The 57,671-nt window shown below is 50.2% G+C and carries 50 protein-coding genes and 4 tRNA genes (2 of these 54 cut by a window edge); 31 read left to right on the top strand and 23 right to left on the bottom strand.

Annotated elements, in window-relative coordinates:
* Nucleotides 1–1,604 carry the 3' portion of a TonB-dependent receptor gene (locus tag EL262_RS08940; RefSeq protein WP_234983401.1) on the top strand. It extends 913 nt beyond the left edge of the window, so 1,604 of the gene's 2,517 nt are visible here — the last part of the coding sequence; its start codon lies off the left edge, out of view; it ends in the stop codon at nt 1,602–1,604.
* 168 nt (nt 1,605–1,772) lie between these two features.
* Here the strand turns inward: EL262_RS08940 and EL262_RS08935 are convergent, their stop codons facing one another.
* A complete protein-coding gene (locus EL262_RS08935; RefSeq protein WP_025836815.1) occupies nt 1,773–2,240 on the bottom strand; it encodes a hypothetical protein in 468 nt (155 codons plus the stop codon).
* 468 nt (nt 2,241–2,708) lie between these two features.
* Between EL262_RS08935 and EL262_RS08930 the strand changes: the two genes are divergently transcribed.
* The gene (locus tag EL262_RS08930; protein ID WP_174706352.1) at nt 2,709–3,224 is read left to right on the top strand and encodes a GAF domain-containing protein; all 516 of its coding nucleotides are present in this window, start codon (nt 2,709–2,711) and stop codon (nt 3,222–3,224) included.
* An 85-nt stretch (nt 3,225–3,309) separates the two neighbouring features.
* On the opposite strand, the gene EL262_RS08925 is transcribed toward EL262_RS08930, so the two are convergent.
* From EL262_RS08925 to EL262_RS08885, 9 genes are all read right to left on the bottom strand, one after another.
* A complete protein-coding gene (locus EL262_RS08925) occupies nt 3,310–3,918 on the bottom strand; it encodes a hypothetical protein (protein WP_036851726.1) in 609 nt (202 codons plus the stop codon).
* A 51-nt stretch (nt 3,919–3,969) separates the two neighbouring features.
* A complete protein-coding gene (locus EL262_RS08920; protein WP_420874817.1) occupies nt 3,970–5,520 on the bottom strand; it encodes an MBOAT family O-acyltransferase in 1,551 nt (516 codons plus the stop codon).
* Nucleotides 5,521–5,574: 54 nt separating this feature from the next.
* Nucleotides 5,575–6,783: a GDSL-type esterase/lipase family protein gene (locus tag EL262_RS08915; RefSeq protein ID WP_078735488.1), complete on the bottom strand. Its 1,209-nt coding sequence runs from the start codon at nt 6,781–6,783 to the stop codon at nt 5,575–5,577.
* Nucleotides 6,770–8,209 (bottom strand): SGNH/GDSL hydrolase family protein, encoded by a 1,440-nt coding sequence (locus EL262_RS08910; RefSeq protein WP_126464412.1) that lies wholly within the window; start codon nt 8,207–8,209, stop codon nt 6,770–6,772. The genes EL262_RS08915 and EL262_RS08910 overlap by 14 nt, the downstream gene beginning before the upstream one ends.
* 404 nt (nt 8,210–8,613) lie before the next feature.
* Nucleotides 8,614–9,036, bottom strand: coding sequence for a DUF2721 domain-containing protein (locus EL262_RS08905; protein WP_025836804.1), 423 nt, complete (start codon nt 9,034–9,036; stop codon nt 8,614–8,616).
* A gap of 82 nt (nt 9,037–9,118) precedes the next feature.
* Nucleotides 9,119–9,670: a nitroreductase family protein gene (locus EL262_RS08900; protein WP_025836803.1), complete on the bottom strand. Its 552-nt coding sequence runs from the start codon at nt 9,668–9,670 to the stop codon at nt 9,119–9,121.
* A 124-nt stretch (nt 9,671–9,794) separates the two neighbouring features.
* Nucleotides 9,795–10,712, bottom strand: a complete 918-nt coding sequence (locus EL262_RS08895) for a transglutaminase-like domain-containing protein (protein ID WP_025836801.1) — start codon at nt 10,710–10,712, stop codon at nt 9,795–9,797.
* A 97-nt stretch (nt 10,713–10,809) separates the two neighbouring features.
* Entirely contained in the window at nt 10,810–11,226 is a 417-nt protein-coding gene (locus EL262_RS08890) for a DUF2752 domain-containing protein (protein ID WP_025836799.1), read from the bottom strand.
* A complete protein-coding gene (locus tag EL262_RS08885) occupies nt 11,223–11,567 on the bottom strand; it encodes a TM2 domain-containing protein (RefSeq protein WP_025836797.1) in 345 nt (114 codons plus the stop codon). Before EL262_RS08885 ends, EL262_RS08890 begins: the two co-directional genes overlap by 4 nt.
* Before the next feature lie 342 nt (nt 11,568–11,909).
* Between EL262_RS08885 and dxs the strand changes: the two genes are divergently transcribed.
* From dxs to EL262_RS08845, 8 genes are all read left to right on the top strand, one after another.
* Nucleotides 11,910–13,820: a 1-deoxy-D-xylulose-5-phosphate synthase gene (gene dxs / locus EL262_RS08880; protein ID WP_078735486.1), complete on the top strand. Its 1,911-nt coding sequence runs from the start codon at nt 11,910–11,912 to the stop codon at nt 13,818–13,820.
* 1 nt (nt 13,821) lies between these two features.
* Entirely contained in the window at nt 13,822–15,165 is a 1,344-nt protein-coding gene (gene trkA, locus EL262_RS08875; protein ID WP_036844328.1) for a Trk system potassium transporter TrkA, read from the top strand.
* A gap of 28 nt (nt 15,166–15,193) precedes the next feature.
* Nucleotides 15,194–16,687, top strand: coding sequence for a TrkH family potassium uptake protein (locus tag EL262_RS08870; protein WP_174706351.1), 1,494 nt, complete (start codon nt 15,194–15,196; stop codon nt 16,685–16,687).
* 35 nt (nt 16,688–16,722) lie between these two features.
* Nucleotides 16,723–17,367 carry a pyridoxamine 5'-phosphate oxidase gene (gene pdxH, locus EL262_RS08865; RefSeq protein WP_025836795.1) on the top strand — a complete coding sequence of 215 codons (645 nt, stop codon included), beginning with the start codon at nt 16,723–16,725 and terminating at the stop codon, nt 17,365–17,367.
* 703 nt (nt 17,368–18,070) lie between these two features.
* Complete coding sequence (locus EL262_RS08860; protein ID WP_078735485.1) at nt 18,071–18,556, top strand: hypothetical protein; 486 nt, start codon at nt 18,071–18,073, stop codon at nt 18,554–18,556.
* Nucleotides 18,557–18,570: 14 nt separating this feature from the next.
* Nucleotides 18,571–19,545 (top strand): ribonuclease Z, encoded by a 975-nt coding sequence (locus EL262_RS08855; RefSeq protein WP_234983399.1) that lies wholly within the window; start codon nt 18,571–18,573, stop codon nt 19,543–19,545.
* 217 nt (nt 19,546–19,762) lie between these two features.
* Nucleotides 19,763–20,314, top strand: a complete 552-nt coding sequence (locus tag EL262_RS08850; RefSeq protein ID WP_025836791.1) for a hypothetical protein — start codon at nt 19,763–19,765, stop codon at nt 20,312–20,314.
* Nucleotides 20,315–20,606: 292 nt separating this feature from the next.
* A complete protein-coding gene (locus EL262_RS08845; protein WP_078735484.1) occupies nt 20,607–22,355 on the top strand; it encodes a DEAD/DEAH box helicase in 1,749 nt (582 codons plus the stop codon).
* A 58-nt stretch (nt 22,356–22,413) separates the two neighbouring features.
* Here the strand turns inward: EL262_RS08845 and EL262_RS08840 are convergent.
* Nucleotides 22,414–22,485 (bottom strand) — tRNA-Arg (locus tag EL262_RS08840).
* A 37-nt stretch (nt 22,486–22,522) separates the two neighbouring features.
* Here EL262_RS08840 and EL262_RS08835 point away from each other — a divergent pair.
* The gene (locus tag EL262_RS08835) at nt 22,523–23,263 is read left to right on the top strand and encodes a glycosyltransferase family 2 protein (protein WP_025836789.1); all 741 of its coding nucleotides are present in this window, start codon (nt 22,523–22,525) and stop codon (nt 23,261–23,263) included.
* A gap of 119 nt (nt 23,264–23,382) precedes the next feature.
* Here EL262_RS08835 and EL262_RS08830 read toward each other — a convergent pair whose 3' ends face one another.
* On the bottom strand, nt 23,383–24,723 hold the full coding sequence (locus EL262_RS08830) for a serpin family protein (RefSeq protein ID WP_078735483.1): 1,341 nt from the start codon (nt 24,721–24,723) through the stop codon (nt 23,383–23,385).
* Nucleotides 24,724–25,034: 311 nt separating this feature from the next.
* On the opposite strand from EL262_RS08830, the gene EL262_RS08825 reads away from it, so the two are divergent.
* The 7 genes from EL262_RS08825 (at nt 25,035) to EL262_RS08795 (ending at nt 30,061) form a co-directional block, all read left to right on the top strand.
* Entirely contained in the window at nt 25,035–25,319 is a 285-nt protein-coding gene (locus EL262_RS08825) for a cupin domain-containing protein (protein ID WP_025836783.1), read from the top strand.
* Between the two features lie 12 nt (nt 25,320–25,331).
* Nucleotides 25,332–25,628 carry a DUF1858 domain-containing protein gene (locus EL262_RS08820; protein ID WP_052101860.1) on the top strand — a complete coding sequence of 99 codons (297 nt, stop codon included), beginning with the start codon at nt 25,332–25,334 and terminating at the stop codon, nt 25,626–25,628.
* Nucleotides 25,629–25,969: 341 nt separating this feature from the next.
* Nucleotides 25,970–26,044: transfer RNA gene (locus tag EL262_RS08815), tRNA-Val, on the top strand.
* 317 nt (nt 26,045–26,361) lie between these two features.
* A complete protein-coding gene (locus EL262_RS08810) occupies nt 26,362–26,892 on the top strand; it encodes an HXXEE domain-containing protein (RefSeq protein ID WP_025836781.1) in 531 nt (176 codons plus the stop codon).
* Nucleotides 26,893–26,961: 69 nt separating this feature from the next.
* Nucleotides 26,962–28,635 (top strand): SulP family inorganic anion transporter, encoded by a 1,674-nt coding sequence (locus EL262_RS08805; protein WP_078735482.1) that lies wholly within the window; start codon nt 26,962–26,964, stop codon nt 28,633–28,635.
* 21 nt (nt 28,636–28,656) lie between these two features.
* Nucleotides 28,657–29,667, top strand: coding sequence for a tRNA dihydrouridine synthase DusB (gene dusB, locus EL262_RS08800; protein WP_036844312.1), 1,011 nt, complete (start codon nt 28,657–28,659; stop codon nt 29,665–29,667).
* A 321-nt stretch (nt 29,668–29,988) separates the two neighbouring features.
* Nucleotides 29,989–30,061 (top strand) — tRNA-Lys (locus tag EL262_RS08795).
* A gap of 138 nt (nt 30,062–30,199) precedes the next feature.
* Here the strand turns inward: EL262_RS08795 and EL262_RS08790 are convergent.
* The 3 genes from EL262_RS08790 to EL262_RS08780 are packed head-to-tail and all read right to left on the bottom strand — an operon-like array spanning nt 30,200 to nt 31,663.
* Entirely contained in the window at nt 30,200–30,646 is a 447-nt protein-coding gene (locus tag EL262_RS08790) for a nucleoside deaminase (protein WP_025836779.1), read from the bottom strand.
* A complete protein-coding gene (locus EL262_RS08785) occupies nt 30,643–30,894 on the bottom strand; it encodes a hypothetical protein (protein ID WP_025836777.1) in 252 nt (83 codons plus the stop codon). The genes EL262_RS08790 and EL262_RS08785 overlap by 4 nt, the downstream gene beginning before the upstream one ends.
* Before the next feature lie 13 nt (nt 30,895–30,907).
* Nucleotides 30,908–31,663 carry an acyl-[acyl-carrier-protein] thioesterase gene (locus tag EL262_RS08780; RefSeq protein WP_025836775.1) on the bottom strand — a complete coding sequence of 252 codons (756 nt, stop codon included), beginning with the start codon at nt 31,661–31,663 and terminating at the stop codon, nt 30,908–30,910.
* Nucleotides 31,664–32,028: 365 nt separating this feature from the next.
* On the opposite strand from EL262_RS08780, the gene EL262_RS08775 reads away from it, so the two are divergent.
* Nucleotides 32,029–32,102: transfer RNA gene (locus EL262_RS08775), tRNA-Thr, on the top strand.
* Between the two features lie 54 nt (nt 32,103–32,156).
* Here the strand turns inward: EL262_RS08775 and EL262_RS08770 are convergent.
* On the bottom strand, nt 32,157–32,540 hold the full coding sequence (locus EL262_RS08770; RefSeq protein WP_025836773.1) for a YkvA family protein: 384 nt from the start codon (nt 32,538–32,540) through the stop codon (nt 32,157–32,159).
* A 287-nt stretch (nt 32,541–32,827) separates the two neighbouring features.
* On the opposite strand from EL262_RS08770, the gene EL262_RS08765 reads away from it, so the two are divergent.
* The gene (locus EL262_RS08765; protein WP_025836772.1) at nt 32,828–33,352 is read left to right on the top strand and encodes an RNA polymerase sigma factor; all 525 of its coding nucleotides are present in this window, start codon (nt 32,828–32,830) and stop codon (nt 33,350–33,352) included.
* Nucleotides 33,353–33,452: 100 nt separating this feature from the next.
* The gene (locus EL262_RS08760; protein WP_025836770.1) at nt 33,453–33,698 is read left to right on the top strand and encodes a GlsB/YeaQ/YmgE family stress response membrane protein; all 246 of its coding nucleotides are present in this window, start codon (nt 33,453–33,455) and stop codon (nt 33,696–33,698) included.
* A 168-nt stretch (nt 33,699–33,866) separates the two neighbouring features.
* Here the strand turns inward: EL262_RS08760 and EL262_RS08755 are convergent, their stop codons facing one another.
* Nucleotides 33,867–34,583 (bottom strand): response regulator transcription factor, encoded by a 717-nt coding sequence (locus tag EL262_RS08755; RefSeq protein ID WP_025836768.1) that lies wholly within the window; start codon nt 34,581–34,583, stop codon nt 33,867–33,869.
* A complete protein-coding gene (locus tag EL262_RS08750) occupies nt 34,580–35,917 on the bottom strand; it encodes a sensor histidine kinase (RefSeq protein ID WP_025836766.1) in 1,338 nt (445 codons plus the stop codon). Before EL262_RS08750 ends, EL262_RS08755 begins: the two co-directional genes overlap by 4 nt.
* 299 nt (nt 35,918–36,216) lie before the next feature.
* Between EL262_RS08750 and EL262_RS08745 the strand changes: the two genes are divergently transcribed.
* From EL262_RS08745 to EL262_RS08720, 6 genes are all read left to right on the top strand, one after another.
* Entirely contained in the window at nt 36,217–37,584 is a 1,368-nt protein-coding gene (locus tag EL262_RS08745) for an MATE family efflux transporter (RefSeq protein ID WP_025836765.1), read from the top strand.
* A 97-nt stretch (nt 37,585–37,681) separates the two neighbouring features.
* A complete protein-coding gene (locus EL262_RS08740) occupies nt 37,682–39,388 on the top strand; it encodes a tetratricopeptide repeat protein (protein ID WP_078735481.1) in 1,707 nt (568 codons plus the stop codon).
* 165 nt (nt 39,389–39,553) lie between these two features.
* A complete protein-coding gene (gene meaB / locus EL262_RS08735) occupies nt 39,554–40,651 on the top strand; it encodes a methylmalonyl Co-A mutase-associated GTPase MeaB (protein ID WP_025836763.1) in 1,098 nt (365 codons plus the stop codon).
* Nucleotides 40,648–40,959, top strand: a complete 312-nt coding sequence (locus EL262_RS08730; RefSeq protein WP_025836761.1) for a hypothetical protein — start codon at nt 40,648–40,650, stop codon at nt 40,957–40,959. The genes meaB and EL262_RS08730 overlap by 4 nt, the downstream gene beginning before the upstream one ends.
* 576 nt (nt 40,960–41,535) lie before the next feature.
* Nucleotides 41,536–42,924: an ICP22 family protein gene (locus EL262_RS10210; protein WP_234983397.1), complete on the top strand. Its 1,389-nt coding sequence runs from the start codon at nt 41,536–41,538 to the stop codon at nt 42,922–42,924.
* Nucleotides 42,925–42,964: 40 nt separating this feature from the next.
* On the top strand, nt 42,965–44,146 hold the full coding sequence (locus tag EL262_RS08720; RefSeq protein WP_036853279.1) for an OmpA family protein: 1,182 nt from the start codon (nt 42,965–42,967) through the stop codon (nt 44,144–44,146).
* Between the two features lie 183 nt (nt 44,147–44,329).
* Here the strand turns inward: EL262_RS08720 and EL262_RS08715 are convergent, their stop codons facing one another.
* Both EL262_RS08715 and EL262_RS08710 read right to left on the bottom strand, forming a co-directional pair.
* A complete protein-coding gene (locus EL262_RS08715; RefSeq protein ID WP_078735478.1) occupies nt 44,330–45,280 on the bottom strand; it encodes an alpha/beta hydrolase in 951 nt (316 codons plus the stop codon).
* 215 nt (nt 45,281–45,495) lie between these two features.
* A complete protein-coding gene (locus tag EL262_RS08710) occupies nt 45,496–46,791 on the bottom strand; it encodes a UDP-N-acetylmuramoyl-tripeptide--D-alanyl-D-alanine ligase (RefSeq protein ID WP_025836755.1) in 1,296 nt (431 codons plus the stop codon).
* 109 nt (nt 46,792–46,900) lie between these two features.
* Here EL262_RS08710 and folP point away from each other — a divergent pair, with 109 nt between their 5' ends.
* From folP to recG, 4 genes are read left to right on the top strand one after another with little or no spacing between them, the layout of a single operon-like run.
* A complete protein-coding gene (gene folP, locus EL262_RS08705; protein ID WP_078735477.1) occupies nt 46,901–47,755 on the top strand; it encodes a dihydropteroate synthase in 855 nt (284 codons plus the stop codon).
* Nucleotides 47,756–47,759: 4 nt separating this feature from the next.
* Nucleotides 47,760–48,296: an RNA methyltransferase gene (locus EL262_RS08700; RefSeq protein ID WP_025836753.1), complete on the top strand. Its 537-nt coding sequence runs from the start codon at nt 47,760–47,762 to the stop codon at nt 48,294–48,296.
* A complete protein-coding gene (locus EL262_RS08695; protein ID WP_078735476.1) occupies nt 48,293–48,988 on the top strand; it encodes an IspD/TarI family cytidylyltransferase in 696 nt (231 codons plus the stop codon). The genes EL262_RS08700 and EL262_RS08695 overlap by 4 nt, the downstream gene beginning before the upstream one ends.
* A complete protein-coding gene (recG, locus tag EL262_RS08690; protein WP_078735475.1) occupies nt 48,985–51,087 on the top strand; it encodes an ATP-dependent DNA helicase RecG in 2,103 nt (700 codons plus the stop codon). The genes EL262_RS08695 and recG overlap by 4 nt, the downstream gene beginning before the upstream one ends.
* 117 nt (nt 51,088–51,204) lie before the next feature.
* Here the strand turns inward: recG and EL262_RS08685 are convergent, their stop codons facing one another.
* The 3 genes from EL262_RS08685 to EL262_RS08675 all read right to left on the bottom strand — a co-directional run.
* Entirely contained in the window at nt 51,205–52,731 is a 1,527-nt protein-coding gene (locus EL262_RS08685) for a RagB/SusD family nutrient uptake outer membrane protein (protein WP_025836744.1), read from the bottom strand.
* A 9-nt stretch (nt 52,732–52,740) separates the two neighbouring features.
* Entirely contained in the window at nt 52,741–56,133 is a 3,393-nt protein-coding gene (locus EL262_RS08680; RefSeq protein WP_078735474.1) for a SusC/RagA family TonB-linked outer membrane protein, read from the bottom strand.
* Between the two features lie 607 nt (nt 56,134–56,740).
* A protein-coding gene (locus EL262_RS08675; RefSeq protein WP_159100481.1) for an RHS repeat domain-containing protein crosses the window boundary here: on the bottom strand, nt 56,741–57,671 show its 3' portion. It continues 203 nt past the right edge of the window; 931 of the gene's 1,134 nt are visible here — the last part of the coding sequence; the start codon falls outside the window, past its right edge; its stop codon occupies nt 56,741–56,743.

Genomic DNA, 57,671 nt, shown 5'->3' with positions numbered 1-57,671 from the left:
AATCACACCTCATCACCACCAACCACCTTGTAAAGACCAAGAGTACTAACGATATCCGTCTCCAGCTATCATACTTTTGGGATAAGACAAGAGGAAATACGGCATTATTAACGAAGTATTTGGAGCATGAAGGTATGACCCTATCGGAGGAAAGTAGCGTGGGCTCGAGGGAGAGCAACCTGAAAGGGGAGCTGACCTACAATGTCAATAAAGAGAGGAATTACATCAACAACCGCCTATACGGAAGCTTCACAGTAGACAGAAGCGATGGGACATCCCTCCTACAACAAAAGTTGATACAGCAGAGTGTTGCACTCAAGAAGTCTTATCTCACGGAAGATTTTGAGATCACACATCGCCTAAAAAATGGCAATACGATCGAGGGGGCTTCCCTTAGCACTTACAGCTATCTACCCGGTCAGCTGCTGACGGCAAAGGGATTTAATGAGCGTTTGGATATATCGGCATTTCAGTCGGATAATCATGTCGCATTCAATCACACCATCAGAGGCTTTATCCTAAGCCAACGCATAGGCTACCGACTGAAGCACCAAGAGATCGTGGTGCGCTACCCGGAGGTGGATAGTAGAGAAAGGTACACCCAGCAGAATTGGTATGCATCGACAGGAATGAACTTCCGAAGGAAAGCACTAACCCTAAGGGCAACATTAAAAGCCGATATCGTACACCGACAATATGGGACAAAGAAAAAAGTGAGGGCTACATTACAGCCTGACTTACACGTACAATATGAATATAGTGGCACCTCTACCGCCTCACTCTCCTATAACTACCTCGAGTACCCCGATGCCCTCACATCTATCTACCGCACACCTATCTTCACCTCTTATAGGGTGGTCACGGCACACACCGGGAGCTTGGAGCAGAGGGGCAATCATGCAGTAATCCTTGGGTTCAAGTATCAACATCCAATCAAGGGGCAGTTTGCAAGTATCAACGCTTCGTGGAATAAACGGACTAATGAGGTACTCTACCAAAGCGTCCTACAAACCTCGATTTATAGGCAGATACCCACTGAACAGCGATACCACGCCTCAAGCTATTTTCTGAACGCAAACTTGGCAAAATCATTCTACTGGTGTAGGACGTTGATATCCCTCAGGGGACGACAGCTATGGAGTGATTACTACCTATTGAATAGGGATGAAAAAGCACCTTGGCAAATGCAGAATACCGAGCTGAGCTTGGCTCTCTCTATGCAACCGGCTAAGTATATCTCCTATGAGCTGACAAGCAAGATATTGAGCAATAAACAGATAAATAAAGAGGATCGCTCCATCTCCAACCCTCGGATAACATCTTTCTCTCACACACTCGAATTATTTATTTTCCCTCTTAAGTATCTGGAAATAGGATGTAAGAGTGAATTTTATCATCACACCGATAAGAGCCTACAAAACAATCTATTTACCGATGCACACATCGCCTATAAGAAGGATAGATACGAATTCAGACTTTCCTGTAGAAATGTCTTTGGGAACAATCAGTATCAGATGAGATGGCAGACTTCTACCACCGATATGTACTCCATATACCATCTACGCCCGAGAGAGGTGTTTTTTGACTTCTCTATCACCATATAACGCACAGTCTCTAATAGTTACCGATATTTAGCGGAGGTACATGTAAAGACAAGACACAGATCAAAATGGATTGATTTACAAACTCTTGTTCGCTTTACGGCGTATCTCCTTAGATCCAACTGATGCATCTTGCCCCTCACACTCACCACAACACCTCATGTACCGCCCTCAGAAAGAATATCCGAGCGAAAGATAAGGTATATAGGGTACAAAAATAAGCTTATTCGCCTCTCCTTTGGTCGTAAGGATAGGTGAAAATCCGACTCTGAACATAAAGCCCCCCTTTACAGGCTGATATCGGAAGCCCAAAGTCAATGTCCCGGCCAAATTAAAGTCTGAACCGCTTCGATGCCTCCTGACACATCCCGTGTCATAGAGACTGTAGTGACCACGCATGAATGTCGCTCCTGCTCCCATCTCGAAGTATCGTCCTCTACGACCCAACAAATAGTTGACTTGTATGGGGACGGTCACCACACCGTTCGAACCGGATCCATAGTAAGAGCCACCGACACGAAGTCCCCAGCCGTTGAGGCGACGATCAAAACGGGTCTCAAAGTTCAAACTCAAAGGAGTCAGGCCGAGCCCTGCCGCTTCGACAAAGATGGACTTCGGCACAACATCAGTCCTATCCACAGAAACAGACCGCCTTTCTACTTTTATTCTCCGGTCATTTGAGGCACTCAGCTGTTGCGACTCGGAATTATACTCCCCCGAGCCTGAAGCACAAAAGATGAACAAACAGCCAAAAAGGTGGCAATCACAATTCTTTTCATATACAAACATTCATACTGTTTAATTGATTCGCGCAAATATATAAAACATGTCCGAACTAAGGATGGCTCTCGTCCATATTTGCATCAAAAAGACCTCTCATCCGAGAGTAGAAATCAAATCTTACGACTTTTTGCCCCCATTACCATGGGGAGCGAGTCGAGAAAAAACAGAATTGAGCCGCTTTCTCCACGTTTGTACACACTTCGATCAGAGTTCTTTAATCGAACGATGCTGAACGGAGGTTTCGGGACTATTGCTATATTTGCAGGGGACATGCGGATCCGGCAGTCCCGAGTTTTTGAGCAATTTATAATCAAGAGAAGACCTATGAGTTTCGAACATCTGCAAGACAATATCAACGCCTCTGAAACAAAGGAGGGCAAATATCCCCTATTGCTTTCTGTCGTGGAGGACTTCGTCTCCAGTGACGATCATCCCATCAGCAAGCTATCCAACATCGTGGCTGCCATACACGAAACCCTCCGTCCGTTATGGACGGGATTTTATGTCGTGATAGAGGATGAGCTCCAACTCTTCCCATTTCAAGGCCCTCTCGCCTGCACACGCATCAAGCATGGGAAGGGTGTCTGCGGACAGTCTTGGGCTCAGGACAAGGTATTGGTCGTACCTGATGTCGAACTATTTCCGGGGCATATCGCTTGTTCGTCGCGTTCGCGCAGTGAGATCGTCCTTCCGGTACACTCTTTGAAGGGCGAAGTGGTGGCAGTCTTGGACATCGACAGCGAAGAGGTCGGGACATTCGACGAAGTGGATGCGAAGTACCTGACCATGGTGTGCGATGCCTTGAGTACCCTGCCTTGGGCTCGTCTGCAAGAGATATGATCCGATAGGCCGGCCATAAACATAAAGCAAAACGGCGGAAGTCAGATGCTCTGACTTCCGCCGTTTTGTATCTTGTCTTGTTCCTTTAGAAGGAGTAACCCAAAGAAATGTAAGGCATATAAGGGAAGAATATAACATCACCATCCTCTATATGCAGGAATGGAGCAAAACCGGCTCTGAACATGAAGCCCCCCTTGACCGGTTGGTAACGATAACCAAAGGTCGTTGTCCCAATCAGCCTTGTATAGGTGTCTTTGGACTTACCTGAATCCGGTCCATAATCACGATCTCTGAAGAGAGACGAATAACCATGAAATAGAGTTGCCCCGGCACCTATCTCAAAGTAGTTGCCTCGCCGTCCCAACAAATAAGTCAGCTGGACAGGGACAGTGACGATTCCTGTGCTACCAAATCCTAAAAATGAAGCACCGACACGAAGTCCCAAACCATTGAGCTGACGTGCAAAACGGGTCTCAAAGTTGAAACTCAAAGGGCTTAATCCTGCCCCTCCGGCTTCGATAAAGAAAGACATGGGGATGACATCTGTCTTTTCCACAAAGGCAAGGCGTCTTTCGGCCTGCATTCGTGTGACGGTCATCGTATCTACTTGTTGCCACTCGGGCTTGTAATCTTGCGCCTTCGCCATAAAGAGCGATGAGGCTGCAAGGATGAGGGTGATGATGATCTTTTTCATAGTTTATGTGTTTAATCAATTATATTTCTTCTTGCAAATATATAAATATTATCAGAATTGGAAATAGATGAATGGTTGTACTTCTGCACTCTTTACCTGAAAGATGATGAAGATCACGATGGCGATATAGAGAGACTTGAGCACAAGCGGTGAGCGAGTGATACCACCTTCGAGACCATCAAGTGCTCTCTGTGGGAGGAGATGTGCGACATAACCGAAGAGCATGATCGCAAAGACTGTCGAATAGCCGGTGATGACTTCCCACATCAGCTCGGGATGAAACTCCGTGGTGATACGTACCAATATCTCTTGTACCTGAGCCATATCTGTCGCTCGGAAGAAGATCCACGAGAAGCAGACGAGGTGGAAGGTGCCGATCATCGAAAGGATCCTCCAGTGGGGCTTCATCTCATGGCCTTCGGTCTTGAGGCTCGGGAAGATCTGCATCATCAGTTTGTGGATCGCAAGGGCAACACCGTGGATCGCGCCCCAGAGCACAAAACGTAATGCAGCACCGTGCCAAAGCCCGCCGAGAAGCATGGTGATGAAGAGATTGAGGTAGGTGCGCCACTTACCTTTACGATTTCCACCGAGGGGGATATAGAGATAGTCTTTGAGCCATGTGGAGAGGGAGATATGCCACCTTCTCCAAAACTCGGTGATCGTTGCGGAGCGATAGGGATAGTTGAAGTTGATGTTGAACTTGAATCCCAGGAAGAGTGCAATACCTATCGCCATATCCGAGTAGCCGGAGAAGTCACAGTAGATCTGGAGGGCATAGCCGTATACGCCCATCAAGACCTCAAACCCCGTGTACAACTGTGGGGCATCGAAGATACGGTCGACAAAGTTGAGACTGATGTAGTCGGAGATTAGGGCCTTCTTGATCAGACCGGTGATGATGAGAAAGACACCTCGGCCGAGATCGGAATTGGTCACCACAGGCACACGATGTATCTGTGGGATGAAGTCGAGGGCACGCACGATAGGACCGGCGACGAGCTGTGGGAAGAAGGACACATAGAAGACATAGTCGATCCATCTCTTGAGCGGAGTGATGCGTCCTCTGTAAATATCGATGATGTAGCTCATCGTCTGGAACGTATAGAAGGATATCCCCACCGGCAGGAAGATCGGAAGCACAGTCCACTCCAGCTCTGCAAATGGAGCATAGCCTGTCCATGTGCCGATGGTGTGAAGGAGATTGACTCCGAGGTCTCCGAGGAAGTTGAAGTACTTGAAGTAAGAGAGGATGCCGAGATTGACACACATACTGAGGAGCAACCACAACTTTCGTTTCGTCGGTATCGTCTCTTTGGTCATCATCTTCGCAATGATGAAGTCGCTTGTCGCCGCAAGTATCAATAACAAGACATAGATACCGCTACTCTTGTAGTAGAAGAAGAGCGAAAATGCCACGACATACAAGATACGCAAACGGGGAGCGTGCCTCAAAAGTCCGTAGATCGTGAAGAAGCCTATAAACAATAAGAAGAACAACCCCGAAGAGAATATCATCGGAGACTCGGGATTGTACTTCAGCAGGTCAAGGATGCGGGCAAAGTCGAGTCCGCCAAAGAAGGATAAGATATCATCCATCATTTCGTAAGGGTATGTGTTGATTGCTGTTTCAGTCTGTTATAATTAGTGTATCATTCACTCCAATGCCTTCATCAGTGCCTCGGCCACGAGGTCCCCCAGATAGAGATAGCCGGAGACGGTGTAGTGGATGCCATCACGTGAGAGGTATTTGGCATCTTTCATGAGACGACTACCTTTGTCAAATCCCCCCATGAGTTGAAAGAGGTCGATGACACCGATCCGCTCTTGATCTGCCACTTCGTGAAGCACTTTGTGGACGGTCTCGATGGTCGGCACCGGTGCACCTTTCTTATTGTAAGCCACAGGAGGGGTGGTGAAGATAAAGACGGTGCGAGGGTGCTCCTTACGGAGAGCAGAGAGGAGGTTCTTGACGTCCTTGCGGAAGATATCAGCATCGCACTTGCCGATGGCCTCATTCGTCCCAAGGGAGATGATCATGAGGCGAGGCTTGAGCAAGCTCAGGTTCTGGACGAAGTGAGGACGGTTGAAGACCCTGAACATAGCACCATTGAGCGCAATGTCGTGGTAACGCACACCGTGTGCCTTCTTGAGATGAAGACTGAAGCCTGCATACTCCACCGATCCGGAAGTAGGGCGTTGTCCTTGCAATTGTATCTTATCCGTAGGGGAGACGAGGTCTATCGTATCCATGACATACTCCGTACCGTAGCCGTAGCCGGGTCTCGTCACCCCCTTTGCCCCCACGACGAAGAGTGATGGCGAACGAGCACTGCGACAGACGAGGACACGATCAAAAGTCCCTGAACGCACCGAGACATGAAACATCGGTGCGGACTTCTGTGTCTGAGTGAGGACGACCCCTCCCGGACCTACGAGAGGTGCGGGATTGACATAACTGATCTTCTCCGACTTCCAGTTTTTCCCCGTCGAAGTGATGCTGTAATCGAAGGGCTGGTTCGTCCTCGCCATCTTGTATGGGGTGAGCCAACCACGACCGGCATCACCATACTTGGCCTGCAGGCGTTCGCGTATGACCTGTGTCAGGTACCCCGACTGCGTGTGACTGTCACCGAGATGGATGACCTCCACGACAGAATTACCGGACTTGAGCCCCTCACGTATGGGTTGTAGCAGTGTTCTGAGATAGCCCTCCACGCCCTTATGAGAGAGAGAGTCTGCCGGAGCTCTGCCCTGCGCCATGCCTCCGATGACAGAGAGCCATCCCACCACCATCAGCAGGAGGGCACGCTGTCGGAATGTCCGGCATGGCCAATATATACTTGTCTTACTACAATGCTTCATAATACTTGTTTTCAAAATCAAATGCCTTGAGCATCTCCTCCGCCAGGCGTCGTCCCCCCTTGAAACTCATGTGGGTGTAGTCCTTCGCGGCCCACCCCTTGGAGACAAATGTGCCTATGCCTCCGAGTCTCTGCATGGCGGCATAGGTATCCCAGAAGACCACTCCCGTCTCCTGTGCCACACGGCGTTGCTCGGCGATGAAGTGAGACAGAGTCGGCATCGAGACAAACTTGCCCGACTCCCTCACCCCTCTGTCCGACACGCCCATGATGAGGATCGATGCATCGGGGAAGAGTTCTTGAAGGCGTTGTACCGCCTTTATCATAGTGTTTCCATAACTGCGATAGTTGCGTTGCTTGGTATTGGCAACATTCAGTCCGTATTGAAGGATGATCAGACGATAAGGACGCTCAGCCTGAAGTCCATATCCCAGATCCTTGTCCAGACTTGCAAAAGGGATACCGCTATTGCCTCTGAGCGAATGGTTGTCCAGCACCACACCTCTATCGGTCTCCAGCGACATTCCGTAAAATGTAGCCTCTGCGGCATTGTCTACCGAGAGTGCCACCTTTCCGGCAGAGATAGGGAACGTGTATTCGCCGATGGTCGTCATGGCCGGTAGGGTCAGCATCATTGTGCTGTCACCGGCCTTGTAGCTCACTTCTAAATCCTGAGGCGAGGCATAGTAAAGGCGTGTGACACTGCTTGCGACATCGGGAGCGTCCGAGAGCTCATACTCCACCGAAGCCTTGCCCGATGCTTTGAATGACCTTCCGGAGAGAGGGAAGGGGGACTTTGACTTTTGGAGCAGGGTCGTCTCCTTCCACCCCTTGCTTCTCTGCGTCACCCCTTGGCGATAACCACTGACCTGCGAATACAGAGGCATCCATCCTACCCCACCTCCGCCATAGCGTTGTTGCAGGAGATGACGGACGTCGAGAGTAAATATATCCGCTTCGATAAACGAATCCCCGAGGGCAGCAATATAGATCGGAGCATCCGACATCGTGCGCCCTTTGAGTCCATCGAAGAACGACTTCAACCCCGTATGTCCCGGAGAGAAGTCCTCGAAGAGCACCTCCTCGGCGGTCACACTGTCAGCGACATGACTCTCCTTGAGACTACGGTAGAGAGAGTCCTGTCGTGCCAACACACGGAGGGAGTCGTTGTGCATCGCAAGCAATCTGAGGCTGTCTCTCCTCTGCTGAGCCAAGAGGTCATCACCTTCGTCGCCCCCCAAGAACAGGCTGTCAGCATCGCTGCCCTTGTCTTGATCCACTCTCAGTTCGGAAAGGATATCCACTGGCTTCAGTTCGAACTCGCCCAACTTTGTCGGAAGGTAATACATCCCCACGACGATGAAGAGAACAATGACCAACATCACCCAAAGGGCAAACATTTTACTATTTTGCTGCTTTTCGCTCATTATATTTTTGAAAGATGTAAAGATTATACCCTATCCTTCACGAAGTCTCTCGTACAGAGCTCGGATCTCAGGAGAGTGCAAAGATAAAAAGAAGAAACGAATGAGTTTTCAATTTTACACCTTTTATGTCTGAATTTCAGAGAGATTAGCACAAACTTCAGTCTTCATCACAAAGTCCTCAAAGACAGCATCACTCGCCCACCATAAAAAAGTCGTAGGACTTGTTTCATCGATCCTTACGACTTTCGTCATCGAGTCGTAAGACTTGTTTTATCGCTTCCATGGACTTTTGGGGAGCGATCGCCTTACACCTAAAGTCATACGGATACATCAAGGGCGATACCGACATTCGAGAGTGTCGGTACCGCCCTTGGTGATTTACTTGTATGCAGGGGACGGCGGACTTATTCCTTCTCCTTTTCGTCCATGACTTGTTCCTCAGGCCCCATGGACTCAAGGTTGATGTGCAGAGCCTCTATCGAGATCAGTATCTCCTTGAGACACAATGCCAGCGAAAGTGCCAGCGAGATCATGCCGAGACCGAAGATCACTTCACCGGCCACCTGCCAGGTAATGTAGATGCAGAACATAGCCACCACACACAAGAGGAGGCTGCCCACCCCGAGCACCTGCATGGCACGGATGAGACGCAGACGGCGGTAGAGGTTGGCGATCTGTCCTCGTGTACGGGCGGGGTTGTCCGCACTCTGCTGCTGAAGGGTGCGCACGAGCTGAGCATAGGAGAGGAACCTATTGGTGTAAGACAAGAGGATGAGTGTGATCGCCGAAAAGAGGAGCGATGGTGTCGTCAGAGATAATGGTTGCATACGGTACGAGGTATTATGGTGTCACTTATTGAGATCTTCGTAGGGGTTCGCCCATGATGAGCCGATCGCCCCGAAACCTCTTTTACTTGTAAGACTTATCGAGAGAGCCACGGTGCACCTTCTCCCACTTCAAGCTGTCTATGGGTCGCTCGGGAGCATCTCCATTGACATGGCCGAAGCCGAGGACACAGACGACCTTGAGGTCCGAAGGGATGTCCAGCAGTCGGCGTACGTACTCTTCAGAAGGCTCTCCGTCGGGGCGGAAGCGTCCATCGACCTCAGCCCAGCATGAGCCAAGCCCCATATCCCAAGCCTGGAGTTGCATATAACCGGCTGCAAGAGCGGCATCTGCCATCCAGAGAGCACAGTCTTCGGGCGAAGAGAGGAGGACGACAGCGACAGGGACATCGGCAAGGAAGGCACAGCCTTTCTCCCTCAATGCGCCAAGGGCAGTGAGCCTCTCTCTGTCTTCGATGATGAGAAATCGTGTCGTATGCCTATTCATCGAAGAAGGGGCACGGAGACCGGCTTCGATGATGAGGGCGAGTTGCTCCTCGGTGACAGGGCGGTCTTTATGATAGATACGGATGCTACGGCGTGTGCGGATGGCATCGATGAGCTTTAAGTCTTTCATTATTTTATATCCATTTTATTGTACAACATTGACACAAAGATACAAAATCCGCTCAAACAAGACAGGCGACAGCAGAGCATCGAGCCCTACCGTCGCCTGCATCTTGGTGTATCTTGATCTGCGGTCAGGGGACAATCTTGATCGTGTCCGAAGGTGCAGCCCAAAAGCGGTCGACATCCGTCGTGAAGACCGCTTTGGATCTGTCGGAACGTACCCGGTCTCGGACCTTGGGGTCGGAGAGAAGATAGACATAAATCAGATCCGAAGTACCCGAGGTCTCGATATCGTATGCAGTGGTCTCTATCGAACTGAAGTAGTAGAGGTTCTTAGCCCAATAAGGGAGGAGGTAAGTATTGGTGATCTTCTCTCCATTGAGCCTGTGTATCTGCATCGGTTGGTCAGCGATGAAGCGTTCGCGCATCTCTCTGAGTGAGATAGGGGTACCGTTTTCGTCTGCGATATAGCAACCATTGTCCGAGTCTATCATCACCCACCGCTCTTGTTCGGGGAGCCATACGACGTTGACGACATGACAGTCACTGTCGGACTCATCCTCAGGCATACAGGTCACGACACGGTTGAAGATACCTTCGGCGAGGAGCAACTCATGCAGGAGGATGGAGTGCATACGGCAGTTGAAGCCACCCGGATTCTGCTTGCTCCACTCCCATAAGTCGATGGCGTTGTGCTTGGAAGGCCATGGATCAGAATTGTCGTGCTTGACCTGGGCGGCAATGCCCGCCAACTTAATGGCTTTGCTCCACGTGTCCGTACTCCCGACAAGCAGGCTGTCGAGACCGAAATAGTCGCGTATGGCCTGCGTACGCTCCACAGAAGAGATGTACTCGAAGTCAAATGAGATGGTATCGGGCTCGAAAGCTCCCGAAGTACGGAGAAGTTCGACACGGGATCCCTTATCCATGTCATTGACCCAGCCCTGCAGCTGTTCTTTGAACACATACCGTGCAAGGAGAATCAAGACGACCAGCAGAGCCAAAACAGATGCAATGGCAAGCCCCAAAATTTTTAGAAATTTCTTCATATTCGATACATTAATTAGATTTTGACGCAAAAGTATGCAAACACCATCCTCCCCACAATACCCGAATGGGTAAAAATGGCACGAGCCGAAAGAGAGTTCAGAGTGAAGTGTGTGAAAAGTGGTTGTACAGTACCCAGCCCCAGTTGATGAGGATGAGTGCAATGACGGCATACAGCACCGGTCTACGCCCCAGCAAGATCTCACATCTGTCGTATGTGCGGTACATCGTACGCTTGCGAGAGAGCAAATCCCACAAGAGCCAGAGTGGAAACACGATGAGAAGCACCAGATACAGCACCCCCAAAGGATTGAGCTTCAATGCTTCGAGCAGGTGACCATCCCATGCGGACAGCACGGCTCGTGTAGAGCCACAGGAGGGGCAAGGCACTTCGAACAAGCGTCTGAACCAGCAAAACACACCGCCCGAGGACTCACTCCCCCCGACCTTCCAAAGCCATAGATAAGCTCCCCCGAAGAGTATGATGGCAAAGGTATAAAAGCGACGTGGGCTCACCTGAGATGAAGCACCTGAAAGAGCCTCGCCATATTCTCTTCCTTTGTCGTACCCATGATGAGGAAGATGTCCACCAATGCCCACAAGGTCGCACCTCCGCAGGTGAATAGTTTGAGCAGACCCAATCCTACCTGTCCGAGATAAAAGCGGTCTGCACCGAGAGTGCCGGCAAGGAGTGACAAGATGAGTGCTATCGTGGGGTCTTTGTACTGCAAAAACTGTACGTTGCTGAACTGTGCTTCATTGGCACCAAGGAGGGCTTGCCTGATGAACGGGAGCTGGTTTTCAGGAAAAAACTTCGCAGACATCATCAGATATTGGTCTACTTTTTCGACATCCATAATCGTGTTGGGTGTTTAGATTTTGTATTATTAATTTGGCTCAAATATACAATAATTATCGCTTTTTCAAGTCTCATGATGTCGTTTCGAATCGGAATGTTTTCTGTCGACCGTTAGCATGTGGCGTGTCGAGGCTTTCACAAGTGAGAAGGCTGTAAAAAGGGCACTACGATCCCTATGAAATTATCTGAACAACTGCCAATTAGCACAGACACGAGGGGATCTCGGTGTGGATATTTGCGATTGAGGGTGTTATCATTGTCAAGATTGGGCGGAATTGGGTACATTTGCAATTAAAATAGAATGCTTGATACACTAAAAGAACCTCACAGCGTATCGTAAATGAAGGATTATAAGTACTTATACCATATCAACAGCCCTAAAGATCTCAAGCAACTGAAAGAGGAACAGCTCCCCGAGTTGTGCGCAGAGATACGGACATTCTTGTTGGACGAACTGAGCCGCAATCCCGGTCACTTGGGCGCAGGGCTCGGGGTCGTGGAGCTTACTGTGGCACTCCACTATGTCTTTGACCTGCCGGATGATAAGCTGGTCTGGGACGTGGGACATCAGGCTTATCCGCACAAGATACTCACGGGGCGCAGGGACAACTTCCACAGCTTGCGCAAGTGGGGTGGGCTCAGTGGCTTTACCCACCCTGCGGAGAGTGAGTACGATGCTTTTGTGGCGGGACATGCCTCCAACTCCATTTCGGCGGCACTTGGCCTGGCTGTGGCGGATCGTTTGGCGGGCAAGGACAATCAGGTCGTGGCGGTCATCGGTGATGGTGCCATGACGGGCGGACTTGCTTTCGAAGGGCTCAACAATGCCTGCACACACCCCAACAACCTCCTTATCGTCCTCAACGACAACAACATGTCCATAGATGAGAGCACCGGTGCACTCAGCCGTTATCTCGTCGACATCATCACGAGCAAGACGTACAATAAGGTGCGCCATGAGGGCTACAAGACGCTCAAAAACCTTAACCTCATCGACGAAAAGCGCAGATCAAGCATCCTTAGATTCAACAACAGCCTCAAAGCCCTCCTCAGCGACAGACATAACCTCTTCGAGGGCTTCAGCATCAGATACATAGGACCTGTCGATGGGCACGATGTCCAGGGACTCGTCCGTGTCCTCCGAGACATCAAGGACTTCGATGGCCCCAAGCTCCTTCACATTCAGACCGTAAAGGGCAAAGGCTATGCCCCTGCCGAAGAGAGTGCCGTCGTCTGGCACGCTCCGGGGTGCTTCGATGTGGAGACGGGACAGATCAAGGCCAAAGTGCCTCTTCCGGATGATCCGATGAAGTTCCAGGATGTCTTCGGTCATACCCTTGTGGAGCTGGCAGACATGGATGAGAGGGTCGTGGGGGTCACTCCGGCAATGCCTTCGGGGTGCTCGATGACTTATCTCATGAAGAAGTACCCCGACAGGAGCTTCGATGTGGGGATCGCCGAGGGTCATGCCGTGACCTTCTCGGCAGGGATGGCACTGCAGGGGGCGATACCGTTCTGCAATGTCTACTCGTCCTTTATGCAGAGAGGCTACGACCAAGTCATCCACGATGCCGCAATGCAGTCGGCACCCGTGATCTTCTGCCTCGACAGAGGAGGACTTGTGGGCGAAGACGGCATGACACATCATGGGGTGTACGACATCCCCTACCTGAGATGTATCCCAGGACTTACCCTCATGTCTCCATACGACGAAGAGGAGCTCAGGATGATGATGTACACGGCGTACAAGCACCACGAGGAAGGGCCTTTCGTCATCCGTTATCCGAGAGGTACGGGGTCTTGTCCACATTGGCGCACGGAATTCAGAGAGTTGCCACTCGGTAAGGCCGAGATCAAGCGACAAGGCAGTGACATCGTCTTCGTGAGCTATGGACCTCTCGGGAGCGAGGTGTCTAAGGTGGTCAGCAACCTTGTCGAAAAAGGATATGACCCGGGACACGTCAACCTCAGATTTGTCAAGCCCTTGGATGAGGAGTTGCTACTTGGACTCACGAAGACCTACAAGCACGTGATCACCATCGAGGATGGTGCGCTCATGGGTGGCATGGGGAGTGCTGTGCTGGAGCTCTTCTCGACACATGGTGCCATCGTCCCTGTGACACGATGGGGGATACCGGATACTTTTGTCAAGCAGGGTCGTGTGGACATCCAGCACGAACACTGCGGTCTGGATGTCCGGAGTATGGAAACGAAGGCTCTGGAGATATTGCAAAACGCTCGAACAAACTAAAATGAAGATACTCATAGCAGGTGCGGGAGAGGTCGGCACCCACCTTGCCAAACTACTTTCGACCGAAAATCACGACATCGTCCTCTTGGACAACGACCACAAGCGGCTGGAGTTTGCGCACGATGACAACTTCGACATCATGCCTGTGCTCGGCAATCCGACCTCGATGAAGGCTCTCGCCATGGCGGGTGCCGGAGAGGCCGAACTCTTCATCAGTGTCACCCCCGAGGAGAGTATGAATGTCGTGGCGTGCATCTTGGCATCGAAGTTGGGTGCGAAAAAGACCATGGCACGCATCAACAACAACGAATACCTCCAGCCGGACAAGAAGGCGTTCCTCGCTTCTCTCGGTATCGACGACATGGTCTATCCCGAGCTCCTGGCGGCGAAAGAGATCGCCTCGGGACTGAAGTTGCCTTGGACGCGTCAGTACTGGAGCCTCTTCGATGGCAAACTTGATCTTATCGCCGTCAAGATCGAGCCCCACTCAAGACTTGTGGGGCGACATCTGTACGAGTTGGGAGATCTGGAGACGAAGCTCTTCCACATCGTGGCGGTACGGAGACTATACCACACCATCATACCTACGGGTGCCGACATCATACAAGCCGGAGACATCGTCTTCTTTACGTGCGCTCCGGAGGATAAAGACACCGTGCGACAGTTTTGTGGGAAGGAGGACATACAGGTCAAGAAGGTGTTCATCATGGGTGGGAGCCGTATCGCGCTACGTGCGGCCGAACTCCTGCCATCGGACTTCAAGATCAAGATCATCGAACTTGATCACGACCACTGCAAACGCCTTATAGATGCGGCTCCGAGCAATGTCATGGTGATCAACGGTGATGCAAGAGACCCTCGACTCCTCAAGGAGGAGGGGATCGAGCTTTCGCAGGCATTCCTTGCCCTCACGGCCAATTCGGAAGCCAACATGCTGGCGACCGTGGCGGCAAAGCGTATGGGTGTCTACCGTACCGTCGCTCGCATCGAAAACATCGACTACCTCGACATAGCGGTACAGATGGACATCGGCAACCTTATCAATAAAAAGCTCCTTGCCGCAGCATCCATCTTCCGCCATTTGCTCAATATCGACGTCACCAACGTGAAGTGTCTCTCCATCGGTCAGGCAGATGTGTTGGAGGTCGTCGCCACACCGGCGTCGAAGATCACCAAGGCTCCGGTGAAAGACCTCAAACTACCCAAAGGCATCACCCTCGGTGGTCTTTTGCGCGAAGGGCAGGCCATCCTCATCGATGGTAACACGGTCATCCGCCCCAAGGATGTCGTGATGATCTTCTGTGTCGATACACCGATGTCTCGGATCAGGAGTCTCTTCGCTTAACACACAAGTCTAAGATAAATCGGACGATATGCCACAACGGATATTTGACAACCCTTCATTCTCAAGGAAGTTTAACTATCGCTACGTCGCCAAGATGATGGGCTTCTTGTGTACGATGCAAGTCCCGTTTTTGGTCATTGCCATCCTCATCTCGCTCTACTATCACGATGCAGGACTGCGACCGCTTGAGATCACCGCAGGACTGATGGCCGTGGTAGGACTGCTCCTTCTCTTCATCGGGCGCAATGCCAAAGACTACAATGCCGGACGGAGAGAGGGGATGTTGAGCGTGGCAATGAGTTGGTTTGTCGTCTCACTGATAGGGATGTTGCCCTATCTGCTGGGGGATTTTGTACCAACTTTTGCAGATGCCTTCTTTGAGACCATCTCGGGCTTTACGACGACAGGCGGGACGATCCTCACAGACATCGAAGCCCTCCCTCGGAGCATCCTCTTCTGGCGAAGTGTGACACAGTGGGTCGGCGGTATCGGGATCGTCGTCTTTGTCGTGGCACTCGTACCCATCATGGGCGGCAGTGCCTCACTTCTGTACAATAGCGAGACCACAGGTGTCACCCACGAACGCTTCCTGCCACGAGTGGGGATGATGGCGAAATGGGTCTCACTCATCTATGTCGGTCTGAGCATGCTCTGTGTCCTTCTCCTCTGGGCCGGCCCCATGGGACTTTATGATGCCGTCTGTCACGCCACGACCTGCATCTCCACAGGAGGCTTCTCTCCTCGCAATGCTTCTATCGCAGCGTACGACTCCTTCTATATACAGGTCATCACCGTCATCTTCATGCTCTGTGGGGCGACCAACTTCTCGCTCCTCTACTTTGCGCTCAGAGGGAGAGGAGCCAAGCTCTTTACGGATGTCGAATTCAGAGCCTTCCTTGCCATCATCGGTGTACTCACGCTGATAGCATCGTTGTTCCTATTCTTCAAGGGTGTAAAGCCCACTCTCTTCGAAGCGGTCTGGGGTGCATTCTATCACATCGTCAGTATCATCACCTCCACGGGGTATGTCTTGGATGACTACAACAACTGGTACCCCTTCTTCAGCTTCGTCATGCTCTTTGCGATGTTTGTCGGAGGTTGTGCCGGCTCTACCAGTGGGGGGCTCAAGGTCGCACGCTTCATCATCCTCGGCAAGAATCTCCGCAACGAGTTTCACAAACGCACACACCCCAATGCCATGCTCCCCGTCCGCATAGACGGACACCCCATACCCGGGAAGGTCGTCCATCAGGTCTTGGCCTTCTTCTTCGCCTACCTCTGCCTGATGATGATAGGCGCAGTGATTGTCAGCATGGATGGCTTCACTGTGGAGGAGAGCATCTCCGCTGCCTTGACCTCTATCTCGAACACAGGGCCGGGCATCGGCACTTTCGGTCCGGTGAACAACTTTGCGAGCCTCTCCTCACACTCCAAGATCCTCCTCAGCGTGATCATGGTCATGGGACGTCTGGAGATCTTCACCGTCCTCACCATCATCCTACCCAGCTTCTGGCGCAGCTAACGAAACAAACCACATAAAACCCATACAAACAAATCATGGATATCGAAATACAGAATATACGAAGAGACTTCACCGTGGGCAGTCTCTCTCGCAGCGATATGCCTGCCGATCCTATCGTCAAAGTCGAAGAGTGGCTTGCCGAAGCCATCCGTCTCCAAGTCATTGAGCCTACGGCCATCATCTTGGCTACAGCCGATGCGCAGGGTCGCCCTGCTTCTCGCACGCTCTTGCTGAAGGAGATCCACGACGGACAATTTATCTTCTACACCAACTACGAAGGCCGTAAAGGTAAGCACATCGCCGAGAACCCTCACGTCTGCATCACCTTCCTCTGGCACCAACTTGAGCGTCAGATACACATCGAAGGTATTTGCCGTCGTGTCGCTCCCGAGGTGTCTGATGCCTACTTCGCCCAACGCCCCTACAAAAGCCGTGTCGGTGCAAGGATCTCGCCACAGAGCCAACCCATACCATCACGTACGTTCATCATGTCGGAGTTCGTCAAAGAGAGTCTCAAGTACACCGGCCGCACCGTACCCCGACCCGACAACTGGGGTGGATATGCCGTCGAACCGTCTCGCATAGAGTTTTGGCAAGGTCGCGAAAGCCGTCTGCACGATCGCTTCCTATACCAAAAGCAGGCCGACGGCACATGGTCATTGGACAGACTTGCTCCCTAAGTTCGCAACAACACAGACACACAACAAGGCCACACATACGTCCCCACCCCAGGCACGGGAATTAGGACCGCCGTATCCCCCCGTTTCGGATCGATCACCGTCGACCGAAGCGGGGGGCTTTTATTTGAGGATATGACGTACTGAAAAAAGTCGTACGACTCGATGAAGAAAGTCGTTAAGATCGATGACGAAAGTCGTATAACTTGATCTCGACCATCCTACGACCTTTTCTCATCAGAGTCACTCCCGATCTAAGTCGTGAGCAAATAAACGCAATCGAGAGCACGTACCCACTCAAGCAGATCGAGTCTACTTGACAGATTCGTCCAAGAAAACAGCCTTCGATCTTTGAAACCTCATCGTTTTTCTTTATATTTGCAATAAAGAAAGATGGATAAAGGTCGTGTCGGGCGATCGGGGAACTCGTCATTCTTTTACAATTCCGAGATCTTTGGCAAGCATAATGGCGGGCCGCAATCTTTCGAGATTATCTCCGAAAGGGGGTACGGCGGATTACAAAGTGTACGTCAACCTCAAAACTTGTTTTCTTGGAGTTTCGTCACAATCTCCCGGCGCGGCTATCATATAGAAAGCTACCTTGTACACAGCATTCTTCGGCTACAAGGTAGTTTTCTCGTATATAGGATATCGATCCGAAGTGTGGATCGGTGAGGGTTAAATAATGATTCAAGACAGTTTATTTATGTTTCGCATATTCAAAAAATCACTGTATATCGTACCGCTTCTCATTGTTGCGGTATGTCTGCCGCTATTTGTCGGCTGTAGCACGGGCATAGATGATCTCCATACCAACAGGGGACCCGGAATTTACGAACAAGTTTATGACATCACGGTGTCGCGACCAAGTGTCATCACCTTCACATTCGAGACAACACGCCACGAGTTTGTCGTCATCAACGACGAACGGACCCATGTCAGTCAAAAAGTTGTTTTCGATGCCATGGGAAGCAATAGGTATCGTATCGCAAGCCAAAGATCCGAAACCGGTCTGAAAGTGACGGTCAAAGTCGCCCCAAAACATACAGGGTACGCACTCATAGAGACTTTTGCGCAGGGATTCCTCAATGGCAACAAAATCCATGAGCACAGAGATCGGGCCAATATCGGTATCCATGATCCGGACGATGCCCGAGTGACGGTCATGGGCTTGGGAGACTTTGCACCCTGACAAGACAGTAGAAGATGACAGGATCAAGACCGGACTTGAAGTCCATCACGGGGGACGGGATGTACCTCCAAGTACTTGGCTGTGGATCGGCCAAGCCGACATTGACCCACCACCCTTCGGCTCAGATATTGAGGCTCAGGGAGAAGCTCTTCCTCATTGATTGTGGAGAAGGGACGCAGTTGCAGATGCTCAAGTACAGGGCTTCGTTCGCACACCTGCACAGGATCTTCATATCCCACCTGCACGGAGATCACTGTCTGGGTCTACCGGGATTGCTCAACTCGATGGCACTCCTCGGCACCACCCATCCCGTACACATCTATGGTCCCAAAGGGATCAAGAGGTATGTCGACATGATCATCGACCTCTTCTGCCGTGAAGATGCCGAACGGATCATTGCTCACGAAATCATCCCTGATGGGTGCAAAGAGATATACTCGGACAAGTCCGTATCCGTATCTGCCTTCAGGCTGGATCACAGAGTGCCCACGATAGGCTACTTATTCAGAGAGACTCCACTTCAAAGACATCTTGACAGGGCTTCGGCAGACTTCTATGGTGTGCCGATGGCGTACTTCGGAAGGATCAAGCAGGGAGAGGACTTCGTTCAGCCTGATGGCACGGTCATCCCGAACGACCGTCTGACAAAGGCCCCAAGGGCTTCGTACAGCTATGCTTACTGTTCGGACACGGCATATAGGGAGGAGATCATCCCTCACATAGAGGGAGTAGATCTCCTCTATCACGAGACGACGTTCGAAGCCTCTCACACCGCACGTGCCGAAACTACGAAACACTCGACCACCCATCAGGCAGCTCAGATAGCAAAGTTGGCAGGGGTGGGATCACTATTGATCGGACACTACTCGGCTCGTTATGGTAGTCGTGAAGACATAGAACGGCTCAGACAAGAGTGTTTATCCATATTCCCCCAAGTCATCGCAGGTGACGAAGGGCTCATCATCGACTTCAAATCTCTCTCAAAATAGCACGATCCGAAAGGGTCGTGTTTCTTTTTTATTCCCCAAAATATCCAAAAATGAATCGAAAGAGAATAAAAAGGCATATATTTGCGTAGTCAAAGTCTTCCGGAAATGCTAAAAAGGGTGCACGATAAAGGTATTATACAAGACATCCCTCCGGCGTCCGAAAGTGATTGACACCAAAGAGAGTCCAATAAAAAACTAAAAACTACAAAACCAATCTATGAAGAAAATAATGCTCGTTGCATTCATGATGATCGCAGGTATCTTCATGGCTAATGCGCAGACAGTAAGAAAGGGAGACAAGATCGTCAATATCGGTGTGGGGTTCGGAACTTACGGTAAAACCACCTCGTTCCCTCCCCTATCAGTATCATTTGACTATGGAGTGAAGGACAGACTCTTCGATAACAAAAGCTCTATCACAATCGGTGGATATGCAGGCTTCCTTTCCAACAAGACCGAATTCACTTTTCCGACCTACTCTTACGGATGGAAATACAACAACTTCCTAATTGGTGCTCGTGGAGCATTACACTATGAGTTTGTGAGCAAGCTTGATACTTATGTAGGATTAATCTTGGGTTACAACATCGTCACTGCAAGCTACTACAGCAGTGGAACCGGCACCCCTATCAATTCTGCAACAGGAAGTGGCTCATTCTACTCTACATACCTTGGAGCAAGGTATTACGTAGCCCCAAGATTTGCAATATTCGCAGAAGTAGGCTACGGTCTTTCGGCACTCGAACTTGGTGTCTCATTCAAGCTCTAATCAACAAAGTATTTACTGTTGGACTTGACGATAAAAAGACCGTCCTTGTACGCTTATTGGTACAAGGGCGGTTCTCTTTTTCTCGTTCACCAATGGTCGGCCGTAACTGATCGGCGTGCGGTGGTTGGGGAGCTCTTACTCCGACTAACGCCCAAAGAAGCAACCAAAAGGCTTGAAAGTCAATAGAAAACACGACAAGAAGATTGAGATTCATTTATTTATGTGTAACTTTGCAGGCTGAGGCTGCATGGTTGCACCCTTTTTTTCGTACACAACTAAAGATTTCACACATTTGAAAACATTTGAAGCATTGGGCATCTCTGCCCCTTTATGCGAAGCTATCAAAGAGATGGGCTTCGAGTCTCCCATGCCCGTGCAGGAGGCTGTCATACCTCATCTGCTCGGTGGAGGTATAGATATCATCGCACTTGCACAGACCGGTACAGGTAAGACTGCGGCTTTCGGGCTTCCCATCCTACAAAATATAGACACCTCCAAGCGTTATCCACAAGCGCTCATCCTATCTCCCACCCGTGAGCTCTGCGTGCAGATCGCCAAAGATCTCGCGAACTACAGCAAGTACCTCGATGACCTCAATGTCGTCGCTGTCTATGGTGGTGCATCCATAGAACTGCAGATGAAGCAGATCTCCAAGGGGGTACAGATTGTCGTTGCGACCCCCGGACGTCTCCTTGACCTTGTCCGTCGTGGAGCTCTCGATCTCTCGAAGATATCGGATGTTGTCCTTGACGAGGCAGACGAGATGCTCAACATGGGTTTCTCCGAGAGCATCGATGAGATCCTCAAAGAGATCCCCCAAGAGCGACACATGCTCCTCTTCAGTGCCACCATGCCCGAAGAGATCGCTCGCATCACCCGTCAATACATGCACGACCCCAAAGAGATTGTGGTGGGCGAACGCAATGTCACAAACAAGAACATCCGCCACCTCTACTATATGGTCTCGGCCAAGGACAGATACCTTGCCCTCAAGCGCATAGCAGACTACTACCCAAGCATATACGGTATCATCTTCTGCCGTACCAGACGAGACACGCAGGAGATAGCGGACAAGCTCATACAAGATGGCTACAATGCGGATGCGTTGCATGGTGACTTGTCTCAGCAGCAACGTGACTACGTGATGCAGAAGTTCCGCGTGCGCAATCTCCAGCTCCTCGTCGCCACAGACGTCGCTGCTCGCGGTCTGGACGTGGACAACCTCACGCACGTGATCCAGTTCGGGCTTCCCGATGACCCGGAGTCTTATACCCACCGCAGTGGCCGTACGGCTCGTGCCGGCAAGAGCGGTATCTCGATCTCTATCTGCCACTCTCGCGAGAAGGGTCGTCTTCGCGACATTGCGAAGCTGACAGGCGTCGAGTTTGAGAGGGCTCATATACCATCAGGCAAAGAGATATGCGAGAAGCAGTTGTACAACTTCATCGATGGACTCGAAAACACCATCCCGGACGATGAGCGTATCGCTCCGTACATCAATGGGGTGATGAATCGCCTCTCTTGGTTGGACAACGAGCAACTCATCCGTCGTGTCGTCTACATGGAGCTCGAACGCCTCATCAAGTACTACGAGGATGCGGAAGAGATCCAAGAGGTCAGCGAGAAGAAAGAACGAGCTGTCGAACGTGAACACAAGACACGAGAAGAGCGTCGTCGTGGAGTGGCACAGAAAGGCTTCGAGCGACTGACCATCAACTTCGGCAAACGTGACAAGGTCTACCCCAACACCCTCATCGACATCATCAACCGCTGTCTTGGCAGTTTTGTCGAGATCGGTAAGATCGACATCTATGAGTCTCGTGCTTACTTTGAGGTGAAGAAAGAAGATGCCTTCACCGTCATCGATGAGATGAACAGCTATGATCTCGGCGGTCGTCGCATCAAGGTCGAGATCGCGAAGCCCGAAGCCGATCGCAAAGAGAGCCGTGGCGAATACAATCGTGGCAAGCGAGATGGCAAACGGAAAGAAAATCGCCAGTTCACCTCCGGTTTCCGCCGTGAAGGCAAGCGCAAACGATAACAGACACAAAAAAGAGGGTGTGCCAAAATCTGCATTTTGACACACCCTCTGATGATAGTAGCCCCGAGGAGAATCGAACTCCTATTTAAAGTTTAGGAAACTTCCGTTCTATCCGTTGAACTACAGGGCCTCATTGACGGTACAAAAGTATAGTTTTTTTAGATGATATGCAAGGAGAAAAGCCGACGATATCCGTAATTACGGTTTGTTACAACGCTGCCAAAGAGCTGGAGAAGACCATCGCCTCGGTCAGATGTCAGACCTATCCTCATCTCCAATACATTGTCGTGGACGGAGAGTCGACGGATGCGACCCCACAACTCTTGGAGCGACACAAGGCAGACATAGACATCATCCTCAGCGAGCCCGACCGTGGCATCTACGATGCGATGAACAAAGGCATCGACCTCGCCACCGGAGACTACCTCTGCTTCATGAATGCCGGTGATGTCTTTCACCGTGAGGACACTCTCCAAAGGGTCTTTGACCAAATAGGCAGTGATCGTCCCGGGGTGATATTCGGAGATACAGACATCGTCGATGAGTCGGGGAAGTTTATCCGAAGACGTCGCTTGTCCCCACCGGAAGTCCTCACCGCAGGTAGTTTCCGAAAGGGGATGCTTGTCTGTCACCAGTCATTCTACGCCCGCAGAGACCTTGCTCCTCACTACGACCTCTCCTATCGTCTGTCGGCAGATGTGGACTGGTGCATCAAGATCCTCCGTCGATCCACTCACAATCACAACACCCACCTTACGCTCACCGACTACCTGTCCGAAGGTGCGACGACCAAGCACCACCGTGCCTCATTGATGGAGCGTTTCGCGATCATGCGCAAGCACTATGGGCTCATCTCCACAGTGTGGAGTCACCTCTACTTTGTCATGAGAGCCATCTTTGTGAAGTAAAAAACGATCTGCACAAAAATAAATAGGCATCTGTCCCTATCGGACGGATGCCTATTGTCGTTTATGGAAAAGAACTTTTTTTTGCCTTCTCCGCCTTGTGTCAGAGGAGGAAGGAGAGGTTAGATCTTATTGACCTGACCGACGAACATCAACTTGTCACTACCGGCATGAGTGATGGCGAAGAAGAAAGGATGATCCACCTTGAACTCGAAGTCGGGCGTTGTTGGAGATGTCTTTATACCGATGACGGCAGTGGCTGCCGCAGCTTCGACACCGGACTCATCCCATCCCACCATACACTTCTGCACGATCTTGTCGATCCGGAGCTCAGGGTTGTCCATCATGTTGATCAAAGCATTGGGACGAAGCATGGAGAGCAAGCCGAGCTCTTCGGCATCTTTCGGTCTGACTCTCTCCATGAGGAAAAGCTGGTCTGTCGTGAATTTGAACTTTGGCAGGTGGACAGACACATTGAGTTGGCGAGAATACTTCTTAAACACCTCATGAGGTGCATACTTGGTCAAGAAGTCAGAGGTCAGAGGTGCAGTCTTATCCTTCGGAAGGATGATGTCCACAAAGAAAGCACGGCCCTCTGTCGGTATCCTCAAGATCTGCACATCAGGCAGATCGACAAAGGTCTCGGTCATCACTGCCCTCATCATCTTCACGCTCTGCTCTTTGCCTTCTGCGTTGACGAACGTCCCATCCACGGTCATGCGAGAGTCAAATGGAGCCTCCCACGGGCTCTTGAAATAGAGCGCATTGACAAGGATAAACGCAAGCTGATCGGTGGCGATACCGGGAGAGAGCAGATCTTTGATCTTGCCGTAAGTCTTACGCTCCACCCAGTTGTTGATGTGCCCGACGGCCTCAATCTTCGAGAGGTCAAGGACACTCATACCCGCATCGAAGTATTCCTTCAAGACCTTTGGGTATTCAGGCTTGACTTCGCGAGCACTGTTGTCATCGATCCAAAGAGAGTTGGAGACGAAGATCCTCTGATAAGCACTTGAGGTCTCCATGTGCCTTGTCAAGTGCTTATGATAGGCGGGGATGTGAGATCTCTGCTCCTTATCCCATCCCATGGTTTTGAGGATATCGGCAAGGACGTCGTCATCTGCACCGACAGAGACCATCGCAAGAGCGTAGTCCCAAGACAGCGGAGAGATGATCAGATTTTTGCCCCTCATTCTCCGCGCTTGTTGAGCGAAGAGTCTGTAAGCAAAGTCATTGCTACCTTCGACAAGAGCCTTCTCCTCAGAGGATATGGGGAGCTCTTCGGCATTGGGGATGACCGGTGGCTCCGCTCCCAATTCAGGTAGATCGACCTGCGAGAGGACCGTCACCTGATCTGCAGGCAGAGGGCCACTCGGGTGTTGGGGAATGTGGGACTTGTTCTCCTTGCAAGCAGCGAGGAGCATCACGACAAGTCCGACAAGGTAAATCAAATGTCTTTTCATGTCTGTTCGGTTATTATTAGATGTTTTCTACTTCGGATGCTGAGGCCTCCGACCTCCACCCCACATCATCTCATCGGGGCAACCCCCTTTACTCATTAAATGCTCGAAATATCAGAACCTTGCACACCGATGAGGCATTATTTTTCCCAAAAGTAACTCTTGCTCATGGGGAGCATCAAAATACCCAATTTGAGGTACGGCAAAACCAAGGATATGTCTTTCATTTAAGCTACATTTGCAATAACAAAACTCCGGCAGAAAACAAAAAAGACCTCTGCCCATCCATTCACAAGATAAACTACACAAACACCATGTTAGGAAAAGAACTCTCAGCTTTCGGCCGCCTTCTCGACACGCCTGAACTCATGCTTGTACACATCGAACTCGATACAGACAAGACCGTCCCCGCACACGACCACAGAGGTCAAGAAGTCTTCTTCACCGTCGTTCGTGGACAGGTCGAAGTGACCCTCGATGGTCAGGAGAAGCACCTCCTCATCCCGGGCAAAGTACTGCACTTCCCGGGAGAAGCGAGCATCAGTGCAAGAGCCATCGAGCCAAGCGAATTTTTCGTTTATCTCATCAACAGACGATAAGACCGCCCTCCAATGGATGCAGATAAAATCCCCCAAGAAGACCTCTCGACCCCGACATCGGACGGCCTCGATCTCACGGACACGATCACGGGAGAGACCAGGCTGGCAGACTTGCTGAGGTCGTACCCATGGCTCAGGGATAAGCTCCAAAGCATCAACCCTGCGTTCAAGATGCTCACGACACCGTTTGCCCGACTGATGATCCCCAAGGTCTCCGTGGCCATGATGTCCGAACGCTCCGGCACAGACCTCGAAGAGCTCATCACAAAGCTTGGACAACTCATCGCAGAGCACGAGCGGGCAAAATAGCCCCACAAAAAAAGTCGTTAAACTCGATGACGAAAGTCGTAAGATTCGATGAAACGAGTCCTACGATTCGATATCGAGGATCCAATGATGTTTATTTGGGAGGTGATTCATCCCATGGATGCCCGACTTTGGCAGGTCATGCTTTAGGATCAGTAGCCCGGTATAAGAAAAGTCTCATACACAGACAAAAGAGTGAGATCCTGAGGACACATCGGTCGGTCCACATCAAGCATGGTATCAAAATAATGAGCAGAAAAGTCCGAAAAAAGTTTACCGTTTATTTGGAAGATCAAAATAAATGCGTACCTTTGCAAAGTCTTAGAGAAATCAGGACAACAATCGGGCTCTTAGCTCAGCTGGTTTAGAGCATCTGCCTTACAAGCAGAGGGTCGGCGGTTCGAATCCGTCAGGGCCCACAAAACTTAAAGTGTCGGTAATCATACTCCAAAAGTTGATTATCGGCACTTTTTCTTTTTCACCTCCCATCGACAACAGGCATTGTCGAGCGATCCCAAGGGAGCTGTGTCAAAAAAAAACGAATCTTGACACAGCTCCCTTGGAGTATATTCAGAGGGGGTAGACGGCAGGATCGATCAAATGCTCCGCACATCACCAAACAGCACGAAGCCCCACGGCAGTCTTCAGATCACACAACATCGCACGGTGGACAAGGCGTTTTTTTTTCGTAACTTGTCGAGAGATCAGAAGCAAACCTCTCTCAACGTGTCAAGATATGGATCATTTGGTATTTTTGATGGCAGTACTGCCGGTAGTATTTATGGCGCATGACTTCGAAGAGATCATCATGCTTGAGAGCTGGCTGCGTGATCATCGTACGGAGCTGAGATCACGCTACCCACGTTTCGAGCAGTTTGTCGCACGGCAAGGGCTTTTCGGATGCTCGACTTCGGCCTTTGCAGTAGGGGTCTTGCACGAGTTTGTCTGGCTCTCTACCTTCTCTCTTTGTGGCGTGTACTTCGGGCTGTATGGGCTGTGGTTTGCCGCCTTCACAGCTTACTCCGTGCACCTCCTCATACACATGGGGCAGTGGCTGATCCACCGTGGTTATATCCCTTGCATCATCACGACCGTACTGACATTACCCTACTGCATCCATACGTTTGTGGTATTCGGGCAAAAAGACCTTCTGCCCCCGGGCGAAATGCTTTCGTGGGGCATGGGAGGTATATTGGTGATGCTTGCGACCTTCCCGATGGCATTTTTCTTGATGCGCAAATTTGCTCAGTGGGAGAGGAAGATATGATAAATGTCGTACCTTTGTGCGTGCAATTTTGAGACTCTATGTCTTTAGTCCCAACTCATTTACACGGTTATGATTAAAAATTTGCCCATCCCACAGCTTTTCAAGGATTTGAAGCACTACAACAAGGAGACATTCTTCAAGGATCTCACTGCAGGCATCATCGTCGGTATCGTCGCCCTGCCGCTGGCCATCGCCTTCGGTATAGCCAGTGGTGTATCGCCTACGGAAGGTCTGATCACAGCCATCATCGGTGGCTTCATCGTCTCTTTCCTCGGTGGTAGCAAAGTGCAGATCGGAGGCCCTACCGGAGCATTCATCGTCATCGTCTACGGTATCATCGCTCAGCATGGTATCGACGGGCTTGCGATCTCGACGCTCATGGCAGGCTTGATGCTGTTGCTGATGGGATTTTTGCGTCTCGGGACGGTCATCCGCTTCATACCTTATCCCATCATCGTGGGATTCACTTCGGGTATTGCAGTGACGATATTCACGACTCAAGTCAAGGACATCCTCGGACTGACGATAGATAAGATCCCCGGAGACTTCCTCGGCAAGTGGGAAGCCTACTTCGCACACCTCGACACGTGGCAACCTCTTTCGCTCGTCTTTGCGGTAGCGACGGTGCTCATCATCGTCCTGCCCCCGAAGCTTTCGAAGAAGATCCCCGGGTCGCTCATCGCTCTGATCCTCCTCACCGTCGTGAGCTACTTCTTGGGGCAGTACACGGACATCTCCACCCCCGACACCATCGGTGATCACTTCACGTTCACGAGTGCACTGCCGGAGTTTCGTCTCCCGGTCATCTCCATCGAACGCTTGCAGGCACTCCTCCCGAGTGCGTTCACCATCGCCATGCTCGGTGCCATCGAGAGTCTCCTCAGTGCTTCGGTGGCGGATGGGGTCATCGGTGCCAAGCATGACTCGAATACCGAACTGATCGCTCAAGGGGTGTCCAACGTGGTTGTGCCATTTTTCGGTGGCATCCCCGTGACCGGAGCCATTGCTCGCACGATGACCAACATCAACAACGGCGGACGTACCCCGGTCGCAGGCATTGTCCACACCATCGTCCTACTGCTCATCCTCCTCTTCCTCTCACCACTGACGGCATACATCCCACTGGCTGCACTTGCCGGAGTGCTGGTGATCGTGTCGTACAACATGAGCGGTTGGCGTTCGTTCGTAGCCTTCTTCAAAGGGCCCAAGAGTGATGTCGCAGTCCTCCTCGTGACCTTCATCCTCACCGTCCTCATCGACCTCACCGTCGCCATAGAGATAGGTATGCTCTTGGCCATCCTCCTATTCATGCGCCGCGTGATGCAGGTGTCCAACATCAGCAAGCACGAGACCGACTTCGACCCTGCCGGAGGAGCTGAGACCCTCACCCGTGAGACCCTCCGCCTACCCGAGGGCGTGGAAGTTTACGAGATCGACGGACCGTTTTTCTTCGGTATTGCGAACAAGTTTGACGAGACCATGAGGACGATAGCCACCAAGCCCAAGGTGCGTATCATACGTATGCGCAAGGTGCCGTTTATCGACAGTACAGGGCTCCACAACCTCAGCATCATGGCAGACCACCACAAGGGCAAAGGTATAGTGATGATCCTCAGCGGTGTGCGTGACAATGTAAGACTTGTCATAGAAGACTCGGGATTGCTCGAAAAACTGGACAGAGAGAACATCTGCTCGGACATCTTCGAAGCTCTCGAACGTGCAAAAGCACTCTCTCACTCATAAAACTCAACAACAACTTACCGAATGAAGATAGGATCGATAGATTTTGGCGAACGCCCTGTCTTCCTTGCCCCGATGGAGGATGTCACAGATGCGTCCTTCAGACTGCTGTGCAAGGAGTTTGGCGCAAGCCTTGTATATACAGAATTTGTATCTGCCGACGCCCTCATACGTGGCATAGGATCGACGGTGCGCAAGATGCAGGTCGCCGATGTCGAACGCCCCGTGGCCATACAGATCTATGGCCGTGACACGGAGACAATGGTAGAGGCGGCAAAGATCAGCGAAGAGGCACGACCCGATATACTGGACATCAACTTTGGCTGTCCTGTCAAGCGTGTCGCAAGCAAAGGTGCGGGATCGGGCCTCCTGCGCAACATCCCCCTCATGCTCGAAATCACCCGAGAGGTCGCCAAGGCGGTCTCCATCCCCGTGACTGTCAAGACACGCCTGGGCTGGGACTGCAACGATATCGTGATCGACACCCTTGCCGAACAACTCCAAGATGCCGGAGCGGCGGCGATCACCATCCATGGTCGCACACGGAGTCAGATGTACAAGGGCGAAGCGGACTGGGAGCCCATCCGTCGTGTGGCGAACAACCCTCGCATCACCGTCCCCATCATAGGCAACGGTGACATCATCACGGGCGACGATGCTTTGATGAGGTTTGAGACCACGGGGGTGGATGCGGTGATGATAGGCCGTGGAAGCATCGGAAGACCTTGGATGTTCGAAGGGGTGATGGCTCGCCTTCGTGGCGAAGAACGCCCCCGCCACGACTATGCGTGGTACATCGATGTACTCAAGCGACAGGTCAATGAGAGCATCGACAAGTGTGGCGAATATGGGGGTATCTTGCATATCCGTCGCCACATCGCAATGACACCGATATTCAAGGGGATTGCGGACTTCAAAAGTATGCGCATCGCCCTCCTCCGTGCCGAGAGTAAGGAAGAGCTCTTCCGACTCCTCGACGAAGTGCCTCAGAAGTACGACGTCTCCGTCGTCGACCTCGATGCTCCGACCAACTAAGCCGTCACGAGCAACCTGAAAGTTCTGCAAAATCACATCACAAAAGAGGGCGTGTCAAAACCTTTATCTTGACACGCCCTCTTTTATTGTATTCAGAATGCGAGAGAAACGAAGTGCAAAGCCCCTACCCCAAGGACATGACAGTACCCTCTGACTTACCCCGAGAGTCGAGTACACCAAATCATCGCATCCGTTTCGCACTAAAACTTTCAGGAAAGATTGCCGTCACTCTTGGTTAATTAAGATTTATTACTTACCTTTGCACCGCAATGAAGTGATTCATCTGCTTGTTTTCATTTGATTTTCATAATTGACAGTAAGGATTCGCTAGCTCAGCAGGTAGAGCACATCCCTTTTAAGGATGGGGTCCTGGGTTCGAGCCCCAGGCGAATCACGAAGGTAGAGGAACTCGTGAGAGCTCCTCTATCTTTTTTTTATTGTATCCGCTGTCGAAGGGGGATGCGTCAGACAGAGCCCCTGTCACACAAGGACGATCAAGACTTGACAAATAGAAAGTATGACGATGGACGCATCATCGACGAGAGACAAAGAAACTACGCATGAGCTCCGCGCATTCGTCTGCAAGGACTCCGGAGGTAATGAGGGTCTTGGGATGAAAGATCTCCTTCGAAAAACGTGAAAATCCACTCTTTGGCTCGTCTGCACCCCAAACGACACGTGTGGGACGAGCCCAACGGATAGCCCCGGCACACATCACACAGGGCTCGATGGTGACATAGAGGGTGCAGTCGGTGAGAAACTTCGATCCGAGATAGTTCTGAGCAGATGTTATCGCCATGAGTTCGGCATGAGCCGTGGTATCCAAAAGAGCTTCGGAACGATTGTGGGCACGAGCGATGACCTTGTCGTTGCACACGATGATGGCACCGATGGGGATTTCGCCCTCTTCGGCAGCTTGTCGGGCCTCAGTAAGTGCAAGACGCATGAAGTATTCGTCGTTGAGGAGAGGTGCGTTCATAGGCCTCCGGTGAGTTCGTCTTCCTCGAAGATCGTAGGATAGTGGATATTGAGCTTGCTGAAGACCTCGGTAAGGATGAGACGTCGGAAGTATTCGGACTTATTGGTGATCTTCTGCTTCTTCACGAAGTGTTGCACGAGTTCGTACTCCGATGGTGTGAGCATGAGAGCGAGAGGGCACTCTCGCTTTTCCTTCCTTACCGATCCCGAAGACTTGGTGTGCTTGGGTTTGGACGTCTTCACAGCCATGAGAGAGGTAGATTTATTTATCGTTCCACTTCAATGAAAGGACAAAACACTCTTTCCCATCACTGCCCTTGACACGCATCTTATCGCCTTCGGCAGTAGCACAATGCTCGACGGTGAGCGTATCGCCCCAGAAGGCTTCGTTGACGAAATGGAGATCCGCCCGGTGCACGTAACTTCGCTCAAACTGCTCCAATCCGATACAGTCTATTGCGAGTGAGACCCATACGGCAGTATTGACGTGCTTGTTCATGTCAAGGTCGGAATACCTGACTTGGTGATCGAAAGATGGGACGAAAGTCTCCATGCCCTCGATGAGCTTGCGAGGGATCTCGGGGATGTTGACAGGCGGAATGTCACGTACACACACATCACGAGTAATCACATTGGAGATCGGAGTGGGACGACGTGAGGAGAGATCGATGGCCACCCAATGACTCAACCCTGTCGCAACGACCTGACCACCCTGAGAGATGACAAAGAGACGACGAGTGACCATACCGTCTCTATTGAGGACTCCGGTAGAGATATCGATAGGTCGCCCGACCTTGATGGGCTGATCCATCTCTACACTGAGTCGGTAAAGAACCCATGTGTACCCACTCTTATTGAGATCCTTGATACCGAAGCCATTGGAGCCGGCGTGCTCTCCGGCGACATGGATCATCCTGCTGATGACCTGTGCCAAAGGATAGTCTTGATTGAGATCCAGATGAAAGGGCCATAGCTCAAACCGTATGGTAAATAAGTCAAAAATATCGTCTATTCTCATTGTCTTCGTTGATCGTATGTTTATATCCTTATGGGACGATATATCCCTGAAAAGCGTTTCTGATCTACAAAGAAACACATTATTGACCAATCTTCGGAATTTAATATTTAGTTTTTTTGACTTATCGTCACACAACCTATCCTATTGAACGCATGAGGGTAGACGGCAAGATGGCCGGACTCGGATGAGGACATACCCTTATTGCACGGACAAAGGCGACTTGGTCGGGGCTTGTCAGTTCGAAAAATAATCGTAACTTTGCGGTGGGTAAGTCCTATACGGCCAGCTCCTGATGAATCCCCCAGGGCTTGACCGCAGCAAGGGCAGTCGGTTGTAGCGGCGCGATATAGTCAGCTTACCCTTTTGCCTCTTTAGCTCAGTTGGCCAGAGCACGTGATTTGTAATCTCGGGGTCGTTGGTTCGAATCCGACAAGAGGCTCAGAAAAAGAAAGAAGAAGTTCATCACCGGTGATGAGCTTCTTCTTTTTTGTGGTTACTTCGAGCAGGAGAATAAGCGTTTGCGAGTACGCTGTGCCTGCATCTCAATCTCATCGGTACAGTACTTCGAGACAAGTTTCAGTACCGTCGTCGCAACGACAAGGTCATCCGCAAATCCCAGTACCGGTGCAAGGAAGTCAGGTATGAAATCGAAAGGAAAAATGAAATACCCCAATGCCGCAGCGATGTGCAACTTACGATGAATCGGCGTGGTGGGAGCTTTCATCACATAGAACAGGCGCAGGATCGGCAAGAGGATTTCTCCGGCAGCCTTACCGGCCACACGCTTGAGCTTGTCAAACAGCTTCGTCTCCGAGAAGTATTTGGCAAAGCGAGGGATATCGTTGAAAAAGAGGGCTTTTATTTTTTGTGCTTGCATTCTGTTTTGTTACTTTTGTGGTTATGATGCTAAATTAGTCAATTCGGACGAATAGTCATAACATCAAAATCTTAGCCGGAGCACGATCTCCCCTCATTCAGGCTTCAAAACCGATGTAAATCGATACCTATCAAGCCAATACACACAAGATCGACGAACTTGTTAATTATATAAAACGCTCTTGTCTTATCGATAATTCTTCGTAAATTTGAATAGTGGAACATTTTGATTAGGAATGTCCCTATCACAATATTAAGGATAACAAAGACAAATATATTATACGCGTTATGGAGAATACAACATCATCTAAAGCATTCTTTGATGAAAATCTCGTCCAACTTCAAGATAATATGTACAGCTTTGCGCTCTCTCTGACAGCAGACAGAGAGACAGCTGAAGACTTGAGACAGGAGACAACGCTCAAAGTCCTCTCCAATAGAGATAAGTACAGAGAAAACACCAACTTCAAAGGTTGGGTCTTCACTGTCATGCGCAACCTCTTCATCAACAACTATCACCGCATCATACGCACCCACTCGATCATCGATGCCAATGCCGATCTCTCTTATGTGGGTTCGCAAAGCGACAATACCGGGATCAGCACGCCGTATCATGAGCTCAGCATCAAGGAAATCAATGGAGCGATAGAGACGTTGAGTGAAGATCTCAAGCAACCATTCTCGATGTTTTTGGCGGGGTTCAAGTACAAGGAGATCGCAGATGCCCTTGACCTTCCGATCGGGACGGTAAAGAGTCGTATATTCTTCGCACGCAAACAGCTACAAGGCATCCTCGCAGACTACGTGAAGTGATGCCGTATAAAAGCACAGCCGTGAAAGACTTTCACGCGGCCGGAGAGCCGGGATCGCAGTGCCTAAATTGATTATTAACTACAAAAGAAAGGAAAAAATTATGGGATGGATAATAACCATTATCATCGGGCTTCTTGCAGGTCTTATCGGTTCGGCAATCATGCGTAACGGCTCAATGGGCTGGATCAAGAGCATCTTGCTGGGTTTGGTAGGTAGCGTTGTCGGCAAGTTCGCTTACGGACTCTTCGGCATGTCGGCCGACGAAGGCTTCTGGGGTCAACTCGTGGTGTCTACCATCGGTGCTTGTTTGATCCTGTTCATCGCCGGGCTATTCCGCAAGAAATAAGGACTTCCTGCCTCTCACAGCCTCATGAAGGACTGACCTGAGAGTATGAACAACAAGGGGATGTATCGAGACGATGATGTTTCGGTGTGTCCCCTTTGTCATTCCCAATATGACAAGACATTTCATAGAAAAGTCCTCCGCCCAATTGAGCTCACACCCTTGAGACACTCAGGACTCGACATCCAACCGATAGCCAATACCCCTCACACTACGAAAGCGTATCCCTTCGTCAAACCTCAATAGCTTCCTCAACATACTGATAGCTGTATATACACCTGCAGGCGAACTGACAGAGGAGTTTCGTCCCCAGACGTTCTCCATGATCTCATCCATCGTCACCTCTTCGCCCATACGATCCATCATGGCCCGAAGGATGGAGCATTGGATGGGGCTTATGGATGCGACCTCGTTATTCGGATAAAAGATCAGCCCTCTTTTGAACGAAACCTTGAGTCTGCCCAGACAAGACAAATCGGCATAGACCGCATCCGCAGGTGTATGACAGCTCTCTTTCTTGTCGATATAAAGATGTGCGTAAGCTTGGAGAAGACTTGCTGTGAGAGGTTTGCCGACAAAGCCCATTGCCCCCGCCCTGATCCCTTTCTCTCTCGTCTCAGCGTCGGTGTGCGACGAAATGAGAATGACAGGCAGGGTCGGATGATCCGACTTCAATTCGGCACAAATTTCTATGCCACTCTGCCCGACACCAAGGTCGATATCCAAAAATAAAAGATCAGGAGCAAACGCCCTTATAACCCTATCCAGCCCTGTCGGTGTGGAGAGATACAAAACCTCGAAACCAAGAGCACCAAGCTGCTCGGCCAACTCTTCTCCGAAGTAGACGGTATCATCTATGAGAAGGATTTTGACTTTGTCACTTTTCATGGGTTTATTCGTTTTTGAGGGACAGAGAAGGAGAAGCGACTGCCGTCAACGGTCTTCTCGTATCGAAGAGTTGTCTTCATAGCCTCCATGAGTCTGCAGATCGTCATGAGCCCGATCCCGTTACCTCTTTGTGACGAAGCAAGCTCTTGGATGGTCTCGTTCTTTATGATCATACGTTGCTTGTCCGTGGGAAGACCTCCCCCATTGTCAGAAATGAGGATCTGCAAATAGTCCTCAGTACTTTCTGCCTGTATCGTTATCCTCGGAGTGGGCCCCGAGTAGCGTACCGCATTGTCCAGCAGTATCCGCAGTATGAGCTCAGTCTGACGGATGGGCAGGATGTACCTTATCCCCTCTGTGAAGGAGTGTTCGAAAGTGATGTCCTGTGTGGCATAAGTATGGATGAGCTCACCCTCTATGGTGTCTATGATGTCTTCGAGATAACACACCCCATAATCCTCTTCGTGGATGTGCGTAAGCCGAGGTATCGCGAGCAGCTCATCGACTTTATCGATGACTTTGGCGACCTGCAAATTGCCATGATTGATTTTCTCAAGCACTTGCGGCTTCTCCCCAAACGAGTGCCCCAACTTGTCCAACAAGGCATGAGTATACGACAGAGGAGTCTTGAGATCGTGTATGAGTCCGAAGAAATACTGTTCGTTGCGTCTCTGTGCATTTTGCTCCTCTTCGATACGCCGAAGCAACTTCCAGAAGCTCCAAATAACCATGGCTACAACAATCATACTGACAATACTCACGAGAACAAATCCCATGATCTTGCGAAACTCTCTATTTTGCCCTTTCAGGCGTATAGTGTAGACCTTGCCATCCGCCATCACTGAGTAATCGGCCGAAATGTCACCACTCACCCAACTCTTTCGGAGCGTCTTTGTGATGATCGAAACAGCCCTGCCCGTACTATCCTTGTCAAAAGTCGAACTCCACTCGACGACAGCACCCGATTCTCCAAGCAAGGTATCTACCCTCATCATGGTACCATCCTTCGTATCGATCTCGACGAGATCACCATCTTTGATGTCGATACTGAAGACCTTCGATGCTCCACCAAGGACCTTGGCTCCGCCCCGTGAAGCAGAATCTGCAGAGAAAATCGAGATGTCATAAAAGGCTTTTGCCGAAGGTATCTCCACCTCATCCGTCTGCATCTTACGGCCGGTCACTTCTCCCAAAAGGCTATCCATGCGATATTCTGTCTCCCTGGTGAGTGATCTATACTCAGAGACCAACCAAAAGATCTGTAGGCCGACAAAAGCCAAAGACGTAAGTATGACAAGAAGCAGATGACTGTGTATGTTTTTGTTGTGTCTCATAGGATGTATTTTACGCAAAACAAAGATAAGACTTCGAGACACAACAAATCTATCGAAACTAATCAAAATAACCCCTCAATGCCTCCTTCTTCCTCAAGCAAAGCATCTCTAAGAAGTAAAAAAGCAGGGTAAATTGAAACAACGAGTTAAACAACCTTGTTGTGAGACTAAGGGGTGATTTCATCCCATGATTTATGTTTATATTTGTGATGTATAAGTTCTCTTTGAGGCTTATATGCAGGCTCATAAACGAGGGACGACCGCTTTAGCCCCCGAGCCGTCAATATCCACACACTCCTATGTCCACAATCCAAACATCATCCGACTCATTCGGGGTCAAGAGGATCCTCCAGATATCAGGACCCGTCTTTATCTCCCTGATGGCTCAAAACATAATAGGTATCACCGATACGGCATTCATGGCACATCTGGGCGAAGTAGAGCTCGGTGGTGCCGGTATGGCGACACTTGTCTACTTCTGCATCTATACTCTGGGGCATAGCCTTGGGACGGGGACACAGATCATCGTCGCTCGTCGCTATGGCGCAGGCCAACACGATGGCATCGGCAGGGTGCTGTCTCAGAGCTTCATCATGCTCGTGGTATCGGCAGTCATCCTTGCTCTCCTCGGTGGCTGGATCGCTGCACCCCTCTTCGACGCCATCCTCTCCTCTAAAGCACTCTCAGCAGTGGCTACAGAGTACATGGACATAAGGGTATGGGGCTATCTTTTTGCATTCATCTCGGTCGTATTCAGGGCATTCTATCTTGGCATCGCACGCACAAAAGTACTGACATACAACGCTTTTGTAATGGCGATCATCAATATATTTCTGGACTATGCCCTGATCTTCGGGCATTTCGGATTACCGGCCATGGGGGTGCGGGGAGCTGCACTCGCTTCGGTCATTGCCGAAGCAGGGTCACTACTTTTCTATCTCACCTATACAAAATATAAGGTAGACAAGCCGACCTACGGCATGACGTTCAAGGCAATGCGCGTCATCGACTTGACACTGATGCGCACCACCCTGCGACTATCGGTCTATCTGATGCTTCAAGCTCTGATCAGCCTCTCGGTGTGGACTGTCTTCTTCATTCTCATCGAGAAGTTGGGCGAGCGTGCCATGGCGATAGCATCCATCGTGAGGAGCTTCTATATACTGATACACGTCTCGACAAGTGCCTACGGCACGTCTGTAAGTACGGCAGTGAGCAGTCTCATCGGTGCCAATCAGAGCGAACGCATACATAAGAGTCTGCGTACTGTCGCCGGAGTGTCTCTGATGACGACGGTATCGATCTGTGCGATCATCATGATGTTCCCCGAGCAATTTTTGCGGATCTTTACGGATGATGCCCGTCTCATCTCGGAGACCATCCCATCCCTTTGGGTGATATGTATCGCGATGACCATCAGTTCTGTCGGCAACATCTACTTCATCGCAGTATCGGCTACAGGAGCGACCTCCAAAGCCCTCTCCATCGAAATGGCAACCATCATCGGCTATCTCATATACTCACTCATAGTGACACTCTGGGCACAGGCTCCGGTACACATCTGCTACACCGTCGAAATCTTTTATTACGCACTCGTTGGATGGTTGAGTTACAGGTTCATATCGACCGAAAAGTGGCGCGATGCCAAGTGGTCACAACTGACTTAAAGTCACTCAGGGAGGGCGAATACTTTATTTTTTATATCTTTGCCGTAGTAGTCCTCCCCTCATAGGGGGTATTATGTTTACATTAGGAATGAATATTATGAAACAGAAAACGTTTACAAAAATCCTGTTGGCAACGGCCTTGGTGATGGTATTTGCAGCGTGTAGCAGCCTCAAGCCGTTCGACGCAAAGTATGTCAAAGTCGAGCCTCAACCTCTCGTGGTCAAGGGCGGAAAAGTACCTGCCCGAATCACTCTCGACATCCCCGCGAAGTGGTTCCATAAGAAGGCAGAAGTACGTGTCACTCCGGTCCTACGTTACGCAGGTGGCGAAGCACAAGGCACGACTTATACTTTCCAAGGCGAGAAAGTCAGAGGCAATGGCGTCACCATCGCTTACAAGCAGGGTGGCAAGCAGACAATCACAAGCGAATTTGACTACATCCCGGCGATGCAACAGTCTGATCTTTACCTGACTTTCGAAGCTCGCATCGGCAAGAAGACCGTCAAGCTCCCCGCAGTGAAGGTCGGTGAGGGTGTCATCGCTACCGAGCAGATCGCAAGCCACAAGTATGCGACAGCATCGATCGCACCTGATATGTTCCAACGCATCATCAAGGAAAAGCATGATGCGGACATCAAGTTCCTCATCCAGCAGGCAGGCCTCCGCTCGGGAGAGCTCAACAAGGCGGCCATCAAGGAGTGGAAGGAGCGTGTCAAGGCAGCTGACAAGGCAGCCAACCAAAACGTAGACATCGAAGTACAGGCTTATGCATCTCCCGATGGTGGTTACGACCTCAACGAAAGACTCGCGGCTCAACGCGAAAAGAACACTTCATCTTACGTCAAGAGAACACTCAAGCAAAACAAGGTAGATGCACCCGTCAATGCTCTTTATACTGCACAAGACTGGGAAGGCTTCAAGACCCTCGTAGAGCAGAGCAACATCCAAGACAAAGACCTTGTACTACGTGTACTCTCTATGTATCCGGATCCTGAGGTGAGAGAAAGAGAGATCAAAAACATCTCTTCTGTCTTCAGACAACTCGCTGACGACATCCTCCCACAGCTACGCCGCTCAAGACTCATCGCCAACGTAGAGATCATAGGTAAGAGTGACGAAGAACTCGCTCGCATGGGTCGTCAGACGCCTGACCAACTCAATGTGGAGGAACTCCTTTACTCTGCGACCCTCTTTGACGACGATGCGACAAAGAAGGAAATCTATACCTCTGCTACTCGCATCTACCCGGAAGACTCTCGTGCATACAACAACCTCGGTACACTTGCTTACCGTGCAGGCGACATGAAGGCAGCATTCGAGCACTTCCACAAAGCAGCTATGATCGCAGGCAAGACCGGCAAGCCCAATGGTTCGACACTCATGAATATGGCTCTTCTTTCGGTAGGCGAAGGCAAGCTATCTGATGCCGAACAACTCCTCGGCAAGGCCGGAAACGTTGCAGAACTATCCTCGGCAATGGGTCTTCTCTATGTCCGCCAAGGCAAATATGCAGAGGCTGCAAGCCTTCTTGCTGACGAAGCATCCAACAATGCTGTCGTCGCTCAGATCCTCAACAACGACTACAACAAGGCTCTTGACCTCCTCTCAAAGATCAAGACTCCTGATGCGACCACCCACTACCTCAAGGCGATCATCGGTGCACGCACAGCACAGACAGACCTCGTACGTGACGGTATCGCAACAGCGGTGAAGATGGATCCAAGCATGGCAAAGACCATTGCTCAGGATCGTGAGTTCGCTAAGTATGTCGGTCAAGATTTCTTTAGGACACTCGTGAGATAAGACATCATCACACTTGATATAACTACGGAGGCGTGCCATCCCCATTTGTGGAGATGGCACGTCTCTTTGTTTATATCCATATTATTCATATAATTATTCCTATATTTGGAAGACATTGACAGAAGGCAATGATCAGTATGTACTAACCCCATCATTGTGTGACAAATGCATCATCCTGAGAACGACGAACAATACAAAGGCTTGAAGGTAAACGAAGGTGTCACAGACGCTCCCATCGTCAACCCCTATATGCAACGACGGAAACGCCCTGTCTATACCGTCGATGACTACGTTTCTGCCATACTCAAGGGAGATGTCACCATGCTCTCACGTGCCGTGACACTGATAGAGAGCTCACGCCCCGAGCACCATGCCATGGCTCAAGAAGTGATCGAGAAGTGCCTCCCCTACACGGGCAACTCTGTCCGCATAGGCATCACAGGAGTACCGGGTGCAGGGAAGAGTACATCGATAGATGCCTTCGGGATGCATGTCCTCAACCAAGGTCGCAAGCTCGCTGTCCTTGCCATAGACCCGAGCAGTGAACGCACCAAAGGGAGCATCCTCGGTGACAAAACACGCATGGAGACTCTTTCGAGAGAAAAGAATGCCTTCATACGCCCTTCTCCATCGGCAGGCTCTTTGGGTGGGGTGGCACGTAAGACAAGAGAGACCATCGTCCTTTGCGAAGCGGCAGGCTTTGACACCATCTTTGTCGAGACGGTAGGCGTCGGACAGTCTGAGACCGCCGTACACTCCATGGTCGACTTCTTCCTGCTCATACAACTTGCCGGGACAGGGGACGAACTGCAAGGGATCAAGCGTGGCATCATGGAGATGGCAGATGGGATCGTCATCAACAAGGCCGACGGTGACAACATAGACAAAGCCAACCTCGCGGCCTCTCACTTCCGCAACGCCCTGCATCTCTTCCCTCCCACGGAGAGCGGATGGTTTCCCAAGGTCATCACCTACTCGGGCTACTACGCCCTCAACATCGACAAGGTCTGGGAGATGATCGATGAATACTTGGACTATGTGAAGGGCAACGGCTACTTCCATCACAAACGCCAGCAGCAGGCCAAGTATTGGATGTACGAGAGCATCAACGAAGCTCTCACCAATTCGTTTTACAACAATCCCAAGATCAGAGCCCTGCTACCTCGGATAGAGGCGGACATCCTCGAAGATAGGATCAGTTCGTTCATGGCCAGCACGAAGCTCTTGGATCTATACTTCGCAGAGAAAGGAGGTGACCGGTGACACCCAAGACCATCTATGTACTGCTGTCCTTCATTGCACTCTTTTCGATGCTCCGACTTCCCGATATCGGACTACGTATCATAGGAGGACTACTCTGTATTGGCGGTATTTACTACATCATAGACAGATTGCGCAAGCACCGCCGACTCACCTTCATGCTCTTGGCGATGTGTTTTGTCGTGGTGGTCTTCAATCCTATTTTGACCATCTATCCATACGAAAATGCTCCCTTTTGGATGCTCTCACGTCTCATTGCGACCGGGCTCTTTTGGATCGCTGCACGTAGAGAGCCCCTCCCAACCCGATGAGCCACAATGCGCATCGCCCCTTTTGAAATATCGTTTTGATGAAGAAATAAACAAGTAGAACAAATCACCTACAAGAGACAACTGAGACCGTGTCAAAATTAGATTTTGGCACGGTCTCTTTTTTTAGACCTCTTCGGTTCCCTTCAAAAGTCATCATAGGTCTAAAAAAGTCGTTAGACTCGATAACGAAAGTCGTTAGACTCGATGACGAAAGTCGTTAGACTTGATGACGAAAGTCGTTAGACTTGATGATGAGGGTCGTTAGACTTGATTCAAAGTTCCCTACCCGACGAGAAGCCAAGGTCGTCTCATGTCACCCATCCACTTTACGAAGGCAGAGAAACTTTGCTAAAAATATAAAATTCACCCCTGACAATTAAGTTCAATATAAAAAAGACCGTGTGTTTATTTGAGTATTATTTTATTTATTATTACTTTTGCGCCCACCAACACACAGGTTTAAGTAAACCTTCTACAATAATTAGGACAAAACAACCACAGTAAAAGACAATAAGCTGACTCTGTATGAAGAGATACTTATTGTACTCATTAAACACATTTAATCATTTTTTCATCATGCAGAAACGTTGCATTTATTTGATGGCTACCCTTATCTTGTCATCTTTCGGATGGGTAGCGTGTAATGACATTGACATTGTAACTCCTCCCGGCCCAAGGGGGCATAGTGCCTATGAGGTATGGGTCGAAGCCGTAAAAAACGGAACGATCGTATGGAAGGAAGCAACAGACCTCCCCAACTATTTCAAGTACATCAAGGGTGAGAAAGGTGATGCAGGGACTGATGCCTATACCATTTGGGTGCAGTGGATCAAAGATGGCTCTGTCGATAACCCCAAGGTACCGGGGAAAAAATGGGATCCTGCAAGATCTTCAAAACAAGACTTCTATTACTTTCTCACCGGTGCTAAAGGAGAAGATGGACGGACACCATTTGTCAACGAAAAGGGAAACTGGCAGATAGGTGACAAAGACACCGGCATCCCTGCAAAAGGCGCGAAGGGTGACAAGGGTGACAAAGGTGACAAAGGTGATACCGGAGCCAAAGGCGAAAAGGGAGACACCGGAGCCAAGGGTGACAAAGGTGACACCGGAGCCAAGGGCGAAAAGGGCGACGCCGGAGAAAAAGGTGACAAAGGAGACACCGGAGCCAAGGGAGACAAAGGTGATGCCGGAGCCAAGGGCGAAAAGGGCGACGCCGGAGAAAAAGGTGACAAAGGAGACACCGGAGCCAAGGGCGACAAAGGTGACGCCGGAGCCAAGGGTGACAAAGGTGATGCCGGAGCCAAGGGTGACAAAGGTGATGCCGGAGCCAAGGGAGACAAAGGTGATACCGGAGAAAAAGGCAATCAAGGCAATGGGGACAGAGTAGAAATAAAAGAGGGATTCTGGTATATAAATGGCATAAATACCAACGTAAGAGCAGAAGGCCCAAAAGGTGACCCAGGTGTAGGTAAATCAGCTTACCAACTTTGGGTCGAAGAGGTCAATGCCGGCACCATCCGAGACAAGGATGGTGGAACTTGGCCAACAAACAAAACAGAACTCTCTCACTTTTGGGAATATCTCAAAGGGAAAGATGGTAACAACGCTGGCGGAGGCTCTTCGATGCCAATGGAAAAGACAAAGTTCAAAATCACTCAAGAGCCTACAATTGAAGATGACAATTCATCTTCAGGGGGAGGGAGTAAACAAGTATTTGTCCTCGTGATCGAAACAGATCCAGGAGCCACCGTATACTATCAAAATTCCGGCAGAAGTGGCTATGACGGATCACGACTGGATCAAATGACAATATACTCTCAAAAAGCGGAAAATAATGGAACCTGCACCTTAAAGGTCGAACTCTTTTCTCCTGAACAGGTAGTACATATATGGTCTGAAGCACCCGGAAAAATCCCATCTTACCAGCACCACATAGCATTAGCAGACTATATCCCTATGTAATCCCGTGATGGCCGTTAAATTTGGAATTGATAGACACATTATGAAAGTGATTAAATACATTCTTTTTATACCCATTTTGTGCGCCACTGTATTCACAGCACACGCACAAGAGGTTGAGCCTATGATGCAGGAGTCCAATCCGCAAAAGAGTTGGGAGTTTGGACTTGGAGGTAGCATGCTGAACATCAGCAGAATGACACTCGGCAACTACAACTCTTCTGAAAAAGGCGATGCGTACACCTTACGTCTACGCAATGTCATGTTCGGAGGCAACATCTATATCGCACACGAACTCACCCCTTGGCTCTACGCTGACCTTCAGGCATCCCTCGGAAGCGTGAAAGCCCTCTCTTCAGGGAGTAAGGAGAAACAAAGCCTCTTCGGCATAGGAGGTCTTGGACTACAGTTACGTCTCACTCCTCTCTTCAAGAAGAAGTACGTCGAACCCTACTTCCGTATCGGCGCAAACTACATGTACAAGGACTTTGCTTTGAACAGACAAGGCAGTCTGCCTAACTTCCGCAACGAGGAACTGAGATGGGAGCACTCCGACAAATTCAATAAGGAAGCTAACACAGCTCGCCACCTCTTCTTGCCTTCGATAGGTGTGGGGATCAATAGCTGGTTCAATGACAGATTCGGCTTCGGCATCCAAGGCGACTACATGACATCATTGGGAGAGAAGAGACTCGCATTCCCACAAGTCACAGCTCGCGTGATGGTTCGCCTCGGGAACAGTAAGGAAACAGCTCCACAAATTGTCTACCGAGAACGTATCGTGCGTGAGACCGTGCCGGTCGAAAAGGAAGTCATCAAATACATCGAAAGAGATGCTGACCCTCTATACAAACTCTTCTCCGCCATCACATTTGCATTTGACAGCTATGAGATCACCGAAGAGTCGGCACACCTTTTGGACGAGATTGCCACACACCTCAAGACAATGACGAACAAGAAGTTCCTCATCACAGGACATACCGATGCACGAGGATCTATGGCATACAACGACAGACTCTCGGCCATGAGAGCTGATGCCATCGTCACGGGTCTTGAACTGAGAGGAGTCCCCACAGACATGCTCAAAAGTCGTGGTGTAGGCAAACGCATAGCTGCCATCCCTACCTCCGAAAGCCATGAGGTGAGAGAAGGAGACCGCAAGGTGACAGTAGAGCTTATCGAACGTATGCCTTACTGGAACAAACTCCCCAAAAGAGGTATCTAACCCTCTACCCGAAGCAGACTTCTCTGCCGAGGATAAATAGTAATCACCCCACCAAGTTCGGAAGATGACTTGGTGGGGTGATTACTATTTGACACATCCGTCATGCTTGATCCACGATCCATGACATGGCAGACATCATAATGAGGCTGATCTCCTCCTCAAGCACAAGACCGCCTGCCTTACTCACTGCATATAAGGATCCACAAAGGTCTTGACACGTGAGATATACTCTTGTGGATGGTCGAGGTAAGCGACAGCGTGTGCCGATCTCGGTGCGATCCAAAGCTCCTTTATCCCCGGCTTCATATCATAGAGACGATAAGCCATCTCGGTAGGGACATAATCATCCTCTGCTCCATGAATGAAGAGCATCGGACGATCACAGCGTACGATTTGGTTAAGAGAGGAGGCTTCCTTGAAGCCCCAGCCGTACCGCCATTGACAGATAATGTCCGCTGCGTTGAGGATAGGGAAGGTGGGAAGCCCATATTCGACCTTGAGGCGGTACGCAAACTGATCCCATACGGAGGTATAGCCACAGTCGGGGACAAAGACCTTGACCCTTTCGGAAGGATCTTCGCCCGAATACATCATGGTCGTCGCAGCCCCCATGGATATTCCATGTACGACGACCCTCGCAGAGTCGCCGAAGATAGAAGGCGTTTCGTCCACCCATCGTGCCACATCGAATCTATCAAGCCATCCCATCTGTATATGTCCACCTTCAGAAAGCCCCGCATGACGCAAGTCTGGCAGCAAGATATTGTAATGGAGGTGTCGATGATAGACTTCTCCTATCATCATCATCCGTATGGCATTGTCGGTATATCCATGGACGATGACGGCAGTCTTGGCCGTAGGTACTGCCGCTCGGACATAGTAGCCGTGAAGTTTTGTACCATCTTTGGCGGTGATGAATGTATCTCTCAGAGCAGAGACATTGCGAAGACTGTCGATCCAAGAGCCGAGGGTCGGATATCGATCTCGCATTTCACGGTAAGATCCTTCGATGTCTTGTCCCCTATGTGTCATGGCCAAAGTAAGATCCAACATATACCAGGCAAATGCACCCAATCCAATGATCAGCAGAAAAATAACCAAAGCCACAAACCTGTATATCTTCTTTAGTCTCATACCATCATCTTTCTTTGCGTTAGACGTCCTTGCACTGCCGAATGCGCACAAATGATACTATCTCGTCTCGGCAAGATACAAAAAAACAATGACTGGCGATGTGCAGACTCTCGGCAAAATCGCTCCGTTGTGGATGAAATATCTACTCGGAAAAAATGAGGGTGTAATCGCTCATTCTTGACTCAATCAGATGTGTGCATATTGGCCCGACACAGTCATAGACTGCCTGAACAGAAAAGAGGCAGAACCTTTTCGAGGGCTATCCCACGTGAGCCTTTGATGAGCACAAGGCTTTCGGATGGGAGAGGATGCCGGCGGAGATATTCACAGATGTCCTCGACCTTCTCAAAGGCAAGAAATGCCTCGCCTGCAACTTTTCGGAAGCATGGGCCACAGAGTAGAGCCTTGACTTCGGGATGAGCAGAGAGGTGTGTCAAGACCCTACGATGCTCCTCTTCGGTGGCTTCTCCGAGTTCGAGCATGTCTCCGAGGATGGCGACTTTGTGTCGAGCCGGCGAGTCAACGAGATTGTCAATGGCAACAGCCATACTTGAGGGGTTGGCATTATAGGCATCGACGATGAGTTGGGAGCCACCCTCAAGTCGGACGAGCTGCGAACGGTTATTGGTGGGTTGATACCCCTCGATACCTGCATAGATGTCGGCTTCGGGCACTTCAAAGTATTTGCCCATCGCGATTGCAGCAAGGATATTGATGAGATTGTATGCCCCTACGAGTTGAGAGTGGACCACTGTTTCTCCGACCGAGACCGACAGGTAGGGCAGATGACCTGCCACTTTGCCTGAGACATAGTTGCCCTCTTGCCCATAGGTAAGTACGGTCTGTGTTCCCCATTTTTCAACCAAGAGTGGATCGTCACTATTCAGGAGGAAAGTACCCTCATGAGCATAGAGATACTCGGGAAGCTCACTCTTGGTACGCAAGACTCCTTCTATCGACCCAAATCCTTGTAAGTGAGCCCTACCGATGTTTGTAATCAGCCCCACATTCGGCTGTGCGATCTCTACCAAGGTATGGATCTCTCCGGGTGCCCCTGCACCCATCTCGATGAGAGCCATCTCGTGGGAGGAGTCGAGTCTGAGGATCATGAGCGGTACACCGATATGGTTGTTGAGGTTGCCCTCGGTGGCAAGGAGGTTGTACTTGCGAGAGAGGACGGAGCGGATGAGCTCCTTCGTCGTCGTCTTACCGTTGGTGCCCGTGATGCCGATGACAGGGATGTCAAACTGTCGGCGGTGATGGGTGGCAAGGGCTTGAAGTGCCGTCAACGTATCTTCGACAAGAAGGCAACGAGGATCGGAGGGTGCCACGTCCTTATCAACGATGGCATAGGCCGCCCCTTGTTCAAGAGCACGGAGGGCAAAGTCGTTGCCATCAAAATTGGCTCCATGAAGAGCGAAGAATAAATCCCCCTTACACAACTTTCTGGTGTCCGTACATATACCGGGATGGCGCAGATAGATCTCGTAGAGGTGTTGTATGGTGGTCATGTGTGACAGCTCATTTTTTTGGTTGATGGATGAAGGAAAATCGGTGTATCTTCCAAGTCATTGCAAATATAATCGTTAAATTTGTTACTCAGAGTATAATATCGACATTATGAAACCCAGCCTTCTTATCAATATACGTGGTCGTCTCCTTGACTTGGGTCGTGAACCTATCGTCATGGGGATACTCAACCATACCCCCGACTCCTTTTTCTCAGGAAGTCGCATCCAAGGCGACAGAGCCATTCATGATCGCATCGAACAGATCCTCCGAGAGGGGGGATCGATGGTAGATGTCGGAGGATATTCGACCCGCCCCGACGCAACGGAGGTCTCTCCTGAAGAGGAGTGGGCACGTGTGGCTCAGGTGTTGGAGATATTGAAAAGGGATTATCCGGAAGTCATTGTTTCGGTAGACACGTTCAGAGCCGATGTCGCCCGAAAAGCCGTGGAGATAGGCGGAGCCGACCTGATCAACGATGTGTCGGGTGGCCTACTTGATAGTGAGATGTATGCGACAGTGGGCTCTTTGCAGGTGCCCTATATCTTGATGCACATGCGTGGTACTCCAAAGACGATGCAAAGTCTCACCGAGTACTCGGGCAAGGTGACCGATGTCGTGATCTCAGAGCTCCTTCGACCCATCGAAAAAGCACGAGCGGCAGGCATCAAAGACATCATCCTTGATCCCGGATTTGGCTTCAGCAAAACCCTTGATCAAAACTATGAGTTGATGAGCGAACTCGATAAGTTTGCGACACTGGGATTACCTCTCCTTGTGGGCATCTCTCGCAAAAGCATGATATATCGGCTCTTTGAGACCTCTCCTCAAGAAGCCCTCAATGGCACAAGTATCCTGAATACCTTTGCACTCCTCCATGGCGCACACATCCTGCGCGTACACGATGTCAAGGAGGCTGTCGAGGCCGTGAAGATCGTGGCAAAACTTAAACCCTCTGCGGAATGATCCCATGAACAGAAAACTCAGCATACAAGAAATGGATCGGCTGACCCCATCCGAGTTTTCGTCAGCAGAGAAGGTGCCTGTCGTCATCGTGCTGGACAATGTCCGAAGCATGAATAATATCGGCGCAGTCTTCCGTACGGCCGATGCCTTGAGGATAGAGCGTGTCTGCCTCTGTGGGATCAGCGCAACACCTCCTCATCCGGACATACACAAGACCGCACTGGGAGCAGAAGAGGTGGTGTCGTGGAAGTACTATCCGGACACATCTGTTTGTGTGCAAGAGCTCAAAGGTGAGGGCTACAAGATATGGTGCGTGGAGCAGGCGGAAGGAAGCATATTTCTCGATGAATTTGCGGAAAAAACACCTTGCGAACCCATCGCCCTTGTTGTCGGGAACGAAGTCAAAGGGGTCGATCAGTCGGTCATAGACGCCGGGGATGGTTGTATCGAAATCCGCCAATATGGCACAAAACATTCGCTCAATGTATCTGTCGCCGGTGGGATCGTCATGTGGGAAGTGTGTAAGAGATTTGAGAGATGAAAAGGGGTTGTGTCATCGTAGCAGGGGGCAAGGGGCTTCGCATGGGCGGAGACATCCCGAAACAATATATGGAGATCGGTGATCTGCCGATCCTCATGCGCACCGTACAAGCACTCAAGGCCTATGACAGTGACATGCTCATTTCGATCGCTGTGCCCAAGGATGATATAGCGTATGTAGACGAGCTCCGACGGCGATACCTTAGTAATCATGGTGCAATCCTCATCGTGGGAGGTGGAGAGACCCGCACCGATAGTGTCCATCAAGGCCTCATGGCAATGCCGGATGATGTTGTCCGTGTGGGGGTGCATGATGGGGTGCGCCCGTTTGTCTCTCCGGAGATGCTGGCACGACTGTTTGAGACGAATGAGCCTTCTGTCATACCCGTCATTCCGTGCACGGACTCGGTGAGACTCAAAGGAGAGGACGATAGCTACCGACCATTGGATCGCAGCCTTATCGGCCTTGTGCAGACGCCGCAGGTCTTCGATGCAGAGACTTTGCGCAGAGCCTACCGTATTTATGACGAACAGAAAGACAAAGCAACATTCACAGATGATGCCTCTTTGGTCGAAGGACTTTTGGGTATCACGCCAAAAACAGTCGAAGGAGACGAGCTTAACATCAAGATCACTACACCCAAGGATATGATCCTCGGGGCATGGATCGCAAGCATAAGGGACGGAGCATGACAAACCTTCTGGACACCGATATCAAGTACCTACCGGGGATGGGCGAACACCGAGCAAAGGTCTTTGCCAAGGAGATTGGTGTCCGGACTTATCGAGACCTGCTCTACTATTTCCCATATAAGCACATCGACCGCACACGGATCTACAAGACTGTTGAAGTAAGCGAACACCTCCCTTATATCCAACTCAAAGGGGTCATCACCTCCAAGACCATCGAAGGCGAAGGGCGTAGAAAACGTCTCAAGGCCACCTTCCGTGATCCTTATGGAGAGATCGAGCTCGTGTGGTTCAATAGCATACAATACTTCAGAGATCACCTTTCGCTCAATACCCCCTATCTCGTCTTCGGCAAGCCTACACGCTTCGGCAACACTTACAGTATCGCCCATCCGGAGATCGACGATCTGAAAAATCCCAAACAAAGTAGTGTGGGCAAGCTCTATCCGATGTACTCGACGACAGAGCGCATGAAGAAAATGTCGCTCAACTCGAAGTTCATCAACGAACTCGTATCCAAGCTCCTTGACCTCCTCAAAGACAAGCTCCCCGACACCCTTCCCCGATACATCACGGATCACTACAATATGCTCTCCCTCTACGAGGCACTCCGGCAGATACACCTACCCGAGAACGAGGATATGCTTCGTCGTGCCTCTGCTCGCCTGAAGATGGAAGAGATCTTCTATGTCCGACTTAGGATGCAATACCTCAAGGAGCGACGTCAGAACGAAAATCAAGGCATCCTCCTACCCAAGGTCGGTGACGAGTTCAGACGACTGTACAGCGAGGTCTTACCCTTCGATCTCACAAACGCACAGAAGAGAGTCATCCGGGAAATACACACCGACCTCCAGAGCGGAAAGCAGATGAACCGCCTCGTCCAAGGAGATGTCGGCAGTGGCAAGACGATTGTTGCCCTCCTCACCATGCTCCTTGCTGTGGACAATGGCTACCAAGCCTGCATGATGGCACCCACCGAGATACTTGCCCGACAGCATTACGAAAGCCTGAGCCAACTCCTCGCCCCGCTCGACACGTCTGTCCGCCTGCTCACGGGCTCGACAAAGACAAAGGAGAAGAGAGAGATCGCCCGGGGCATAGCCGATGGCTCGATAGACATCCTCGTAGGTACCCATGCCCTCATCGAAGACTACGTGCAGTTTCGCCGACTTGCTGTCGCCGTCATCGACGAACAGCACCGCTTTGGCGTACACCAACGCTCCATCATGTGGGAAAAGAACAATCATGTCCATCCCCACATCCTCATCATGAGTGCGACACCTATCCCACGCACATTGGCGATGACTCTGTACGGAGACCTTGATGTATCGATCATTGACGAACTTCCCCCCGGGCGGACGCCTATCCGCACCCAACACTATTACGAGAGCAAACGCCCCGAACTCAACTTCTTCATCCGAGATCAAATCGAGGCCGGACGACAGGTCTATGTCGTCTATCCCCTCATCGAAGAGAGTGAAAAGATGGACTACAAGAGTCTCGAAGAGGGATTCGAGATGCTCAAGGAAGCTTTCCCCACACGCACGATCGGCATCGTTCATGGCAAACTGAGGCCTTCTGAAAAAGAGGAGGCCATGACACTCTTTGCCTCCGGTAAGACCGACATACTTGTCGCCACCACCGTGATCGAAGTCGGTGTCAATGTCCCCAATGCAACGGTCATGGTCATCGAGAGTGCCGAACGCTTCGGGCTCTCGCAGCTCCACCAGCTACGGGGGCGTGTCGGTCGTGGGAGCAACCAATCTTACTGTATCCTCATGACAGGCAACAATCTTGGCGAAGAATCCCGCAAACGTATCGACATCATGGTCGAGACGACCAACGGCTTTCGTATTGCCGAAGAAGACCTCAAACTCCGAGGACACGGCGATATGGAAGGGACGCGCCAGAGTGGTATCGGGCTGGACTTCAAGATCGCCAACCTCGCCAAAGACGGCCGTATCGTACAGTTCTGTGTCAATCTCGTCGAGCAGATCCTCAACGATGATCCTCTCCTCGAAGCCCCCCACAACGCTGTCTTACAAGCGCAGCTCACAGCACTCCTCCGGCACGAGAAGGACTGGGGACTCATCAGTTGACCCCCTCTAATTCTGAACAAAGCACCTCCCCATACCTCAATTAACGTAAAAGCAAACACAAAAAGGTGGAGTGTCAAAACTCACATTTTGACACTCCCACTTTTTGCATCATGACGATCAATATCTATTTTGCTTGATCACACCTTGGCCGGATGTGATCTCATTTTTCGGTATTGGAGCAGCATATCTCCTCGAACCCGGAGCCAAGGTGTATTCCTTGGGTTGATCATCCTTGACCTTATAAGCATCCATGTCGTAAAAACTTCGGGTGATGGTGATGTCGTCCGAAGGGTCTTCGTTGAAGTTGCATCGGCGTATATCACTCCACCTCATGGTGAATGGCATCTCTCTGGAGCGTTCGTCCAAAACAAGTCGGAGGGCTTCCTGCTTGTCGCTTGCCGAGAGAAATCTGACCTCAGCAGGGGCGTCCTTGCTGATACGTTTATCTCTCAACCTGTTGAGGACACCCATTGCTCCCGCAACATTCTGCCCTGTACGTACCATACACTCGGCCTTTATCAACAACATCTCTGCGACCGACAGACCTGATGTGATCTCATGATTGTATGTACAATACCCCGGGAATGCACCTCGAACGAGCAAAGTGTATGAGAACTGAGGTACGATGAAATAGCGATACCTCAAGTCATGCTCCTGATCGTAAAGGTTCAAAAGACGGCGACTGGGGATGAGCCAACACAAGTCCACAAAGGTGATGATGGACTTTTGGTAATACATATCTGTTTCTCTACTGAAGGTCAGATCATCAATCCTGTTGGTCCATGTAGAAGGGAAGGTGATCATGATCGGCATCATGTTTTCGTCCAGACCGACCTCAGCTTTTTGTGTGATCACACCACTCGTATAGTCGATCAAGGTGTCATCCTCCTTGAGTGCCATATCCGCATACTTCTCAGCCTCTGCATACATACCTTTCAGGAGATAAAAGCGTGATGCCAAGGCGCAAGCCGCAGCTTTATTTGCACGCCATGTGCGTCGAAGATCGTCTCGGTAAAGACTGACATCGATCTTCAGTGCCTCTTTTATATCATTTTCGATAAAGTCATAAGTCTCCTCAAGGCTTACCCGATCCAACCTCTCCTCAAAGCTGGTGCTTCGCTTCAAAGGCAACCCATCCTCTTGTTTGGTCGCAGGACCATAAGGCAGACAGTAGATGGAAGCCAAGCTAAGATAATTGTGCGCACGTATGAAGTGTGCTTCCGCTTTCAGTCGACGTTTATCATCGTCTCTGCCGGAAGCCTTGTCAATCTCATTGATGATGAGATTGGCATTATATATGCGATCGAAGTAGTCGCCCCAGCCTGTATCGTTGGAGTCATCCGATGCAAGCTCCATATTCCATGTATAGTATTGATACAGAGCCATCGATGGCATTATCTGTTTGGGCGTCTTGTAGAGTTCCTTCGAATACTCAAAGTTGTCGCTCGAATAAAGTGCGATCTTGTTGGATTCAATCGATTTTGACTTACTGTTGTGGTTGGCAATGAGAGCTTCCAACTGTTCGACCGTCCTGATCTCAAGATTCTCTTCCTTTGACGGAGCCTTGCTTAGAAAGTCATCACACGAGACCATGCACAGTGCGACAACAGATATTATCGTTGAGAGTAAGATATTTGTTTTCATAGCTATTTCTTAAAATTCTAATTTCAGACCAAACAACCATGTGGGCTGCAATCTCAATGCCCCTCTCTTGAACTCAGGGTCTTCATCATACTTGGTCTGTTTGATTGTCAACAAGTTGTTCCCCTGTACATATACCGAAGCATTCCTGACCCCGACCCTGCTTGTCACGCTTGATGGGAGAGTGTAAGTAAGATTGACCTCAGATAGACGGACGTGACTGGCACTCTCTGTGAGATAGTCCATATAGTATGCGAACTCGGCATACTTTGCATAGGTCTGATCGTCATCCCTCTTTGGCAGTGGCACGATATCAGAGCCATCGCTTCGGATCACCTCGCTCAGGAGTTTGTTGGGATAGACACCTCGGTCAGAGATCGAGGGATAATTGAATCCCGTACGCCTGAATACATGTCCAAACTTTCCTGTCAAAAGGAAAGAGACCGTAAAGTCATAGATATTGAAGCTGTTGAGCATCCCGGCTACATACGGAGCAACAAGAGCCCCTTGTGGGCGACAAAAGTCCAACCCATCCTTGACCGAGAGGTTGGCAAACCCACTGACCCCTCCGTCGTTCATCTTGATGACGGGTTGCATATTTGGCGCATCGGGAGTCCCTATATTTTGCACTCCGCCATATACATAAGACCATAGTTCATTGGCATCATAACCTTCGACATAAGAGTGTGATCCACTCTGCCCGACCAATACCCAATGTGGCTGTGTCGAACGGAACAGCTTGAGGATCTTGTTCGAGTTGTACGAAAAGTTGAGGGTACCCCTCCACCCTATTTTATTGCGATATATATTCTTTTGGACATTGAGCTCGACCTCTATCCCTCTGTTGAGGATCTCTGCGTTGTTGATCTTTTCTCTTTTCGAGCCATGAGCCATAGGGATGTCTATCGCCGCAAGGATGTCCTTACCGTGCTTGTTGTAGTAGTCGATCTTCCCACTGATCATACCGGAAAGCACGGAGAAATCCACACCAAGATTGAGGATGCTTGTCCTTTCCCAACGTAGTGTGGGATTGCCTTTACTTGTCAGCTCACCGGTCATTTCGCCCGTAAAGGGATTTACGCCGGTCATCCTCATCAATGGCTTGAAAGAGGTGGAGTTGTCAGAGTTCCCGTTGTAACCGTATGTCATCCTAAGCTTCAGGAGATCAAGCTTGCTCATCCCCTTCAGGAAGGACTCCTCTCCGATGTTCCAAGACATACCCATGGACCAGAATGGAGAATATCTGTACTTAGGATCATCACTGATGAAGTTCGATGCGTCATTCCTGAAGCTACCCGAGATCGAGTATTTGTTCATGAATGTATATGCGGCATTGGCATATACGGACAAGAATCTATCCGTCGATTCTTTGTACTTGTTGGTGTAGTCAAATGTTTGCCCCCTGCCGAGCCAGTTGTAGATCGAATTGGGGTATCCACCGGGACCGTTGGGAAATGTTCCGACCGTGAGGTGCTCGTCATCATAGCCATAAGATGTTGCAGGTATACGGATATTGTGGACGGTCTCGCTGATCTCAGTCCCCAGCAAGACGCTGATGTTGTGCTTGTCTGCAAAGAGACGGTTGAAGTTCACCTGATTTCTGAAGTTATATGTCCTGCTATTGAGCTGCTCTTCGTCAAGGATACTGCCTTTGGGGAGATTGGGCGTGACCGTCTGAGTGTCGGTATCCCATGATGCCGCTTCATTGACGGCCTTGCGCACAAACCATGTCTTGTCATTATACAGCCTCCTGAAGTCGTGCTTGAATATCTCGTATTGGATCTTGGATTCTAAGCTGAGTCCCTCCAAAGGCTTGAGGGTTATCCCTGCATTCAGACGGGTGTTCAACTGAGCATTTGTCAGATCACGATTGTTCATCTCGGTGATGGGATTGTAGCTCCAGTCTGAGTATGGAAACTGATCCTTGGGGACTGATCGCTCGATCAATGGACGGAAGTAAGAAGTGTTTACGTCGGTATAAGATCCATCAGGATTTACCAACATATCGTAAGGTGCCAAGTCTCGAAGCTCTGAGATACTTATCCCCGAAGTATTGGCCTTTTTGTACTGGAGCATCGTAGACAGATTGATGTCCATCCATTTGAAAAGGGCAATATTGTTGCGGTAATTCACCATCAGGTTTTCGCTTTGATTTTTGATGCTTGCCCTTCGGTCATGCTCATACATGAGAGACAAATTATTCGTCATCTTCTCGCTCGCTCCCGACAGACTGACATTGTATTGCTGTGAGACCGGAGATCGAAAGAGGAGGTCTCTCATCTGCTGTCTGTTGTCCAATCCCTGCAAGAGAGCCAACTTCTCGTTCATCTCCGTCTCTGAGATGTTGCCCAACTGAAACTCATTGTATAGGGTCGTTGCCTGGCTTCTGTACTGATATACATTTTTCTTCAGATTCATCGCCACCAGCGAATTGCCCCACTTCCCGAATTGCATCTTCTCAAACTCGACGGTCTCCGATGCCGATGCTCGGTTCAGTACGTAGTCCAGGTCAGGTCGGCTACCGATCCTGGTCAGCACAGAAGCACTGACACGTAGAGGTTGTCCGGCCTTGGCTCGCTTCGTGGTCACGACGATGACCCCATTGGTAGCCCTTGCTCCCCAGATAGAAGCCGCAGCGGCATCCTTCAGCACGGACACACTTGCAACATCATCAGGGTTGATGGAGCTGAAGCTATCCTCTATCGGAAATCCATCCACCACGACCAAAGGGCTGGCATTTGTCATAATGCTGCTCTGACCTCTGATGGAAAAGCTCATATTGCCCTCAGCGTCTTGTGTGGCCTGAAGCCCTGCCACGCTACCTACGAGTTTCGAAGCCAGATTGATGGCAGGCTTCTCCAGGAAGTCTTTCTTGACGATGTCGAACGCCCCTGTGGCCCTCTCTTTAGATATGGTCTGATATCCGGTCACGACAACTTCGCTCAGTCCCTCGGCTTGGGGTTGTAGGGCAATATTGAAGGTTGTACCTTTCGTCACGACGACCTCCTGAGTCTTCATGCCCACATAGGATAGTATGAGGGTGTGCTCTTCGTCGGTCAGAGTAAGAGAGAATACTCCTTGATCGTTTGTTACCCCGCCACGCTTCGTCTCTTTGATAAGGATCCTTACCCCAGGTAGAGGGTCATTGTTTTCGTCGACTACCTTACCCGATATCTTGCGAGTCTTTCGCTGCTGAACTGTGTCAGTAGAGGAGGATATCGACCCGGGTGTGAGTACGGTACGGCTACCCCCTCCTGCTTCATACTTGTCATTTTGCGCCGAGAGCGTCGTGAACTGTGGTAAGAAACTAGCAAGAAGACAGGGGACAAATAGTCTTGAGAGCCTTCTTGGCTTACTTTTCACTCGGTCGGCAACTTCTCTCTTACGATAGATTGCGTTCTTCATAAGTGTTTTTTGTTTTTGCTTGTTAGTAATAGTATTTCTATAGTTTTAGGTTGTATTCCGGATGTGTAAAAAACTTTGTGCACACCAAAGTGCTTGGAAGATATGTCCTTTGTTTTTCAGACTTCCTATCAGGCATCATGGCTCTTCAGGAGGTTTTTCACTCTCTATCATAGTTATATTATTGTATATTCATAAACTGCTCTATATCAACAAACGTTTTCTATTTGAGCAGGCTGGGAGGGTTGCGAAATCCCCTAAAGATACAAAGAATCATCAAAAAACATTTCAACTTAGAGTGCTGAATCGGGCTATTCGACCCATCGAATCCACAAAAATCGCCATCAACAGATACTACCGCAAGCTTACACTTATGGCACATCATACTAAATCGACGGAAATCGACCCTCTCTGAATGGATATCTGTCAGTGAGTATAAAAGGAATGTATGCTAAATGAACGAAGAAAAAGAAGATGGCTTTTGTGCCCTGACATCGATCCGAAAAAAGTAAGCTCAGCTTATATTTGAGCCTTGTGGAGCGACTCGCAGATAAGCTGAGCTTGAGAAGCGACCACTCATCGCAGTCGCGGACGTATGTCTGTCTTCTCTCTATCGATAATACTCGATCTTACGAGTAGTAATGGTGATAGTCTTGGTCAAAGCATCCGAGTCGGAATTTTCGGAGTGACTCATGACTTGCCTGACCCAGTTGCCCTTGGCATCATATTCGTACTGCCAAGTCCTCAATGCCTCTCGATTGCCATCAGGGTCGAGATAGAGTGTCTCGAGCAGTCGTCCGTCTTCGTCGTAGCGATGAATGAGACGGCGTAACGGATGAAGCTGTCCATCCTCACCAGGCTCAAGGAAAGCCTCCTCAATGGTTCGCCCTTGTTGATCGCAAACCACCCGGTCGACACCCACGAAAGTCGAACTATCGTCTCCCTCCACGAGGTATATACTTTTGTCCATGCTTCCATTTTTGCCATAGACAAAGACATGTTTCCGGTATCCTCCCGTATGATCTCTCATGATGGTCTCTATCACCCTCTCCTCTCTGTCATAGCGAGACTCAATCGAGACATAATGATCATCTCCGTTGTAAGTCTCGATGGCTTCCGTCAGTATGCCATCGGCACCGTAGGTACGTACTTCTTCGGAAGACAGGATTGTCCGCCCGATATAGTTTGAGATCTTCGAGACCTTACCGGCATCGTTGTAACTTAGGACGACTCTCGATGTCACCGTATCGGCACCATGGTAAGAGCGTTCCTCGACAAGCTTGCCATTGTGATCATAGGTATAGGTCATGCGGCGTTCGGGCTGGTCGAAAGGCTCCATCTTGAGACTCTCAATACGATTACCATCCTTGTCATAAGCATGGCTTTCCTTAAAAAGGATCGTCCCCGGCTCTCGAGCCTGAGCAATCTCCACGACCCGATGATCATCGTCGTGGAAAAAAGCGACTTCGGTCGAATGCCCATCAATGTCCTCGGTCAAGATGAAGACTACCATACCATGTACATCGAAAAAACGTGTCTCC

This window comes from Porphyromonas cangingivalis (genome assembly GCF_900638305.1).
Classification (GTDB): Bacteria; Bacteroidota; Bacteroidia; order Bacteroidales; family Porphyromonadaceae; genus Porphyromonas_A; species Porphyromonas_A cangingivalis.
The sequence above is the reverse complement of the archived record's forward strand: the minus strand, read 5'-3'. Positions and strand labels throughout refer to the sequence as shown.

Bases quoted from the DNA above. Each gene is read 5' to 3' on its own strand.
- EL262_RS08785 (WP_025836777.1), bottom strand. From the start codon at position 30,894: ATGGCTGTGAAGACGTCCAAACCCAAGCACACCAAGTCTTCGGGATCG.
- EL262_RS08790 (WP_025836779.1), bottom strand. From the start codon at position 30,646: ATGAACGCACCTCTCCTCAACGACGAATACTTCATGCGTCTTGCACTT.
- EL262_RS08885 (WP_025836797.1), bottom strand. From the start codon at position 11,567: ATGGATGTCGAAAAAGTAGACCAATATCTGATGATGTCTGCGAAGTTT.
- dusB (WP_036844312.1), top strand. From the start codon at position 28,657: ATGAAGATAGGATCGATAGATTTTGGCGAACGCCCTGTCTTCCTTGCC.
- EL262_RS08930 (WP_174706352.1), top strand. From the start codon at position 2,709: ATGAGTTTCGAACATCTGCAAGACAATATCAACGCCTCTGAAACAAAG.
- EL262_RS08755 (WP_025836768.1), bottom strand. From the start codon at position 34,583: ATGAAAAGTGACAAAGTCAAAATCCTTCTCATAGATGATACCGTCTAC.
- folP (WP_078735477.1), top strand. From the start codon at position 46,901: ATGAAACCCAGCCTTCTTATCAATATACGTGGTCGTCTCCTTGACTTG.
- EL262_RS08820 (WP_052101860.1), top strand. From the start codon at position 25,332: ATGGATGCAGATAAAATCCCCCAAGAAGACCTCTCGACCCCGACATCG.
- EL262_RS10210 (WP_234983397.1), top strand. From the start codon at position 41,536: ATGCAGAAACGTTGCATTTATTTGATGGCTACCCTTATCTTGTCATCT.
- EL262_RS08710 (WP_025836755.1), bottom strand. From the start codon at position 46,791: ATGACCACCATACAACACCTCTACGAGATCTATCTGCGCCATCCCGGT.
- EL262_RS08740 (WP_078735481.1), top strand. From the start codon at position 37,682: ATGAAACAGAAAACGTTTACAAAAATCCTGTTGGCAACGGCCTTGGTG.
- EL262_RS08915 (WP_078735488.1), bottom strand. From the start codon at position 6,783: ATGAAGCATTGTAGTAAGACAAGTATATATTGGCCATGCCGGACATTC.
- EL262_RS08680 (WP_078735474.1), bottom strand. From the start codon at position 56,133: ATGAAGAACGCAATCTATCGTAAGAGAGAAGTTGCCGACCGAGTGAAA.
- EL262_RS08905 (WP_025836804.1), bottom strand. From the start codon at position 9,036: ATGCAACCATTATCTCTGACGACACCATCGCTCCTCTTTTCGGCGATC.
- EL262_RS08805 (WP_078735482.1), top strand. From the start codon at position 26,962: ATGATTAAAAATTTGCCCATCCCACAGCTTTTCAAGGATTTGAAGCAC.
- meaB (WP_025836763.1), top strand. From the start codon at position 39,554: ATGCATCATCCTGAGAACGACGAACAATACAAAGGCTTGAAGGTAAAC.
- EL262_RS08835 (WP_025836789.1), top strand. From the start codon at position 22,523: ATGCAAGGAGAAAAGCCGACGATATCCGTAATTACGGTTTGTTACAAC.
- recG (WP_078735475.1), top strand. From the start codon at position 48,985: ATGACAAACCTTCTGGACACCGATATCAAGTACCTACCGGGGATGGGC.
- EL262_RS08855 (WP_234983399.1), top strand. From the start codon at position 18,571: ATGACAGGATCAAGACCGGACTTGAAGTCCATCACGGGGGACGGGATG.
- EL262_RS08745 (WP_025836765.1), top strand. From the start codon at position 36,217: ATGTCCACAATCCAAACATCATCCGACTCATTCGGGGTCAAGAGGATC.
- EL262_RS08925 (WP_036851726.1), bottom strand. From the start codon at position 3,918: ATGAAAAAGATCATCATCACCCTCATCCTTGCAGCCTCATCGCTCTTT.
- EL262_RS08700 (WP_025836753.1), top strand. From the start codon at position 47,760: ATGAACAGAAAACTCAGCATACAAGAAATGGATCGGCTGACCCCATCC.
- EL262_RS08860 (WP_078735485.1), top strand. From the start codon at position 18,071: ATGTTTCGCATATTCAAAAAATCACTGTATATCGTACCGCTTCTCATT.
- EL262_RS08715 (WP_078735478.1), bottom strand. From the start codon at position 45,280: ATGAGACTAAAGAAGATATACAGGTTTGTGGCTTTGGTTATTTTTCTG.
- EL262_RS08780 (WP_025836775.1), bottom strand. From the start codon at position 31,663: ATGAGAATAGACGATATTTTTGACTTATTTACCATACGGTTTGAGCTA.
- EL262_RS08770 (WP_025836773.1), bottom strand. From the start codon at position 32,540: ATGCAAGCACAAAAAATAAAAGCCCTCTTTTTCAACGATATCCCTCGC.
- EL262_RS08825 (WP_025836783.1), top strand. From the start codon at position 25,035: ATGTTAGGAAAAGAACTCTCAGCTTTCGGCCGCCTTCTCGACACGCCT.
- EL262_RS08870 (WP_174706351.1), top strand. From the start codon at position 15,194: ATGCCACAACGGATATTTGACAACCCTTCATTCTCAAGGAAGTTTAAC.
- EL262_RS08720 (WP_036853279.1), top strand. From the start codon at position 42,965: ATGAAAGTGATTAAATACATTCTTTTTATACCCATTTTGTGCGCCACT.
- dxs (WP_078735486.1), top strand. From the start codon at position 11,910: ATGAAGGATTATAAGTACTTATACCATATCAACAGCCCTAAAGATCTC.
- EL262_RS08850 (WP_025836791.1), top strand. From the start codon at position 19,763: ATGAAGAAAATAATGCTCGTTGCATTCATGATGATCGCAGGTATCTTC.
- EL262_RS08685 (WP_025836744.1), bottom strand. From the start codon at position 52,731: ATGAAAACAAATATCTTACTCTCAACGATAATATCTGTTGTCGCACTG.
- EL262_RS08750 (WP_025836766.1), bottom strand. From the start codon at position 35,917: ATGAGACACAACAAAAACATACACAGTCATCTGCTTCTTGTCATACTT.
- pdxH (WP_025836795.1), top strand. From the start codon at position 16,723: ATGGATATCGAAATACAGAATATACGAAGAGACTTCACCGTGGGCAGT.
- EL262_RS08695 (WP_078735476.1), top strand. From the start codon at position 48,293: ATGAAAAGGGGTTGTGTCATCGTAGCAGGGGGCAAGGGGCTTCGCATG.
- EL262_RS08760 (WP_025836770.1), top strand. From the start codon at position 33,453: ATGGGATGGATAATAACCATTATCATCGGGCTTCTTGCAGGTCTTATC.
- EL262_RS08765 (WP_025836772.1), top strand. From the start codon at position 32,828: ATGGAGAATACAACATCATCTAAAGCATTCTTTGATGAAAATCTCGTC.
- EL262_RS08830 (WP_078735483.1), bottom strand. From the start codon at position 24,723: ATGAAAAGACATTTGATTTACCTTGTCGGACTTGTCGTGATGCTCCTC.
- EL262_RS08810 (WP_025836781.1), top strand. From the start codon at position 26,362: ATGGATCATTTGGTATTTTTGATGGCAGTACTGCCGGTAGTATTTATG.
- EL262_RS08910 (WP_126464412.1), bottom strand. From the start codon at position 8,209: ATGAGCGAAAAGCAGCAAAATAGTAAAATGTTTGCCCTTTGGGTGATG.
- trkA (WP_036844328.1), top strand. From the start codon at position 13,822: ATGAAGATACTCATAGCAGGTGCGGGAGAGGTCGGCACCCACCTTGCC.
- EL262_RS08895 (WP_025836801.1), bottom strand. From the start codon at position 10,712: ATGAAGAAATTTCTAAAAATTTTGGGGCTTGCCATTGCATCTGTTTTG.
- EL262_RS08900 (WP_025836803.1), bottom strand. From the start codon at position 9,670: ATGAAAGACTTAAAGCTCATCGATGCCATCCGCACACGCCGTAGCATC.
- EL262_RS08920 (WP_420874817.1), bottom strand. From the start codon at position 5,520: ATGATGGATGATATCTTATCCTTCTTTGGCGGACTCGACTTTGCCCGC.